Consider the following 57,671-nt stretch of genomic DNA (forward strand, 5'->3'; position numbering starts at 1 on the left):
TATCTTTGAACGCTTTCACTAACGGGTTAGTCACGTCATTTGCAAAACCCCATAACGGAAATAGCGAGGCAACCAGCAAGAATGGGACAATGTATTTTGCTTCTAATATTTGGGGCTTGCTCCCCTGATTTTTCTGTATTGATACCGCTTCGGCTGTCTGCTCCATCCCGCTTGACATTCCATCCCCCTTAATTTTATTAGTAGTATTCTTTTTTTATATGTAAACAATTTATGCAACAATTGATTCAACTGAAATTTACATTTCAATTACTTTAAACTTAAATTCTTATTATGTCGACACATCTATACTCGAAAACCATGATTAAATTTAAACCTACATCAATTCAGTAGATTTTTCACATATAAATAGTGTATTTTATATAAAAATATATTTCGAGGTGAGATATGCAGGAAGTAATCAATAAAGATCTCTTAGAGAATGCCGATAAAGGGCAGCGTGCTGTGCTTCAAGTACATGAACAAGATAATGTTCTAATAGCCCTTAAAGACCTATTTGACGGTCAGCAAGTCAGTTACAGTGATACAAAGCTAACATTGCAGGATAATATCAACGCCGGGCACAAAATTGCGATGCGCGACTTCGCGGAGGGTGAAGCTGTGGTCAAATATGGTTATAAGATTGGCAGTACTACACAAACTGTAAATAAAGGCGCGCACATTCATAGTCATAATCTGGTGACAGATCTGGATGGTTCAGAAACCTATCATTATGCCCCCCCGCTAACACCCACCCAGACGATAACCGCCGTCCCCACATTTAAAGGTTATAAGCGTCAATCTGGTCACGTGGGGGTGAGAAACGAAGTATGGATAATCAACACAGTTGGTTGTGTCAACCAGGCAGCAAACCGCATTGCAGAACTAGCGAAAACACAATTTTCATCCCGAGCGGATGACTTCATTGCCAACACCCATCCTTTTGGGTGTTCCCAGTTGGGTGACGATTTAAATAATACGCGAAATATACTCGCCAGTTTAATGCAAAACCCGAATGCAGGTGGGGTGCTCGTTATTGGCTTAGGCTGTGAAAATAATCAACTTGATGCACTGATCCGTTCAACACCTAATATCGACCCTAGTCGCTTACGCTATTTCAATTCGCAAGAAGTCGAAGATGAAGTGCAAGTTGGCTTAGGGCTGGTGAAAGAGCTGTTAGATGTGATGGCTGAGGATCAGCGAGAGGAGGTACCTGTTTCGTCTTTAACCTTGGGCATGAAATGTGGTGGTTCAGACGGTTTTAGCGGACTAACCGCCAATGCCATCGTGGGCAGAGTATCAGATAAATTAACCCGCTTTGGTGGCAGAGTCATACTCACAGAAACACCGGAAATGTTCGGCGCCGAGCAAGTATTGCTAAACAGAGCGAACAACAAGGCAACCTTCAACAACATCGTAAAATTGGTTGACGATTTTAAACAGTATTTTATTGCCCAAAAACAGCCTATCTATGAAAACCCATCACCAGGCAATAAAGCTGGCGGCTTGACCACCTTAGAAGAAAAGTCTCTTGGGGCAATCCAAAAAGGCGGAAAAGCCATCATCAATGAAGTGATAGATTATGGTCAGCGTGCATCCACAGGCCAAGGTATGACGCTATTACAGAGCCCGGGGAACGATGCAGTGTCTTCCACTGCGTTGGCAGCAGCAGGAGCAAATATCGTGCTGTTTACCACCGGACGAGGGACCCCTCTTGGGTTTCCCGTGCCTACAATCAAAATCGCTTCTAATTCAGATTTAGCCCTACGCAAGAAACACTGGATTGATTTTAATGCGGGCAAAATATTGGATGAGAATATTGATATAGACCAATGCGCCGATGCACTCTTTGACTGTATTCTAGCCGTGGCATCGGGGCAAAAAACCAGAAATGAAGAAAATGAAAACCGCGAAATGGCCATATGGAAAAATGGCGTTACCTTATAAAACCGACATTTGAAAGGCTATCCGTTAAAACTAAGGGTTTTTGAACTCAAAGGCTCAAAACTGAAAGGTTAAAACAGTATATTATTCACAAGGGCTGACGTAGCGACACTACTCAGCATCTTTGTGATAACCCCGCCCTTCTGCCTGTCGAGTTCTTATTCCCTGCTTGTTAGCTCTTTTTACAAGGGCAAGTTGCATAAATCGAGTTGATAAAGGGCTAGCTGACGTTGTGATGCCGGCCCTAATCTTATGGTCTTTTATTTGTCTTGATTTTGCACATAGCCTGATTGCCATGTGCATGGAACATTGGCAAAAATCTGTTGAATTTCACTCACTAAAGATGCATCCGGTTGAGATGAAGCCCATTCCACATTTTTTACGATATTCGCGGGGTTCGCGGTGCCAACCAAAGTAGAGGCAATAGATGGGTGGTCAATAGCAAATTGCAAAGCCAAGGCAGTGATGTCTATTCCTTTAGACTGACAAAGACTGACCGCTTTTAGACTCGCTTGTTTGAGCTGCTCACTTCCAGGGTGCCACTGAGGCGCGCCCCGCTCGGTCAGCAACCCCATACCTGTAGGTGAGGCGTTAATAATACCAACCGACGCTTCATCTAATTTTGGGATAATCTCTGCCAATGAGTTGTCGTACAAGGCATAGCGACAGTAGGTCAAAATACAATCAATCTCATATTGACTGATGACTTCACTAAATACCTTTAATGGATATCCGGTCACCCCTGCGTAACGTATTTTACCTGCCTTCTTGAGGGCTAATAGACAAGGAATACTCTCTTGCAGCACTTGGCGCATATCAGCAAACTCAATATCATGTAAAAACAAGATATCGACTTCGTTAACGCCTAAGCGGGAACAGCTTTCATCAAGGCTTGCTTCAATTCGCTTCGCAGAAAAATCAAAATCAGCAAAATCCGCCCCGTAACGCCCTGCTTTAGTCGACAAAATATACTGTTCTCGAGGAATACCTTTTAATGCTTTACCCAGTACCGTTTCCGCTACTGTGTCACCGTAATAAGGTGATACATCAAGGTAATTTATCCCTAAGTCTAACGCGGTGTGGACTGTTTTTATGCCTTCTTGCTCGCTGATATTTCTAAAGACACTGCCTAGCGGTGACGCACCGTAACTGACTTGTGATAGCTTAAGATCTGTCTTGCCTAATTGCCTATAATTCATAATAACCTCACTACAATCGGTAGAATCGTTCGGCATTTAAGCCAAATACATGCTGCGAAAATTCTGGGTAAAGACGGGTGACGTATCGTTCAACGATCTGTATGACTTCCGTGTACGTTGCTGCGAGTTGGCAAACAGGCCAGTCTGAGCCGAACATCACTCTCTCAGGGCCAAAGGCGGAAAACACCACGTCCATATAGGGGATGAAATCAGCTTCTTGCCAGTCTTTATGGTTAGCCTCTGTGACCATACCGGAAATCTTACAATACACATTTTGGTGTTCAGCAATGGCCTGCATATGCGCTTTCCACTGGGCGAAACCTTCACCTGAAGCAATATCAGGTTTGGCGATATGATCAATAACGATCCTATGCTGGGGTAATGTATCTAAAAGCTGACGCGCTTGGGGTAACTGAGTGGCGAAAATTAGTAGGTCATAGGCATAGTCAAATTGATGCAACAATTTCAAACCTTCGACGAAACGAGGTTGTAGCATAAAGTTCGGATCGGGCTCACCTTGAAGCACATGCCGAAACCCTTTCAGCACCTGCTCGTTTTGCCAACTTAAAAGCTGTTGCTCTAAGTTCGGGCTCATTAAGTCAACCCAACCAACAATGCCCTTGATAAGCGGAAACTGTTGAGCGAGAGATAGCAACCACTGCGTTTCCTCAATAGATTGACGAGCTTGAACAACAACAGTGCCATCAATCCCATTGGCCCCAGTCTCTGCTTCTAGTGCCGGAGGAAAATAATCGCGCTTTAAAACACGCTCATCTTCGCCGATCCAATCAAACTCTTCAGGGTTGTACGCCCAAAAATGTTGGTGTGCATCAATCATCATTATTAGTCCATTTCTACCACGGCTTTAATCACACCGGTTTCTGGCTTTGTCCAGCTTTCGAACGTATCCAACACTTCACTAAATTTCCCCGTATGGGTTACTAAAGACCGACTTACTACTGAACCCTCTTTCAAACAGTTAACGACCAATTCAAAATCCTCTAACGTTGCGTTTCTACTACCTAATAAGGTCGTTTCACGCTTATGAAACTCAGGATCATTAAAGCAAATGTCTTTTTTAATAACACTTATAAATACGATTTTTCCGCCATGGGCTAAGTTAGTGAATGTCGACTGCATAGCGTTCACATTACCAGTGCAATCCATTATCACAGTTGGATATTGGCCGTTGGTCAGTGCGGCTAATTGCGCATTCACATCACCTGATGCATCCACCACTGCGTCTAAGTTATATTCTTCTTTACAGAAAGTAAGTTTGTCTTTTTTGATATCTGAGACAAAGACTTTCGCGCCCGCTACTTTCGCAAACTGTGCAGTACTTAATCCTATAGGCCCTGCACCTTGAACCAAAACAGTGTCATCTTTGGTCAGCTTTGCTCGCCTAACGGCATGAGCACCAATAGCGAGACATTCGATTATTGCCATGTCGTTAAATGAAAGTCCATCAGATATCACGACTGCTGACGCTGGCACACTTAGGTACTCACACATGCCACCATCTCGGTGTACTCCTAATACTTCAATATTAGTGCAGCAGTTCGGCTTGCCATTGTTGCACGCAATGCAGTCTCCGCAATGCAAATAAGGAATGATGTAAACCGATGAGCCCACTGGGAGCTCAACGCCCTCACCAAGGCTAACAATTGTACCTGACAATTCGTGACCTAAAACTCGGGGGTATTCAAAAAAAGGTTGGTTCCCTGCGTAGGCGTGAATATCAGTACCGCAAATACCAATAGATTTAATCTTAACTAGCACTTCGCCTGCGCTAGGTGATGGTTTTTCGACATCTCGTTTTTCTAAAATACCGGGCTCAATACATACGATAGTTTTCATCAAAGGGGATCCTAAACGGTCTTCTGGTTCACTTAATCATGTGAAAATCATAACACTTAGGATATAAATTTCTAACTTTATTTTTGTATATGAATATATTTATTTATATTTAATGTATTCAACCAACCTTAAAACATCACTTCTGCAACTGTATAATAGTAGGTTGAGTGCCATAGAAACGCTGCAAAATGTCTCAAAACTTTGGCTTTAATATGACTTAAAACATACCAAAATAATGGTACCCCCCGTTATATAAAGAAACATAATACATTTACCTATAAATAAACATTTGGATACATAAAATAATATCACCCCTTCTAAGCGCGTAGATGCACATAAAGTACTAAAATAACGAAAAGGGGGGGAACGCCTGTGAGTCCGTTTCTAAGCTCTCGCTTCACCACGCTAATATAATTGCGCTTCGTGATAGCGAGTACCCGGATTAGAGCGCAACGGGATGAAAATCCAGCAGCCTGCCAATAACGCAACAGCAAATCAAACTACGAGTGTGATTACCGTCACTCAGCACTACTGTTATTCTCTAATACCAATTCCATTAATTAATTAACCACTCAGCGAATATTTAAAAGAACTTAATCAAGGCGCTTAAACGAAGTAATAGTGGTGCTCTTTCAAGTTTGAGCAACACAGAATAAGTCCTTTTAAAATTCGCCCGAAGGGAATTCCCCAACGGGTTTTGCACTGCGTTCTCGGTATTTGAAAGGGATAAACCATTACTGCACACCGACGTCTTGTTCAAAACCCGCTGGATGAATTCTAAGAGGGCAATTATTTAATGGAATTGGTATAAGGGCGCATAACCTCAGATCACCACTGGAGATATCCACCACGTAAAAAACCAACGTCATCAAACAGGAAATCTAAAAGAAGACAGGTAGAAAGAGAGATATAGATAGAAGTACAAGGAGCAGGAATAACAGAGCGAAAGCGTAGCGCAATCGCTCAAAATGTTAATGTAAACTGATGAGACCTAAAGTTTCCGTACAATCCCATAAGTGACCGCTTTAGAAATTTCTTCAGCTGCCACTTTTAACTCTTTAAGTACATCATCAATGCCCATGATTTCAGGAATGCGCATGATATAAGGGATTGTGAGCGTAGCGACGGCGTGGTCTGAATCAATGATTGGGTAAGACAAATCAGTCACTCCTTGCACAAATGCACTAGGGGCTTTCAAATAGCCTTGCTTAGAGACCTTTTTGCAATCCGCCATAAATTGCTTAACTTCATCTTCACTGTGGTGCTTTTTAAGTAAGTTAATCATTGACTCTTTCTTCTCGGCCGACTGATTAACAAACAAAATTCGCCCGGATGCGGCAAAAACGATGGGACGGCGATAGCCTACTCTCACCGAGTACGACAAGTTACTTGGTGTTTCTACCCGAGAAATAACCACAATCTGTTCTTGTGATTCCACTGCAATATGACAAGACATACTGGTTTTTTCTGCCAGAGAACGCATGATAGGTTGCGCATATTCTAGAATATCTTTGATTGGCTCGTGCTCAGTACCCAACTGCAACAATCGACGAGTGACTTGATATCCGTCGATATCCTCACTTTTTTCAATATATCCTCGTTGTTCCAATACTAAAATCATTCGGTAAATTTCTGCATTTGAACGACCCAGCTTCTCCGCTATGGTGGAAGTACTCAGAGGGGTGGCGTCTTTGGATAATAGCTCGAGAATATCTAATCCCTTTTCTAGGGCTGGCGCTGAGTACTTCTTCGATGATGTCGCTTCCATATTTAAAACCTTATTCGTTTAGTTTGCCCTTGCAAGCAGAATGGCGTTGTTCTTTCTTTTCAAATACAAAATTTCAAAAAGCATATATCAATTTTAGAGCCTTTTGAGTGGATGTCGATAGGTTAACTCAAAAAATAACCAACTGAAACGAGGTATCTTTCTTACCAAACGGGAAAACAAGTCACATAGCCAATTGATACTTTTTATATTTGATTTTACATTGCCAAATACAATTTATTTGAGGTAGCACCATGACGTTAAAATAAAAAAGTGCTACTCATTTTGGCAACTGTTTTTGCGCTCGTGTGATGTGTATCGGCGGAGTCTTCTTCCACTATCCCGTCGACTTCGAGCGCTTCCAGTACAAGCAACGAAACCCAGCAATACAATATTCTATACATCATGACGGATGATCATGTGAGTCACGCTGTAGTCGTATATCAGGAGCGCTTAGCTGAACTGAACTGAACTGAACTGAACTGAACTTAACCCCACTCCCAATCTAAGTGCCTTGGCAAATGAAGGCATGACCTTTACCAACATATTCATTACTAATCCGATTTGCACACCGAGCCGTGCAACGATATTAACCGGTCAGTACAGTCAAACGAAAGGCGTACTCGATCTCAGGGGGAAAATCGCTATATCCCAGCAGCACTTACCGCGATTAATGAAAGAGGCGGGCTAAGAGACATCCATCATTGGAAAGCGGCATTCAAAAGCAGAACCAGGTGTATTTGATTACTATCTAGTACTTGAGTCTCAAGGCACATACTTTGACGCTGAGTTTAGAACAAGAGGCCCCGAGCCTTGGCCTGAAAACGAAACGCAATACAATGGGCATTCTCCAGATGTTGTAACTGATTTATGGTTAAAATGGTTAGAAAATCGAGGGGCCAATAAGCCGTTTTTATTGATGCATCAATTCAAAGCCCCTCACGTTGCTCGCCTGTGGGTTGCGAAAGAAGTGCGTTTTTTTGCTCACAAAAACGTCAAACTTGAAAGGGCAACACCAAATCCTGGTAGATTCAAGACAATAAAAAAGCCCCTACGAAAACCGTAGGGGCTTTTTGTTTATTTGGCGGAGAGAGAGGGATTCGAACCCTCGTTAGGTTTAACCCTAAACACACTTTCCAGGCGTGCGCCTTCAGCCACTCAGCCACCTCTCCAAATCTTGTGCTATCTGTAATGAATGCAAACAGCGAATTACTGCTAAGGCGATTAGTAAGTGTGCACGCTATAAACCTTATGCGGCGAACAATTAACCTTGAGCGCGCGTATAGTAGGTAAAGCGAGTGCCTTTATCAAGACGTTGCGTAAAAAAACACGCTAACTGCTGATTTATTACTCGCCTTTACCTTATTAAACGTTATAGCCCGCCTTTTGCTTTCAATTCTTCCGAAAAATTGAGCATTCGGTCGAGTGGGATTAAAGCACCCTCACGCAGGCTGTCGTCAACGAATATCTCATGGCCTTCATACGTTACCCCTAAAGAAGCTTTTATCGCCTCAAGGCCGTTCATGGCCATCCACGGGCAATGGGCACAGCTCTTACACGTCGCCCCGTTTCCACCTGTAGGTGCTTCAATAAACGTTTTGTTTGGCGTGAGTTGCTGCATTTTATAAAAAATGCCTTTATCGGTCGCCACAATGAAGGTGTCATTATTCATGGTTTGCGACGCTTTAATTAGCTGGCTGGTTGAGCCTACTGCGTCTGCCATGTCTACCACACTGGCGGGTGATTCAGGATGAACCAATACCGCTGCGTTAGGGTATAGCGCTTTCATGTCAGCCAGCTTCTGTGCTGAGAACTCATCATGAACAATACATTCGCCCTGCCACATCAACATTTCTGCGCCAGTTTGTTTGGCAATGTACGAACCTAAGTGACGGTCAGGGCCCCAAGTAATTTTTTTGCCTTGGCTATCTAGATGCTCAACAATCTCTAACGCAATACTTGAGGTTACCACCCAATCGGCGCGAGCTTTAACCGCGGCAGAGGTATTGGCGTATACCACAACAGTATGATCAGGGTGTGCATCACAAAACGCACTGAATTCTTCGATAGGACAACCGATATCTAGTGAACAGGTTGCTTCCAGTGTAGGCATTAGCACCGTTTTTTCTGGGCTAAGTATTTTTGCCGTTTCGCCCATGAAGCGAACGCCCGCCACAATAAGGGTTTGTTCTGCTGCATCACGACCAAAGCGCGCCATTTCCAACGAATCAGCCACACATCCACCGGTCTCTTCCGCTAACGCCTGAATTTCAGGATCGGTATAATAATGCGCAACCAGCACAGCGTTTCGCTGTTTAAGCAAAGATTTAATCTCAGCTTTAAGCGCCGCTCTTCGGGCATCTGATAATGGCTGTGGTTTAGCGGGAAAAGGATACTCTACCTGTTCCACTCGAAAGGCTACTGACATTGACCTACATCTCGGTTGTGACAAGGCCGTGGATTATACCCGACTGTCATAAAAAATACATACTACTTAGTTAAGGGTGATTGACTAATTTTCAACCATGCCATCCTAAAAATCTGAATTATAGATAAAAGAATTTGCCGTAAAGCGATTACGCGAATTGATATTTAGTCTTTTGGGATTTTGTTAAAGTTGGCATTTAATTTTTTAAGATTTAGTTAGTCGTCACGAATCTGATAAAGCGGAGGAATTTAACTTGTATATTTCGCGCTGTAGCGAGCTTAACTTAGTATGATAATCGGTATAAGGGATTTGTGAAGATAACGATTCTTGTGTTTGAGGCTTGGTAGAAAGCACTATAAGAAATGATGGTGGGTCGTGCTGGATTCGAACCAGCGACCAATTGATTAAAAGTCAACTGCTCTACCAGCTGAGCTAACGACCCATCAAATAACACATTTACTACTCACACATTCACAATGTGAAGCGGTGAGCAAACAAGCTGTTGGTATTAGCTTGATTGTACTTCGCTTTCAAATGATGGTGGGTCGTGCTGGATTCGAACCAGCGACCAATTGATTAAAAGTCAACTGCTCTACCAGCTGAGCTAACGACCCGTCATTTGGAGCCAGGAGAAGAATTGGTGGGTCGTGCTGGATTCGAACCAGCGACCAATTGATTAAAAGTCAACTGCTCTACCAGCTGAGCTAACGACCCAATCTTTCCTGTTGTTGCCTGTGTCTTGGCAACGGCGGCATATAATACTCAGATTTTTTTCTGACGCAACCCAAAAGGCGTTTTTATTTTGATTTTTGTAGTAAAAAGCATTCAACCGCTCAAAATCAACACAAATCGCGCATAATTCCTACCACAAAACCTGCATTAAACTTTTTTTGACCGAAAAATTACTACCGAATTAAGTCTAAAAAAATGCGTGTTTTTTGGAATTTCTTTGAAAATATACTCATAAATATTGTGACTGGTTCAGTACAACAGAGGTAAAAAATTTCAAAAGGGCGAAAAAAAACCTCTCGTTACGAGAGGTTTTTTCATTATAGATTATTTAATCTAGATTCCGCTAATCGCTTTGCAGAAGAATTAGGGTATTCACTTATTACTTGCTGAAAGAAATTTCGAGCCCCGCTACTGTCGCCGGTACGTTCGGCAATGACACCTAACTTTAATAATGCATCTGGACGTTTCACTGAATCAGAGAAACGGTTAGATACGATATTAAATTGCTCGATAGCGTCATCCCATTGCTGTTTGTTAAACAACAGCTGACCAAGCCAGTAGTGCGCATTTGGCGCATATTCGCTATTTGGAAACCGTTGTATGAACGACTGAAAAGCAGGAATTGCTTTATCGTACTCACGAGATTTCAAAATAAGATTAACAGCACTGTCGTACGCTTCGTCCTCACCCTCTTGTGGGGATGATGAGCCTGTAGAGGGGGTAACCCCTGCAGAATTACTTAGCGAGGCGCCAGCGCCACCAGCGTTAGCTAAACCGCCTTGTTTAAGTGCCTCAACACGCTTATCTATCTCTAGGTACAGTTCACGTTGACGTTCTAGCACCTTTTCCAGCTCGTTGGTGTTCACTTCAACAGACCCTCGCAACTGGTCAACTTCACTTTGCATGTTGTCCAATTGGGTTTGTAAGCGGTGCTGCATTTCAGTTCGGCTTTTAACAATACGCTCTAAAACAGCAATTCGCTGTTCAAGGTTACTGCCGCCATTGGCATCAACCACTGGCGCCTGTGCAAAGGCCGAACTTGAAATAGCAAAGGCGGCACACAAAGTGACGCCTGCTTTAATAGATTTAATTGCTGTAAAAGCCATTATCGGTAAACAACCACTCCGCGACGATTTTGCGCGAATGCATATTCAGTTGAACCCATTACCGCAGATTTTTCTTCACCGTATGAAACAACCATAATTTGGCTGCTGCTTACACCAGCGTTCATTAGGTAAGTTTCAACAGACTGTGCACGGCGCTCACCAAGTGCAATGTTATACTCTGGCGTACCACGGCTATCAGTGTGACCTTCAATAGTCACTTTCATGCTTGGGTTTTTCACCAAAAATGCAGCGTGTTTATCGAGTAAACGTTGGAATTCTGGTTTGATGCTAGCGCGGTCAAAATCGAAGTAAACGGTTTGTTCGTTTTTCAACGCTTCCATTTCTTGTTGAACCATTTCTTCTGAGCGCTTCATGCGTTGAGCAGCTTCTGCTTCTACGCGCTGTGCTTCAGCTTGACGAGCATCTTGCTCTGCTTGTGCTTGTTCTTGTGCAAGACGGTTACGTTCAGCGGCTAGCTCTTCTTCGCTAGGGCCAGACGAACAGGCCATCATGGTCACCACTGGCAAGGCGATAATGAAGCTCTTCATTAATTTATTCATTTGCATCCTACTAATCCTTAAATGTTATTGTTTGATATTTCAATTGTTAGAACAAAAATGGTGACCAACTTGGCGATTTCACTTGCCCATCGGCTGCCGGCAATCTGGCTTTAAAGCGCCCATCAAGTGAAACAAGTGAAAGTACTTGTGTCCCTTCATGAAGGGTACTATAAATAATCATACTACCGTTCGGCGCTACACTGGGAGACTCATCCAGAAAGGTTCTTGTTAGGACCTGAGGAGAACCACCGTCTAATGCCTGTTTAGCAATATGGTAGTTTCCATTGGTTTGATTAACCACTACCATCTGCTTACCGTCGGGCGTTAATGTTGCACCCAAGTTCTGTTCGCCTACAAAAGTAACGCGTCTTACCTTTCTAGAATTTAAATTTACGCTATATATCTGGGGTTTACCACCCCGTTCAGAGCTAAAAATTAAACCACTACCGTCAGGTAGCCATGAAGGCTCTGTATCAATAGCACGGTTGCGCGTTACTCTGGTCAAATTTTTCGTCGCAAGATCCATTACATAGATCTCTGGGTTCCCATCTTTCGACAAAACCATTGCAAGTTGCTTGCCATCTGGTGAAAACGCAGGACTTCCGTTAATTCCAGGGAAATCGGTAACCGTTGTACGTTTACTCGTGTAAATATCTTGTATAAATATTTGAGGTCTACGATTTTCAAAACTCACATAAGCTAGCTTTTCTCCGTCTGGCGACCAAACTGGAGACATTAATGGCTCTGGTGAAGACAACAAACGCGTCTCGTTTTCGCCGTCATAGTCAGCAATGACTAGCTGGTATGGTTTTTCGTACGCATCTCTGTCACGTACAATAACATAAGCAATACGTGTTAAGAATGCACCGCGTACACCTGTCAATTTCTCGTACACTACATCACTAATGCGATGTGCATATTGTCTGAAATCTCTAGGGCTAATAATAGACTGGCGCGCCGCAATAACGTGTTCGTTACTCACGACTAACTCACCATTTTTTAATACTTGTGACTGTCCCCCATCTAACTGGCCCTTTAATACATCGACCAATTGGTAAGAGACTAAATATTTATCCGCGCCTTCAGGTTTAATACTACCTACCAAAACAGTATCTACGCCAAGTGACGCCCACGCAGCGTAGTTAACCTCATCAGCAGTTTCAGGCATCTGTGGCATTTTACTTGTCGCAACAGGGCTAAATTTACCACTGCGCATTAGGTCAGCCATGATGACTTCAGAAATATCGCCAGGCAGCGCACCTGTACCCTTCCACTTAAACGGTACTACGCCTATAGGTCGAGCGCTGTTTATACCTTCGGTGATCACAATTTCTAACGTAGCGAACACCTTGGCACTAAATACCATCGCGATGGCGGCTATCCATAAACCTGTTTTTTTCATTGCACTACAGTTCCACTTTTAAGTTAATATCTTTTAATTGCTCATAGACGTCGGCCGCATCCGATACCGGCAGCTCTTCTGCACGGCGTACGGCACTTTCAGCGGCTCTGCACAAGGCATCATGCCCGCCTAAGATACGTATGCTAGTCACATAACCTGTGGTAGCCAATTTGATATTCAATCTACATACCTTACCTTTGAAGCTGTCATCGTCGTACAAGTTCCGTTTTATGGTTTGCTGAATTAACGCGGTATAGCGCTCTACTTCAGTCAGAACTTGTGCACGTCTTCGCTGTTGCTGTGCCGCTTGCTCTTGCGCAAGTTGCTCTTGCATAATTCTCTCCATCTCAGCATTTTCAGCGGCTTCTTTTTTCTTACGCTCTGCATCTGCTTTCGCTTTAGCTTCACGCTCTTTACGTTCTTGTTCCTTTTGCGCTGCTAACTGCTCGAGCTCTTTTTGACGTTTGAATTCCGCTTCTTCAGCTTGCTTCTTCTCTCTAGCTTGCTTAGCCTCTGCTGCCCTTTTACGCTTTGCTGCAGCAGCCTGCGCTTCCTTCTTCTTTCTTTGCGCTTCTACCTCTCGTGCCTGCGCTTCTGCTTGCGCTTGTTCTCGCTTAGTATCCGCGATGGCTTGCGCATCAATAAAGGTAGCTTCAATAACCGGCGCATTTGTGGCCATTGTGGGCAAGGGAGAAGGTGAAAAGCTGACGCTAATTAGCAACACTGCAGCTACACCTACGTGCAGTGCGATAGATTTATAAATGCCAACAGAACTTGCAGTCATCAATAAACCTACTCTGGCTCAACAGGATCTGTCATTAAACCTACAGAAGGCACACCTGCGCCTTGCAATAACACCATAAGTTGAATGACTTCATTATAAGCAACTTGCCCATCTCCTTTTACTACCACTGGGGTATTAGGATCTTTTTGTAGCTGAGCTTGTACTAGGGCTGCTAAGTCTTCTTGCGCCAGTGGCGACTCTTGGTCGTCTCCAACATTAAGAAAGTAGCGGCCTTTAACGTCTACTGACGCAATAATAGGTGGATTATCTTCTTGTTCGATAGGGTTCGCACTCGCTTTAGGTAAATCGACTTTAACCCCTTGCGAAATAAGCGGAGCCGTTACCATAAAGATAATCAGTAGCACCAACATCACATCGATGTAGGGCACTACGTTAATTTCAGAAACCGGCCTACGGCGTTTTCTTACATACATAATTATTCCTCTCTCACCAGTGAGCTAAGCTCGCATCTATATTCGCATTTATGCTTGCGGTTGCTGCGCTTGTCCAGATACCGCCTGACGGTGAAGAATCGCAGAAAACTCTTCCATAAAGTTACCGTAGCTGTTTTCAAGCTTTTCAACTTGGTGACTAAAACGGTTATACGCAATAACCGCAGGAATGGCCGCAAATAAACCAATTGCCGTTGCGATAAGGGCTTCAGCAATACCTGGTGCAACCATGGCTAGCGTAGCTTGTTGTACTTCACCTAATGCGATAAAGGCGTTCATGATCCCCCAAACCGTACCAAATAGGCCGATATACGGGCTAATAGAACCGGCTGTTGCTAAAAACGGGAGACGACTTTCTAATTCTTCCACTTGGCGAGACATAGTTACGCGCATTGAACGATAAGTACCGTCTACAATGGCATTGGTACCGGTATTTGATTTGCGTAAGCGGACAAACTCTTTGAAGCCAGCACAAAAAATAGTGCCAATACCTGATAAGTTAGGGCGAGCAGAAAGCTCTTGATAAAGTCGATTTAAATCAGCGCCCGACCAAAACTTGTCTTCAAATTGACGCATCTCTTCTCGTGCACTTGAAAGCGCTTTACTACGCTGGAAAATAAATGTCCAAGACGCAATTGATACGCCTAGCAAAAGCAACATAACAAGTTGAACAATAAAGCTGGCCTGCAAAAATAGGCCGATAAAAGTAAGATCAGATGACACGCGTTATTTCCCCTAACAGTGTACGTGGTAGTCGTCTAGGCTTCATAGTATCTAGACTGACACAAGCAACTTGAATATCAGCAGATACTAAAGTTACATCTTGTATATTTTTAATGGTTTGATGAAACGTCATACTCGCCCCTTTCAATTCTACAACCTGCGTTTCAATACTCAACAGGTCATTGAATCGAGCAGGCGCATAGTTATGCATTTCAACGCGTTTGACGACAAAAGCCACCGATTGTTCCATTAATATATCTTGTTCGAAGCCAAGGGCTCTAAGCCACTCAGTTCTTGCCCTCTCCATAAACTTGAGGTAGTTGGCATAATAAACAATACCTCCCGCATCAGTATCTTCGTAATACACTCTTACCTGATGTAAATGCATAAATATTCTTTCACCGTCAATAAAATTAATCGTTAACCTTGATTATCCATTGCATAATCTTCTTTCACAATTTAAAAACCCTACCTTGCATGCCGCACTTTTAGAAGGATTTAATGATTAAATGATAAACCATTAACACCATAGCAACACATTAGTTTTTCTAAGGCTAAAAAACAATTTTACTCAATTGTAAGAAATCAAACTAAGCCTATAATACGCAGCATCAGTCCTACAGAGCGTAATGGTGTATCACACGGTTATGCAAGAGTTTTTCTCCTGTTAGACATGAGTTCCCTGGATTTATTTCCTTTAACACTTGTTGTTTTGGCCCGTTCATTGAGCGGGCTTTTTTTTGCCTGAAGGAAAGTGATGGGAAGTAGTGAATAAAGTAAACTCAGCATGAGCGAACATAAGTTTGCTCATGCAAAAAAACACTTAGCTTCTAAACTGAAGGGGTAAAGCCAAAATGAAGATACGCTCGTTGCGACACTATTCGTCCACGCGGCGTGCGCTGTAAGAAACCTTGCTGAATGAGAAAGGGTTCAATCACATCTTCAATGGTTTCTTTCTCTTCACCAATTGCTGCTGCCAAATTGTCTAGCCCTACTGGGCCACCATCAAATTTCTCTATGATGGCACAAAGCAATTTCCGATCCATATAATCGAAGCCTTCTTTATCTACATCTAGCATATCCAATGCCTTTGCAGCGGTTTCAACGCCAACCGTACCATCAGATTTAATTTCTGCGTAATCTCGAACTCGTCTTAATAGCCTGTTGGCAATACGCGGTGTACCTCTAGAGCGACGTGCAATTTCTTGTGCCCCTTCTGGGCTCATATCTAAATTCAAGTAACTCGCACTACGAGCGACAATGGTGGTGAGATCTTTAACCGAATAAAACTCTAGACGTTGAACTATGCCAAAACGGTCTCTCAATGGCGATGTAAGCGAACCTGCACGGGTTGTAGCCCCGACTAAGGTGAAAGGTGGCAAGTCTAGCTTAATAGAACGGGCTGCTGGCCCTTCGCCTATCATGATGTCTAATTGATAGTCTTCCATGGCCGGATACAGAATTTCTTCTACAACAGGGCTTAAACGATGGATTTCATCAATAAAAAGAACATCGTTACGCTCAAGGTTGGTAAGCAGTGCAGCTAGGTCTCCAGCTTTCTCAAGTACCGGGCCTGAGGTGGTTTTAATACTTACATCCATCTCGTTCGCCACAATATTTGCTAGCGTAGTTTTCCCTAGCCCTGGCGGACCAAATATGAGTAAGTGATCGAGGGCATCGTCACGCTTTCTAGCAGCCTGAATGAAGATTTCCATCTGCTCACACACATGAGGCTGGCCTGTATAATCATCAAGCATTTTAGGGCGAATAGCACGGTCGATAACTTCATCTTCGGTACTCGCATCGGGCGTAATCAGTCTATCAGCTTCTATCATTAGGGCTCTGCTTTAAAGTAAATCGGCAACGTAGGTCTATCGTTCTTGGCAAATTTTGGCTTCAGCTTAATTTCAGCCTTAAATTAACAAGGTTCAAATGGCAGCTTTTAAAGCTTCACGAATAAGCGACTCGCTTTCCATGCCTTCTTTATACACACTATCGATAAGTTTGCTTGCCTGAGCTGGCTTATAACCTAGTGCCACCAGCGCACTCTGGGCATCTTCACGTGTGTCGTTTACTTCCACCAAGGTATTGGTATTCAGTAAGTCGCCACTTGGCGGTGGAATAGCGATACTTTGTACTTTGCCAAATTTCGCTAACCTGTCTTTTAACTCAACAACTAACCTTTCTGCTGTTTTTTTGCCAATGCCCGGCAAGCTCACTAATGCAGAAACGTCGGCATTTTGAACTGCAGACAAAAACTGACCTGCAGACATACCCGATAATATAGTTAGCCCTAGTTTAGGACCAACCCCATTGGCTTTTATGAGTTCACGGAACAAGCCTCGTTCCATTTTATCGGCAAACCCGAACAGTAATTGCGCGTCTTCTCGCACTACAAAATGGGTATACACAACGACTTCTTCACCCACAGCAGGTAGTTGATAGAAGCTCGTCATAGGCATGTGAATTTCATAGCCTACCCCGTTTGCATCTACCAAAATTTCTGGGGGCTGCTTTTCGGCCAATGTACCGCGAATACGTCCAATCATGACTGCTCTCTTACATGGTATTTTCCCAATGTAGGGAAATAAAACAAATAGGAAGGTTCTACTGTTTATAAAAAAGTGGTTACAAAAAGTGGCTACAAAAACGCATGCAATTTGTAGGCGAGCAAAGCAATTAGCGTAAACGGCCTCGCACGGTTTTGCGTGCTTGCCCCGCCATATTAATCAGGCTTTGCTCGGTATGGGCATGACATAGCGCCACAGCTAGGGCATCAGCAGCGTCAGCTTGAGGTGTACCACTTAAACTCAATAAATGCTTCACCATGTGCTGCACTTGCGTTTTATCTGCACTACCCTTGCCTACTACTGCCTGTTTAATTTGCCTGGCCGAATATTCTGCTACTGGCAATTCACCTTGAGTGGCTGCCACAATCGCGGCACCGCGGGCTTGCCCTAACTTTAAGGCAGAGTCGGGATTTTTTGCCATAAACACTTGTTCAATAGCAAATTGCGCAGGGTTGTACTGACGAATAATATCGCTAATACCGGTATAGATATTGTCAAGTCTCGACGGCAAATCTGCCGTTCCTACGCGAATACAACCACTCGCCACATACACAAGTTTACCTTGCTTACGCTCAATAACGCCGTAGCCTGTAACCCTAGAACCTGGATCTATACCCAGTATAACCATTAAGGTACGTTTGGTACAAACATTGATACCGCCTCTTTGTTTGAAGGCGACCAAAGTCGCGCTAATGCTTGTGCTTTATCTACCCACTCGTACTGTAAATGTTCAGTAAGCACCAACGGCAAGGAACTGTCTACTTGAAGAGAAAAAACGTGTTCGGTGTTAAACCGTGTTCCGGGGGGATATCGATGCAGCCAGCGGCTGCGAATTTCGTATTGGTTTTGCCTATTGTGATTAAACATTTCAATAGACAACTGTTTGGCGTCAATCCCTGTTTCTTCCGCCACTTCTCGGTACGCGGTTTCAATAGGGAGTTCACCGTCTTCCATTGCGCCAGTGACCGACTGCCAAAATTCAGGGTCATCATTACGTTGCAGCAATAGTACCTTGTGATGCTGATCGTACAGCACCACAAGGACTGACTCGGGCTTTTTATAAGCCATCGTTTACGACGGCTTTTTTACCGTTGCAATCGCCAACTCTTCCAACTGTTTTGGATTCGCAGGGCTTGGCGCAGATGTTAATGGGCATGCCGCTGTCGTGGTTTTAGGGAATGCCATTACATCGCGAATTGATGTCGCGCCAGTCATTAGCATCACTAAGCGGTCTAAACCGAACGCTAAACCTGCGTGAGGCGGCGCACCAAAGCGTAAGGCTTCAAGTAAGAAGCCAAACTTGTTCTTCGCTTCTTCTTCATCTATACCCAAAATGTCAAATACGGCAGATTGCATTTCTTCATTGTGAATACGTACTGAACCACCACCAAGCTCGCAACCGTTTAATACCATGTCGTAGGCATCAGACAATGCGCCAACAGGGTTGGCTTTAAGCTCTTCTGCAGTTAAGCCGCGAGGCGCAGTAAACGGATGGTGTATAGCATGAAGCTGTCCGTCGAATTCTTCGAACATAGGGAAGTCAACAACCCACAACGGCTTCCACTCACCTTCTAATAATTCAAAGTCTTCACCTAGTTTAAGGCGAAGTGCGCCCATGGCTTCGGTAACTACTGTGTTAGTGTCGGCACCAAATAACAAGATGTCGCCAGCTTGCGCGCCAGTGCGCTGCAAAATACCGTCGGTAATGTCTTCACTTAAGAACTTAAGAATAGGTGATTGTAAACCTTCTTGGCCCGGTGCCATTTCGTTTACTTTCATCCACGCTAAGCCTTTCGCGCCGTAAATGCCTACGAACTTGGTGTACTCGTCAATTTGCTTACGAGACATGCTCGCACCGCCTGGTACACGAATAGCAGCAACACGACCTTTAGGATCGTTAGCAGGGCCACTGAATACTTTAAACTCAACAGTTTCAAGTAAGTCAGCAATATCGGTAAGCTCTAACGGGTTACGTAAATCAGGTTTATCGCTACCAAAACGCCTCATTGCTTCGGCGTAGGTCATGCGTGGGAAGTCGCCTAAATCTACGTTCAACATGGTGTTGAATAAATCGCGGATCATGCTTTCAGTAATAGCCATTACGCCATCGGCATCTAAAAACGTAGTTTCGATATCGATTTGGGTAAATTCTGGTTGGCGATCGGCTCGTAAATCTTCATCACGGAAGCATTTTACAATTTGATAGTATCTGTCCATGCCAGACATCATTAGCAATTGCTTAAACAACTGCGGCGATTGCGGCAGTGCAAAGAACTCGCCTTTATGGGTACGGCTAGGTACTAAGTAATCACGAGCACCTTCAGGTGTCGCTTTGGTCAAAATAGGCGTTTCAATATCTAGAAAGCCTTCGCCTTCTAAGAAACGACGTACTGCACCGGTTACTTTAGCGCGAAACTGTAAGCGCTGGCTCATAACAGGGCGACGTAAATCAAGGTAACGGTAGCGTAAACGCTGCTCTTCAGAGTTCTCTTGGTTCCAATCAAGTGGCAACGCATCAGAGCGATTGATGATTTCTAGGCCTGTGCCTAAAATCTCAATTTCGCCAGTACGCATATCTTTATTGATTTGGCCTTCAGGGCGAGCACGTACTTTACCGGTAAGCTTAACGCAGAATTCACCGCGAAGTTTATTCGCTACGCTTAATACTTCTGGTAAATCAGGGTCGAATACTACTTGAACGATACCTTCACGGTCTCGTAAGTCGATGAAGATAACGCCACCTAAATCACGGCGTTTGTTTACCCAACCACACAGGGTGATTTCTTGCCCAATGTATGATGAATCGATGTTCCCACAGTAATCTGTGCGCATGGTCGTTGACCCCTGATATTCTTATCTTGCGTTACACGATGGTAGGCAAAGTGTAGGCAAACCCTTGAACCTGCTTGCCATTACTCTACAATGAGGCGCTCACGGCGCTTGCCATCATGCACTATGTGTTAAATTAAGGTCGCATAGTATAAACAAATGCGCAGTAAAGCCCAATGACAAATACAAACAATCCTGCAGTAACTAAATTATCAACTTCTTCGGCGCTACCCAAGGTATTTATTGGCTTGCCGCAGTGGCAGCATAGTCATTGGCCAAAAACCTGGTTTGCTAATTACCCAAAAAGTGACAATCAACTGGTTCATTACGCCAAGGAGTGCAATACGGTTGAGGGAAATACGACCTTTTATTCTCTTCCACATGCTGATGCGGTCGCTCGCTGGGAACAATCAGTAGGTAGCGATTTTTCATTTACCTTTAAATTCAACCAACAGATTACCCACGTTCATCAATTACTGCATTGCAAAGATGAAGTGAATGAACAATTACAAATGCTAGCGCCACTTGAGCACAAACTCGGTGTAATGCTGCTACAACTTCCTGCAAGCTTTGGCCCTGAAAAACTAGAACGGCTGGCTGGGTTTTTACACCATTTACCACAACATATTACTGTTGCGGTAGAAGTAAGACATTTGGCTTTCTTTGCTAAAGGCGATGAAGAAAAGCAGTTAAATCAAATATTAATGGAGTACAAGGCTAACCGCATTATTATGGATACCCGCGCCTTATTTACCGGCCCTGTTTCAAGGGAAGATACAAACTCTAGCGACAGTGCGCTTTTACGTGAGGTGCGGAACAAAAAACCGAGAGTGCCAGTGAATGTAATTGCTACCGCGAATAACCCTATTGTTCGTTTTGTAGGGAATGATAATGATGAAGATAATATTGCGTGTTTAACGCCTTGGGTGAACAAAATTCATCAATGGCGGCTAGAAGGGAAAAGCCCGTATTTCTTTTGCCATCGACCTGATAACAAAGATGCCCCTTGGTTAGCGCAACAATTTATTGATTTGTATAATAATAAGTACAGTGATGCGGTAATTCCTAATCTGGCAATAAAAGTACAGCCTAGCCAAAATGCCTTGTTTTAACGTGCATTCAACTGCGAATAAATTTCGCAAAAAAATGCTGCTGTTACGCCTATTTAAGATAGTGAAAGCCTGACCATACGTTAAGAATATTAACTAGTGCTTATTCTTTCCTTCCTATAAACTGACGGCTATTGAGACAGTCTCAATAGTAACTCTATATTTAAGTGAAATAATTAATGGAATCACCAAAGCTTGATCGCGAAATCTTGCGATTAAAAGCCCTAGAAAATTTAAACATTCTAGACACCAAACCCGACGCACAGCTAGATGCCGTTACCAAAGCAACCCAAGAATATTTCAAATGCAAAATTTGCTTGGTGAGTTTAATTGCTGAAGACAGACAATGGTTTAAATCTCGCCAGTGTTTAGATGTGTCAGAAACACCACGCAATATTTCTTTTTGCACTTACGCGATAGCAGAAGAAGAATATTTAATTGTGACCGACGCCACCAAAGACAGCCGTTTTGCTGGCGGACCTTTGGTGAAAGGCGAACCGCATATCCGCGCTTACGCAGGCGCTATTCTTCGCTCAAACGATGGATACGAGCTTGGTACATTATGTGTCATTCATGATGAGCCAAGAGAATTCTCTGTTGAAGAAATTCGCATGTTGCAAGAAATGGCTAAGAAAGCAGAAACCATTATTAATGAGAACAAATGGTAAGTTAGCAATCGCTGACAAGGCTGGTAAAACCCGCTCTTCTCAATAAAAAAAAGCTGCCACAACCGGTGGCAGCTTTTACCTAATACGCTTCAAAGACACGTTCAGTACTGTTATTACTAACGAAAGTCTCCCGCATCTAAATCATGCTTTTTCATTAACTTGTGCATATCGGTACGGTTGCGCCCCGCCAATTCTGCGGCACGGGTTACGTTGCCATCAGTCATTTTCAAAAGCTTGTTCAAATACTGTTGCTCAAAAGCATCTCTGGCTTCGGTTAACGTTGGCCAACTTTGCTTAGTGGCTGACAGCGCTTGCTCTACAAGATGCAGTGGCACTACTGGTGTTTGTGTTAAAGCAACACATTGCTCAACCGCGTTTACCAATTGACGCACGTTTCCTGGCCAGGATGATTTCACTAGCAACTGCATTGCATCATCTGAAAACTGACTCACGTTAACACCATGACGCTGGGCACTTTGCTGCAATAGTGAACGCGCCAGCAAAGGAATATCTTCACTTCGCGCTTTCAACGATGGAAGCTTTAAGTTCACCACATTTAGGCGGTAGTATAAGTCTTCCCTGAAAGTGCCCTCTTCCATTTCTTTGAGCAAGTCTTTGTGAGTAGCCGAGATGATACGAACATCAATATCAACATGCTTACTGCTGCCTACGGGTCTAATTTGACGCTCTTGTAACGCACGCAGTAGTTTCACTTGTAATGTCATTGGCATATCGCCAATTTCATCTAAAAATAATGTTCCGCCATCGGCTTCACGAAATAGACCAGGGTGTGCGGCTACCGCACCAGTAAAGGCACCTTTCGCATGTCCGAATAATTCTGATTCAAGTAAGTTTTCTGGCAGTGCGCCACAGTTAATGGCAACAAACGGTTTGTCACGTCTGTCACTGGCCTGATGCATTGCATTAGCTAATAACTCTTTACCTGTACCACTAGCTCCGCTAATAAGTACACTGACTTCTCGTTGCGCAATTCTGTACGCTTGATCGAGTACATTGAGCATATCTTGAGAACGGGTAACAATACTTTTCGCCCATTCACCGGGCTGAGCCGCTTGTGACTGACTTAATGCTTTTTGTAATAAAGTACGCAGCTCATCGTGGTCGACTGGCTTGGGTAGAAAACCAAAGACACCACGCTGAGTGGCTGCAACCGCGTCCGAAATTGTGCCGTGGGCGGTCATCAAAATTACGGGAATATCTTTTCGAATGCCCATGATTTCTTCAAATAAGCTTAACCCGTCAAGGCCAGGCATACGCAAATCACTGAGTACCACGTCAAAAGCATCATTTTGAAGCTTTCTTAACGCCGCATTACCATCTTCAACCGCAGTAACTTGATAACCCTCGCCTTCTAAGCGGATAGTTAAGAGGCGAAGTAAACTTTTATCATCATCAACCAACAATAAATGGGGTTTGTTCTTGCTACTTTCACTCATTGTTAGTTGTTCCTGTTTTTATCCATAAGTGTTGCTTCAATTTGGAGTAGTTCTTCTAGTTTTTTCTGCTGAGCTTTAAGCTCGGCATACAGCTTTTGTAATTCTTGACCTCGATGGGTATTTTCTTTACTTAATACACTCAACGCAGACTCAAGTTCCATTAATTGTTTGTTTGGGTTACTTACCACAACTTCAATGACCAACGCAGCGGCGTCGGTAAATTCAGGCATTAAATCATCTATAGAAAGTTGGGCACGTAGCCTATCTTGATACGGGGTATCGCTGGATAAGGATAAAAGGTAAGCGTGAATTTTGTCTTTTTTTGATTGACCAAGCGCTGTTAACTGCGCTTTGCGTTCAATCCAAGGCGTGGCATCAGCTTCAAGCCAAACTTCCAACCAGTAAGCCATGTCGCAATTGTAATCAAAATTTTCAGGTTCTGAAGTGAACAGGCAAATATCGTCGTTTACAGCCACTTCAATCATCTGGGGTGGTTGAACTTCAATTTTCTGTTCGATTGGCTGCTTAGACAACACACTGCAACCCGACATCATCGTCAGGGCCAGTATCATACAACTTATTCTCATTTTATTTTTCCTGTTGAGGAATCGTCACCCTAAAGCACACATCAGCGTAATCGACATCGACAACTTGTACGTCGCCATGCATCAGTCGCGCGCAATCCGCAACAATCGATAAGCCTAATCCTGTGCCTATAACATTATCATTTCTCGGCTCTGCGCCACGGGTGAAAGGTTCAAACAGTGTTGCAACCGACTCTTTGGCAATCCGCTTGCCTCGATTTGCAACGTCCAATATAGCAAAGTTATTATCTAAATATATATGTACATTAATGGGTCGCCCTACAGCACCATGTGCTACTGCGTTAGACACCAAATTGTCGAGTATCCGCCTGAATAACTCTTCGTCAGCCCAAATATGCTTACTATCAACCGATACCGTCACTTCACGTTCTTGTAACGCTAGGGCGTAATCACCCAAACATGCATCAACCAACTTCTTCGCATCAGTATTAACGATGTCGGGCTGAGCTTGCTGTAACAACAAGTTATAATCGAGTAGTTTTTCGATAAGTGTGTTCAGTCTTTGCGTACTTGCGCTAAGTAGCGACAATACTTCACGTTGAGGGTCATTCAAATCGCCCACAACATTTTCCGACAATAAGCTACATCCTTCTTTAATACTGGCTAACGGGGTTTTCAACTCGTGAGCAGCATGGCGCAATAAAGCAGTGCGTATATGCTCTAATTGACCAAGACGATCGTACAGCCAATGCAGATCTTTCTCCACATCTATTAATTCTCGCGGCGCTTGGCGAGACAAAGGGGGAAGATCACCTTGCTGATGCGCCACTATACGAATTATCTGCTTTAATTTATTAACTGGATTAACAATCAGTTGGCTTCCTAAAAGGATAAGCAGCAAGGAGACACTTACCAACATCGCCGTAGACCACGCTTGCTTTGCTTGCATCGCGTTTAAGTCATCTTGCTGCACTTTGACCCGTTCGGAAATAGCAAGTTCCACGTCATCTCGAAGCTGTGAAACACTTCGTGCTACGTTAGCAAGGTACGCATTGAGTAAAAGTTGATCTTCAATTAAGCGGTAATCAGACAGGTCGCCTAATTGTTCTGACAACCTTTCGCAGGTTCCCTGAACAGATAAGGCTTGGCAAAGGTTATCAGCGGCCACCGCGAATTGATCGAGTGCGTTATCGGATAAGGTGGCAACTTTCTCGGTTCGAATAACCGCGTATTGACGAATACTTCGCTCTAAGTCAACAACAGCGCCATCCAGGCGCTGCATATCGCCCACAACATCAACCACGTATCGGGTTTCCAACGTGGTCATTTGCCCTACTTTGGCTAAGTCGCTTTGGCTTTGCCACAACAATGCAATCAAGGGGATTAACGCCAGCACGAAGCTACCTAGCGTCAGTTGACGTAATGAGCCTAGCTGAACCAGCCGTTCACCAAATGAAAATTTCTCAATCAGAGTGGTATTCCTTCAAACAAGCACCGGCAGGCGCATCTGCTAGGCTATTATATATATTGTTCGCTAACGACAGCTATTCACTGACCGCAGATTTTGCATTTCCTGGTGTCAGTTTACTTTTTGCTAATTCGGCTTCAGTTAATTTGCCATCTTCATTGTCGTCAATTAACCCAAAATTACGCAATAGTTCGGTGTGACGAACCGCTTCTTTCAGCGATATCAAACCGTCTTTATTCGTGTCTAACTGCTGCATTAACGTTTTTGCAGGTGACGCGTGCGCTTCAACTACCGAAATAGCTTGTATCGCCGCGATGGTAAGTAAAATCAGAAAAACCTTTTCTAGTCGTTTCATCATGAATCCTCCGCATTACTGCTTGTTTATAAATCCCTTAAACTAACTTCGATAACTCTGTTAACTCTGATTGAATAAGCTAAAATTGAGCCAAAGATACAATTTATTTATATATCAAACATTTACAAAAAATAAATCGACTCACCTCCTGTACATTGTATCTAGAAACAGACACAGTTACACGAACTCCTGTAATTGTGTCAAATAGCCTAATAAGGCTTTAAATTAAGATAGTTTGTTGATTCAGTTCGTTATGACAGCGCAATAAAAAGCCCAATGCATAAGCTATGCTACCTAGCCCTCACTATTATTGACATTGCCAATTATAAACTGTTTTGGTGACAGAATAAGCTCATCCATAGGAATGGGTTTGCTAAACATAAAACCTTGAATATAGTCACAACCGTGTTCTATCAAATAATGCCATTGGGTTTCATTCTCAATACCTTCGGCACATACGCTAAGTGAAAGGCGTTTGGCCAAATCGATAATAGCGCCGGTTACTAAGCGGCTCCTTTCCGACGTTTCAAGCTCATGTACAAACTGCTTATCAATTTTTAGGGTATCGATGCTTATCTGGGTTAAATAGCTTAGAGAAGAGTAACCCGTACCAAAATCATCTAGGGCAATGGCGCATCCCATGTTGCTCATGCGTTTAAAGAATTTATTTGATGACGCAAAATTCTCTAAGTAAGCAGACTCGGTTACCTCGAATTCTACGTATTCTGGATTTACATTGTGGCGTGTGAAAATCTCATGGATATTGTCAAACAGGTTACTATCACGAAGGTCGTGGCCTGATAAATTCACTGATACACGAAAACGATGAGGAAGCCACTCCCTTAATTGGGGTAGATCAATACAGACTTTTTCAATTACCCAACGTGTAATGGCAGATATTTTACCGCCTTGTTCCGCGATAGGAATAAACTCATTAGGCATAACCAAACCATATTCCGGGTGTTGCCACCTAAGCAGTCCCTCTAAGCCGATAACCTTCCCTTCGTGATCGACTTTAACTTGGTAATACACCATAAACTCATCGTTCTTTAACCCTTGCTCTATGGCATTCGCTAAATGGAATTTACGCTTGTGCGATTCCACCATATCAGGTGTAAATATGGTGAAGCTTCCACGCCCCTTGGCTTTAGAGCGATACATCGCAAGATCTGCATTGCTCATTAATTCGCTTAAATCATAGTCGGCGTCTATGGCACGCGCTACGCCCACACTAACGCCAACAGACAGTGACAGCCCTCGCAATTCAAAAGGACTAGTAAAGGCATCAATCAATCGACCGGCCATATTTTCAAGGCTGGTATCTCGCGTTTCTCTATCGGGTAATACTAAAAATTCATCGCCCCCTAATCGGGCTACCAAGTCCCCTTCTCGTAACAGAGCGCTCACCCTATCTGCCACTTCTATCAATATCAGGTCACCGGTCTCATGGCCTAGTGAATCATTTATGCCTTTAAACCCATCTAAATCGAAAAACAAAAGAGCAAGATCATCATCATTCCTTCGCGCTCGGGCTAGCTCTAACCGCAAGTTATCAAGCACAAATTGCCTATTAGGTAACCCGGTTAGGCTGTCATAGTTAGCCAATCGAATCATGGTTTCTTGTTGATCGACCAAGGTTTGATTTTGTTCATGATTGATAAGTAGTTCAACCTCTATCATTTCTAACAAAAGGTTGATGTTTTCTCCCAACTCCCCTATTTCATCTCTTGAAGTAAGGTTTTGTCGCAAGGCGTAATCTTTGGTGTCTGTGACCTGTTTGGTGAAAAAACTTAACTCACTTAAAGGGCGAAATACACGACGAATGAAAAACAATGTGCCAATAATGCTTATTACCCACAGCACAAAGATTATAGGTACTACATTCAGTAGTAAGCCTTTAACACTTCCCGAAAGTGGTGCCTTTGCATCCACGAAGAGTATCAAGAAACCATCTGGCTTTTGCGAAGAGCCTATTACTCGTCGTGCCATAATGACGTCATTTTCTATGGATACCCCTTCAGTTAAAGCAAATGGGTCAAGGGTATTTAGAAAAGGTTCATTCAGTCTATTAGCAGATGGGCCTTCTTCTTCTAATAAAAGGGTAAAATTACTGTCGTAGATTCTTGCTGAAATAACATGTTCATGCTCCTTTAACAGGATTAAGACATTTGAAAGAGAGGAGGCTTTTTGGGCATTTAACAACATAGCTGGCGCTACATTTTTTACTACGCCATTGGCAAGAGAAACCGCATGAGAATGTGCTAAATTGAGATATAGCGCTTTATGTTCTAATACTGCAAACCACAACACCGCGGCAGCCATTACAGACATAGACAAGGTAACGACAATACTAATTGGGGCCTTTATAGACTTAAACACACCCACTTCCTCTAACACCACCCGCGTAATAGATTGCAATCATGTTTTCAATAAATCTTACGTAGTCATCATAACCTCAAGTGCACCTGAGACCATGGAAATTCATGATTTATTTATAGCATTATTTTTTACTAATTACCTGTGTAACAAGCACTTTTTTCGATATTAATAACGCGAGAGTGTGTTAAGTATTGCTTTAATTCTCTGGCGAAACGCGCAGTTTAGCTTTAATAAAATGGGAATGCGGCACATGCAATAAGTCTGATATACGCCGAATGGTATGCTCTTCAATAGGGGCAAGTTGATTATCTGCAAATGCAATTGCCCATAAACCCTCAAGAATGTCCCGCTTTTGTTCAGCTTCACAGGTTTGATTAATTATCTTGGTAAACTGTACTAAATCGACAGCTTCTTCTGCTGAGGTTCGGCCTTCTTCCATCAGTAATTTTAGTTCATCATCAGAAAGCGCAAACTGTTTATACAAGTGCGTTTTGTAAGCATTGAGTTCACTGTTGGTGACATTAGCGTCAGCCCTCATTATTTCACTTAACAACGCAGCGGTGGCAAGTTCGACAGTATGTTTCTGCTGCGCTTCTGATTCTTTCGTTTCGAAAAGCTGTAATAAAGATTTAAGCATTAGGCGCTCCAAATAAACAACGAAGCTATTGCATAACATATCCAACCTTTCAAAGTGGGAATATACGGCAAATCGTTGGCATTTTTAGTTTAGTGGTAGTTATTCAACGGCTGTGTTGAGCAAACAGTTTATTTTTCTCCCGCCTTTTTCAAACCACACTTTACTACTTAACGCTCTGATGAGGCCTAACCCTCTTCCGAATGAGTCATTACTTTCGGGGCTGGCTTTCTGTTCCCACTCAAAACCGTTCCCGCTGTCTTCTATAGAAAGAAAGACGGTTTCTTTCGCCGGATCCGACTCGATATTAATAATAATCGTCCCTTCATCTAAGGCACTCAGTAACTTTTCTCGCTGCTCATAATATAATTGAAAGCCTTCTGGCGAATGCTTTAGACGTGAGTTCATGTTCAAAATGCCGTGTTCTAAGGCGTTGCTGAACATTTCTGAAACCACCGTAAAGAGCACTGAGCGAACATGTTCAATGCCGCTACATTGAGAAGTTTGATGGAGCATACGGGTTTGAATGTCGGGCTGCTTTAAATGTTTGGCACTTAAGGTGATAGTGATATTTAACGGAATATCGTCGGTAGCTCGATAAGGCTGAACCCCTTCCAAGGACTGACTTTTGAAAATAACCACTGACACATCGTCTTCAAAACTAGGTGTAGCCGAAAATGCTTTAGCGTGATTAAAAATTCCTTCGGCAGTGATATCAGTGGCATCAGCACACCATTGTTCTATCCCCTCTTCGGTTAACATACTTCCCTCTGCATCAACCGCTTCTGTCAATCCATCGGAATAGACAATTAACTTGTCATTCGCCAACATCTCAAAAATTTCGCACTCACTGTCAAATTCGTGTTGCTCAAGAATACCTAGCGCCATGTGAGGGGAAGAAATAGTTTTAATAAATTTCCGCTTGTCTGACACCACCAACATCTGTGGCATACCACCTTGCCAAAGGGTAATACGAGAACCATCATAGCCAACTTCGCCGATAACCGCAGCCATAAACATATCGCTGGGTAAAAATCGCAGAAGTATTTTATTAAACTCTGTCGCCATTTCATTTACCGACAACCCTTTTAAAGACATCTCTTGAAATGCGCGCGTTACCGGCAGTGCACCAATAGCTGATGCCAATCCATGCCCGGTAAAATCTCCTACTAAAAAATATAAACCACCACTTGGGCTGGCTTCACATACAAATACATCACCATTAAATGTTTCAGCAGGCGTTAATGCGTGATCAAAATATTTAAGAATGTGGCTTTTATTTACAATGGCATGACTGAAAATATGCTCAACAATGGCATGCTCTCTTGCTACCCGTTGTTGATAAAACCTAAGCTCTTCATTTTGCTGTTCTATATGGGCACTTAGGTTGCGAATTTTTTCATGCGCGCGAATTTTGGCGGTGAGAATATGTTTGTCGAAAGGTTTGGTGGCAAAGTCATTTCCCCCAACCTCTAAACACTTCACTAGACTTTCTTTGTCATCCAATGCTGTGATAAATAAAATTGGTAAGTATCGGCCGCCGGCTAACGTTCTAATTTTCGGTGCAACCTCAAAACCGCTCATACCTGGCATTACCACATCAAGTAGCACTAAATCGGGTATCGCATGCTCTACTATCGCTAACGCATCGTTGCCACTCGAAGCCTCAACGCAATCGGTGAACCCAGCTTCGCTTAACATGCTAACTAACATAGTGCGGTTAATTGGCTCATCATCAACGATAAGAATTTTCATTTAATTTTAGCGCCCTGTGGCTTGCTTGCTACTGCGTCTCAACGAATAATAAATTTTTTGTCAAAGCGCGATATTTTTAGTATTCGCTCTACGGGCGGTCGGCTATTCTCAATACTAAATGTCAGCGGCCTTTGTGATAGAACTTTTTGCATATTTAGCAACATACCTAAGGCTGAACTGTCCATGTATTCTGTTTTAGCCAAGTCTACGGTGATGTGTTTCACATCAGAGTCTAAATCTTGATAGGCTGAGCGAAAGGCTTCCACTTTGCTAAAATCAAACTTTTCGCCCATCTCTATAATTAAAGTCTGTTGTTCATTAACTTTGTCCGTTGATACATTCACTCAATGACTCCTTCTGCGTTGACTACACTGGTTGCTTTATTATCTAGTGACAAACACAGCGTATAATTAGGCATTACTGAATTTATTCTAGCGCAGATATTTCAGCCTGCCATGCTACAATTGTAGATAAGCCTAAATAAGGCTCGTTTAACGCACAGGAAAAATAATCAGAGGATAAAATGCAAGATTGGCAAGATGCACTGCTGGTATACAGTACCGATACAGGTAAAGTTAAACCTTCGCCTAAAGAAGCAAAGCGTTCCACTTCCGACGATGGTATTGTTCGCATACACAGAGAAACAAAAGGCCGCAAAGGGAAAGGCGTGTCTATAATTAAAGGGCTTGATTTAGCCCCCGATGCGTTAAAAAAACTTGGCACTGAATTAAAAAAGAAGTGTGGCTGTGGTGGCGCGGTTAAAGATGGACAAATTGAAGTTCAAACGGATGACCGCGAGAAGTTAAAAGCTTTACTGCAGGATAAGGGCTTTAGCGCTAAAATTGCTGGGGGTTAATTCACCCCCTTACTTTCCTTGAAAATACCAAAAAGAGAACGGAATGGAAAAGCTGTCAATTTCTGATTTACATATCATATTAGTTGAACCCTCTGATACGCAGAGGAAGATTATTACTACCCTATTGTTGAAAGAAAAGGTAAAGGAAATTGATCCTGTTAGTACCCTTTCTGAAGCTATTTCGGCGGTAAAAGCGCACGGTGCAGACCTGATTGTTAGCGCGATGTACTTCGAAGACGGCACAGCATTAGATTTGATCAAGTTCATTAAAGAAAATGACGATTTTAAATCTATTCCATTCATGTTGGTCTCAAGTGAGAACAGAATAAGCAAGTTGGAAGAATTCAAACAAGCTGGCGTTTCAGCTATCCTCCCTAAGCCTTTCGAGCCTCTTCATTTGTCTCGCGCGCTTAATGCTAGCCTTGATTTAATCAATCACGACGAACTTGAACTCGAGCTATTCGATATACACGATGTTAGGGTTCTGCTTGTTGACGACAGTAAATTAGCGCGTAATCACATTCGTCGTGTACTTGAAGGTATGGGACTACAGCGCATTAAAGAAGCTGAAAATGGCGCAATGGCACTTACCTTTATAAAGGATGAAGCCTTTGATTTAGTGGTTACCGATTACAACATGCCAGAAATGGATGGCCGAGAACTTTCTGAGTTTATCCGATTCAACCCCGAAACTACGCATATTCCTATCATCATGGTAACGTCTGAAGCAGCCGACAGTGCTCATATGGCCAATATTCAACAGACCGGCGTGAACGCGTTATGTGACAAGCCATTCGAACCTACAGAAGTTCGACAAATGCTCGCGGCCTTATTAGGTAACTAAGGTAACAAGTTTTCTAAAAAATACACCATATTGCCTAAAGCAGTAAGCTCACACTATGTCAGTGACTTGCTGCTTTAAACTGAATTCACAATTCACCTACCCCTTCTACCAACATCTATCAAGCCCCCTCCCCTATAAATATTAAAAGCAATGTAAAAACAGGTTGACACTGACAGGCTGTACGCATAAAGTCAGGCGTATGAAACAGAATAATATACATGCAGTAGCTATCTTTTTTGCGTTTATGCTCTTTAAATAGGGAGGCGCAGCTACATGCATAAAAACCTCCCTCAAGGGAGGTTTTTTTTTAGCTAATACGATAAGTGGAAAACTATGTCTGATAACGCCTTAGATGCTGTAAGAGAGCGCATAACATCTTTAGATAGCGAACTTCTAACCTTGTTGGCCGAGCGCCGTGTGCTTACCAATGAAGTCGCTGAAACTAAAATTAAGCACCATATTCCAGTTCGGGATCAGAAACGTGAAGAGCAACTGCTTGTTCGCCTAATTAAAGAAGGTAAGGACGCAGGTCTTGACCCTCACTACGTTACCCAGATATTTCATGTCATCATTGAAGACTCGGTGTTAAACCAGCAAGCAATGCTTGCAGAACGCGCCAATCCGGGTAGTACACTTCCTCTTAATCGTGTGGCTTTCTTGGGTGATAAGGGCTCTTACTCGTACCTTGCTACCCAGAAATACTTTTCTAGACGCCCAGGTGAATTACTAGAAATAGGTTGTCAGAGCTTTAGCGAAATTATTCAGAAAGTGGAGAATGCAGAAGCCGACTACGCCGTTCTGCCTATTGAAAATACAACGTCAGGCAGTATTAATGAAGTGTATGACCAACTTCAACATACTCACTTGAGCATTATTGGCGAACTTACTCACCCTATTCGTCATACTTTGCTTGTTGGTGCAGACACGACGGTAGATAAAATTAAAACCGTGTACGCGCATCCACAAGTATTCACACAATGCAGCCACTTCCTAGCTGAGCTTGGCAACATTGAAGTGAAAACCATGGACAGCACGTCTTCGGCTATGTTGACCGTGAGTGAGTTACAGCGAGATGATATTGCAGCTATTGGCAGTGAGGCTGGTGGAAACCTTTATGGTCTTACTGCAATAAAAAGTAACTTGGCCAACCAAAAAGAAAACCATAGCCGTTTCATTGTGGTTGCACGTAAAGCGGTAGTGGTACCACTTCAAGTTCCGGCTAAGACTACATTGGTAATGTCTACGGTTCAGAAGCCTGGCGCGTTAGTTGAAGCACTTTTGGTGCTAAGTGAAAACAATATTAATATGACGAAGTTAGAGTCTCGTCCTATTCCTGGTAACCCTTGGGAAGAAATGTTTTACATTGATGTGAAAGGCAATGTGGAAGATGGTCCTGTGCAAAATGCCATTGAAGCCCTTCGAAGCATCACCCGCTATATTAAAATATTAGGCTGCTATCCTAGCGAAGAAATCAGCCCTACAAAAGTAGCGGCAGCCAGTGCATTAGCGGAGTAACGCAGCACTCGTATTCAACTTAACACCACGCACCTCATGACTTTTGTTATTGATGGTGCGTGTCTCTTTATTCTCTATTATTTACCCGTTATCGCTACACTTTATATCTATCGACTTGAGACTGCATTGCCTGAGCAACTTCAGACAAGGATTGCGTCCTTTTTGAAATGAAATCGACTTCGTGTTCTATCTTCTCAGACATTGTAGAAATTTCGAGAATATTTTGATTCACACTGTCGGTTACGGTCGCTTGCTCTTGTGTTGCTGCGGCTACCGTATCTGCCATGCCTTGTACTTGCTCAATCACCTGCATAAGCTCCTTCATTGCAGTGGCAAGTAAATCAAACAAATGTATTCCACCATCCGCCGTTGTTTTGGCTTTTTCCATTTCAAGCACTGAAAGTTCAGACGACTTAATCATACTATTTACAATGCCGCCGATTTTGTCAGTACTTGATTGCGAGCGAGTAGCTAGCGCTCTCACTTCGTCGGCCACTACGGAAAAGCCCCGACCTGCTTCGCCAGCTCTCGCCGCTTCTATCGCAGCATTTAACGCAAGTAAGTTAGTTTGATCGGCTATAGAAGTAATATCCCCTAATAAGTCATTGATACTGCCAACTTCAGTATTAAGTGCGTTAATAACTTCACTAGAGCGTGAAAGCAAATCCACCATGAGCTGAACATTGTTAGAGGCTAAATCAGAACGTTCTATATTTTCCTTAAGCCCACTCATGGCCATCTCACCTTGGTCGCGCGTGTCCACCGTAGTTCGAGCAACGTCTGAAACCGATACCGAAAGCTCCTCTACGGAGGACGCAACACTACTACTTTGCTCTCTTTGGGAATGGACAGCAGTCAGACTTTCACCAACCGTTTCAGTAAATTCCACGGTAGTTTGTGTAAGTACTTTCGCATCAGCCTTAAACTGTTTCACCAATACATGTATCTGGTCAATGAACGCATTAAAAGGAGAGATAACATCGTTAATTTCAGCAATTGGCGATGCTTCTAGTCTAGTAGTTAGGTCACCAGAACCATTAGCTAAATCATCACATGCAGATTTTAATTTCGTAAGGGGAGAAACCAACACATTAGCAAGTCGAAGAGCTACGGCTATTGAAACGACAATTAACACACACGCTATGGCTAAAACCGTAAGTAGTAGGGTGCGTTGCAGCTTGGTTAGCGGTAAGAGGGCCTCTTCCACATCAATTTCAGCTAACAGTGCGTAGGTATAACTTCCTAATTCTATAGGGCTATAATAGGAATACACATCAACACCACGATAATCTTCAACAGTAGTAAAGCCAGTTTTAGCGTCAAATGCTTTTTTCACTGAGGGGGACTCAACTTTTTGGATGCCAACACTAGTGCCTGCTCTTTGAGCATTGGTCGCTACAGACGGGTAGCGTTGTTGAATAGCATCACTATACCCCTCTGGGTCCTCAACAAAAAAACGGCTTTCTGTCACTAACAGAGATTCAGGTGAAACTAGATAAGTTTCCCCCGAATCGCCAAATCCTCTCGCCTTCCAATCAGAGTCGTGGGTAAGAATATTGCTGACAACATCCAGCGGAATTTGAAAGATGAGTATGCCTAATAGATTGCCGTTAATATCTACAATTTGGGAGCCAAAGAAACCCGCCATTGCGTCATAAGAAGGCAAATAGCTGGTTAACTCACTAATCACGACTTCATCGGAGGCTGTACTTTGCATCGCCAAGCTGAACGCTTCACCAATTCCCGTATCAGCGTAAGGCCCTGACTTGAGGCTTGTAGCAAAGTCGAGCTCTTTAAAAACGCTATACACGATATTGCCAGAATCTGGATCGACAATAAAAATATCGTAGTAGTTAAAAGTTTGAAGGAAGCTGCGAATTTCTTCATGGTACTGCTCATGAATATCAGCGTATGTCGTACCGTTATTTAAACTCACTAAGGTGTCTTTTTCACCAATGTTATAGGTTGAGCCTGCAATAAAGTCGTACTGTAGCTTCTTCGTAACTAAGGGTAAGCTTTGATATAATTTTTCTACGTTGAGTAAAGGCTGGTTATTACGTTGTTCATATAAATCTGCGAAAGCGACAGAGTAGTAGTTACTTAACTTTTCACTTTGCTCGCTACTATAAGCATCTAATTCCGCATTATATTGATTGAAAGCCTGTTTAAATTTTGGTGTGGACTGGGTGATAATTGATGATTCAGAAAAATTGCTTATCTGCTTACTCACGAAATCGACGTAATCTATAAACGCTTCTTTAGTCTGCACATTCTGCAACACTAACTTATCTTCTGCGGCTTGTTCTAATGCGCTTTTCGAAAGGTTGTTTGCTGTCCAATAAGTAGCAAACGCGAGTATTATTATGACCCCTATAGTAAGCATAGTTGTCGATAAAAGAAGGCGGAATTTTAGAGACATTGATTAATCCGTTAACGTTTTGGGAGGAGTAGCGTCAAATTTAAAGACTAAACATAGAAGACAAATATCAATTCATCCTCTCAACTATAGTCTAGATTTTTGCTTACCAGTAACGTTCACGCTTAAATTAAAATATCTCTTTTAAAAATGGCTCCACCTTCTAATCAAATACTTATTAAACGTTTTGCGAATTAAGGCTTTCTTAGTAATTTGCCATCGTCAGCTTTCAATAACAGTTGTTTACTATCGACTAGGCATGTTTTTGCATAGCTGCCAAACCAGTTCCCTATGGTGAGAAACTGTTTAATGAACGCTTTTTTGTCACCCTTTTCCAACACGTTTAAGGCTAGGCCGAAACGGTCATAGAAACGGCGGAGCAAGGCAAAGTTTTCGGGGTTATTGAAAATAATATCGGCATACAACTCGGGGGCTTGTGCGAACAATCGCCCAACCATTGCTAACTCTAACCGATAGATAGGCGAGCTAAACATGGTGAGGGATTCAAGATCTGGGTTTTCTCCACGCAAATGCTCACCATACACGAAGGTGTTGAAGTGGCGCATTACCTGAATATAAGCCATGGATTTATCATGCTCTTCGGCGGTACTGTTGTGAATAGTTGCCCCCCAAATTCGCATTTGATCGATAAGCCAGCCATAAGCGCTCTCATTACGCCCCTCACACACCACCACGACTTGCTTGATCATACCTGGTGCATCAGGACCAAACATAGGGTGTAAGCCAACGACGGGCCCCTTATGCACTGACATCATGGCTTCAATCGGCTTAACCTTAATACTCGTGATATCAGCTAGAATACAGCTTTCGGGTAGCATAGAGAGCTGACCTATCACCTGTTCAGTAAGGTTAATAGGCACCGCTACCACAGCTAATGCCGCGGTTGAAAGCACGTCCGCTGCGTGGCCACTTTCCCAGTCTTCTCTCTCTACTACAGAAACAGAGTAACCGCTTCGCTCGAACAAGCTTACGAATATTTTACCTAGTGCACCTGCTCCACCAATTACCACAATGGTACCAACGTCAGCATTAACCCCAAGGTATCGATTATTTTGCGTATGATATGACTCGCGCATGATGCGACGAAGTAAATCTTCTGTAAGATCAGGAGAAACGCCTACCGCTTCGGCCTGCGCTCGTCGTGAAGCAATGAGTTCTTTTTCTCTAGAAGGTACATATACAGGCATGCCAGCTTCGGCTTTTACCTGACCCACTTTTGTAGTGAGTGCATTACGTTTAGCGAGAAGTTCAACGAGCTGGGTATCCAGCTCGTCTATTCCTTCACGCAGCGTATCTAATTGCTGCGAATGCGAAAAATCGGCCATTTAGTATGTCCCTCAAATCAAATGGCACTGGCTACCTTACCGTTTAGGCAACATCGGTGCGCTTATTTTGACGTAAGGGTAGCACAGTTATTAATTTATCTCTGGTTTGGGCAATAAGCGATTCTGTTGTTTCCCAGTCAATACAGCCGTCGGTTATAGACACACCGTATTCCATTTCGCTTAGCTTTTTACCATCAGACTTTTGGTTACCGGCCTTTAAGTGGCTTTCTAACATCACGCCAATAATAGACTGGTTACCTTCTAGTATTTGATTTACTACGTTTTGTGCAACCAATGGCTGACGACGGTAGTCTTTTGAAGAATTAGCATGGCTACAATCGACCACTAAGCCTGCTGTTAGCCCTGCTTCTTGCATTTCAACTTCACACTCAGATACACACACCGAATCGTAATTTGGTTGTTTGCCGCCACGTAGAATAATATGGCCATCAGGATTACCACTGGTGGCAATAACACTCACTTGACCTTGCTTATTAATACCCATGAAGCGATGACCTGATGCTGCTGACTTAAGTGCATTTAGGGCTATGTCTAAGCTGCCATCAGTACCATTTTTAAAGCCTACAGGCATTGAAAGGCCGCTGGCCATTTCACGGTGAGTTTGTGACTCAGAAGTACGAGCACCAATTGCAGACCAGCTGAATAGTTCTGCTAAGTACTGAGGACTAATTGGATCTAGCGCTTCGGTTGCTACCGGAAGTTCGAGTTCGGCCAACCAAATTAGTAATTCACGGGCTTTACGCAGGCCAGCTTCAATATCGAATGTGTCGTTAATATGAGGGTCGTTAATTAATCCTTTCCAACCCGTAGTGGTGCGCGGCTTTTCAAAGTAAACACGCATCACAATGAATAAGGTATCTTTGCACGATTCGTGCAGCTCTTTTAACTTAAGCGCGTATTCTTTAGCTGCTTCCACATCGTGGATAGAACATGGCCCACATACTACCAACATACGATGGTCGCGGCGGTGAATGATATCAGAAACAATTTTGCGAGAATCTGAAATGGCAGCAAGTGCTTTTTCTGAGGCAGGCAACTCAGCACTTAATGCTTCTGGCGTAATAAGTACATCTTCTGCACTTACGTGGATATTATTTACAGTGTCCTTGATCATGGGGCTCTCTTAACTACTAAAAAACGGAAAAAATGAAACGTCAAAAGAGTTATATTTTCGCATGTAAACTTATATGTACAACAGGCATTTTCTAATTTTCTTTAACGTCATTGACTTTTTAACAACAAACGAATAAGCAAGCAAGCATTAACGTATAATACTTTGCTTTAAGTTAAAGAAAAACGATTTTCATATGACGATTGGTTAAGTTCACGCCTATTTAGTTTACTTTTCAACCAAAGGTGAGTATTAGCTTTTCGGCGTGTAGCCCTTCTTAAATATGTTAGGTTTCCAGCCCCAATGTAGCGAACCTAGACGAATAAACACGGTTGTTAGTAATGAGCCCAAAATACACCATGCATAGGGCGCATCTAACGTAAACAAGGCGGCATACGCCAAACCTCCAGAAAGACATGCTGTAGCATAAAGGTCGCCACGCATTACCAATGGAACCTCTCGACAGATGACATCCCTTAGTAAACCGCCAAATATCCCTGTGGTCATGCCCATAGTTAGTGCCACTATCATACCTGTGCCTTCTATCAGCGCTTTTTCCATGCCCATGATGTTAAAGATGGCAAGCCCTGCTGCATCCATCAAAATAAAGTAATAGTTAGATAGTGGAGGTAGATAACGTATGGATAAAACAGTGAGTACTACTGCGCCATAGGCAGAATATAAATAAGAAGGCGTTTCCACCCAAAAAATAGGTTGGGTAAGCAATAAGTCTCTAATGGTTCCTCCGCCTAAGGCAGTGACACAGGCCACTACAACCACGCCAAAGCCATTGATACTTTTTTCATGCCCCATTAGTGCGCCCGATACCGCAAAGAACGCCACACCAAATAGGCCTAAAAATAAAAAGTAATCCGCCGTCATCCTTGTCTCACTTGCGTATGTGTCTTGAGTTTTATTCTGAAAATAGTCGAGTACAGATCGTTAATTTACAAATTTCGTGGCAGTATTAATTTTTTCACACATGCAAACCTATCTTTTACATGAAATTTATACTTATTTTATTATTTGTTATTACAAGTGTTAACGTTCACGCCACAGCCACAGCCACAGCCAACGAGTATACTTTTCCCAGTAAAATAAACGCTGCCGAACACTACGTTTTCTATTCCCATGGTTATATCGTAGAAGGTGACGACCCAACACCCATACACCCTCGGTGGGGGGTATATAATTTTCCGAGTATTCAAAAAGCACTTAATGACGCTAGCTATACTTTAATAGCACACCACAGACCAAAGGGCGTAAGCCCAATCGACTACGCTAAACGCCTTGCCGGAGAAGTTAAACAACTTATCACTTTTGGTGTACCACCAGAAAACATTACCCTTACCGGCTTTTCCCGCGGTGGCGCTATTACTATATTGGCGGTAAACGAGTTAAAAAACGCTAAGGTCAATGTTGTGATTTTAGCGGGCTGTGCAGGGTTAATTAATCGAAAACGCGATATTCAGTTATACGGCCGCGTGCTTTCAATTTATGAAACCTCTGATGATGTTGGCTCGTGCAACCTGTTAGAAGCACGCAGCCCTATGCTTAAAGAATTTAAAGAGATAGCCATTTCAACCGGCAAAGAGCACGGCGCGTTTTATCGCCCCATAGACGAATGGCTTGTACCGTTGAAACAATGGATTAATAGTTCAATCAGCGAGCCTGAAATTAACGAGGACGAATAACCGCTAGGCGACACAGGTTGCCTTACTGTTGCTGACGACTACCATAGAGCCAATCTAACCCCTGTATGGCGGTAGTGGGAAATGCAGTAGCGTGGGTGGCCTCATCAATGAGTTTAAACTTGAGATTTATATGCCGCTCACTCTGCTGCGTTATTTTTTGAGCCAGCTGTTGTGCACCTTCAACCATATCTTCCCTTTCACCATATTCAGGGCGCTCTAACGCACCCACGGCAAGATAAACGTTTACAGGTGTTTTGGCGTGTACAATTGCTTCAGACAAAATAGCATTGTCGCGAAACCACACCGATGGGCTACCAATAATGTAACTACTAAACATATTTGGGCGAGTAAAAAGCACATAAGCACTAAATAGCCCGCCTAAGGAATTTCCGACTAACGTTTTAGGCATTCCCTCCACGCGATAGTTATTCGAAATATAGGTAAATACTGTGTCATTAATAAAGTCAGCATGATGCGCTGCTTTGCCAGTTTCAAGCTTCCAGTCTTCAGCAAGGTAAGGGGTATAGTCACGAACACGACTTGCGGCCCCCTTAGACCCTTTCGAGTAGGATATGGCTACTATAATAGCCTGCTCCATTACACCACTGTTCATAGGAAATCGTGTTGCCCCGGACACCACCTGAAATGCATAAGAGCCATCCAACAAATAAATGACAGGGTAAGACGCTGCCGTATTAGCTCGGTAGCTTTTCGGCAACTTGATAAAAATGGGGTAAGTTCGGTGAGATTTATGGTCTTGAAGCTCGACAACAGCACTTCTAGGTATTGTGAATTCAACGTTAGCATTAGCCATGGCACTAGGCATCGTACCAGACATGGCACTGAAAGCTAACAGTATTAATACCCAGAAAAAACGCGAAAGCATATGCCACTCATTGTTTTAATTAATTATTTTGAACATGTTATCTCGCAAAGATGCATTGAGCAATTGTGCCAGCGCGAAGGGATGCGTTGTAGGGCTCTCTGACCTTCCAGCGCAGGACGCGCTGGCAGAGCACCACATGGATGGGTTCACGGCGAGTCATCCGCATCTTCCTTCAACTCACCTAACATGGCTATAAAGTGCGACCGGAGGGGGGCGGTGTTGGGTTCTCTGACCTTCCAGCGCAGGACGCGCTGGCAGAGCCCCCATGGATGGGTTTACGGCGAGTCAGGGAGCCCAACACCACATCCCTCTTCATACTCAATGCCGTGGGAAGAATATGTCCTTGGGGTTTATGACCTTCCAGCGCAGGACGCGCTGGCAGAGCCCCCATGGACGGGTTTACGGCGTGTCATAAACCCCAAGGACATGTTCTTCGTCCACAAAAAAGCCCGCTAATAAGCGGGCTCTTTCGAAGTTAACAATAACGCAAGGATTAGTAATCTTAGTTAAGCTTTTCTTTGATACGTGCAGATTTACCTGAACGTTCACGAAGATAGTAAAGCTTAGCACGACGAACCGCACCGCGGCGTTTAACTTCAATTGAAGAGATAGCCGGGCTGTGTGTTTGGAACACACGCTCAACGCCTTCGCCGCTAGAAATCTTACGTACGGTAAAAGACGAGTGCAGACCACGGTTACGCTTAGCGATAACAACACCTTCATAAGCCTGAAGACGCTCTTTGTCACCTTCGGTAACGCGAACTTTAACAACTACTGTGTCACCCGGGCCAAACCCTGGAACATCAGATTTAAGCTGTGCTTGCTCAATTTTCTTGATGATATCTTGACTGACTTTGCTCATCATATCCTCTCGTCCTAGTTAACTGTCATCTCGCTGCAACTGCGTTTGGAATATTTCCAATAACCGCTGCTGCTCCTCAGTCAGAGCTAGGTGATTTAACAAATCAGGGCGACGCAGTAAGGTTCTACCCAAAGACTGCATTAATCGCCACTGCCTAATTTTTTCATGATCACCACTTAACAACACGTCAGGTACCGATTGACCATCTAGTACTTCTGGCCGCGTATAATGCGGACAATCCAGAAGACCATCGGTAAAGGAATCTTCAACTGCTGAAGCTTTATGCCCCAACACGCCGGGAACTAATCTAGCAACTGCGTCCATTAAGACCATTGCCGGCAGTTCACCGCCACTTAGAACGTAATCACCAATGGAGACTTCTTCATCTACATGGCTTTCGATTACGCGCTCATCAATTCCTTCATATCGACCACAGATTAAAATCGTACGGTCAATTCCAGCAAGACGTTGAACGCCTGCTTGGTCAAGGGGTTTCCCTTGGGGTGATAAGTAGATCACGCTACTGTTTTCGCCACCAACTTTCTTGGCAGCTTGTATTGCGTCGGTAAGCGGTTTAACCATCATCAGCATGCCGGGTCCGCCACCATAGGGGCGATCGTCAACTGTGCGATGGCGGTCATGAGTAAAGTCGCGGGGGTTAAAGGTATCAACCGATAATTTTCCAGACTTAACAGCCCTGCCGATTACACCCTGTTGGGTAAATGGCGCGAACATATCTGGAAACAGGCTAACCACCCCGAACCATTTTTCCGGAGTCACTTAAAACCCCGGATCCCAGTCAACTTTAATGACCTTCGCTTCCCGATCAACCTCTTGTACAACGTCGTCGAACACAAAAGGTATTAATCTTTCTTTTTGACCAAAAGCATCGCCTACATTAGCTTTAACGTGAACCACGTCATTGGCACCTGTATTAAATACTTCTTTCACCACACCTAAGTCGTAACCTTGCGTAGTTACCACTTTCATGCCAGTGAGCTCGCGCCAATAAATGCCATCGTCCCCTAAATCGGGAAGTTGCGAAGCGCTAATGTTTATATCCAAGTTTTTGATGCGTTCTGCATCATCTCGGTTATCCACACCAACAATCTTTGCTACCAGGCCTTTACCATGCGTTCGCCATTGGTCAATTTGGTATTCGTTTTCTTCGCCAAGGAACCAAGGCAAGTACTCAAAAATACCTTCTGGTGTTTGTGTATAGCTGTTGATTTTGACCCAACCTTTTACACCGTAAGGTGCACCGATTTTGCCAACAACCACAATGTCAGACGCTAAACTCATCTATACTCACCAGTTAATTGCAGCTTACGCTGCAGATTTTTTAGCTTCTTTTACCAAGCTAGTTACGCGCTCAGATAAGCTCGCGCCAACACCAACCCAGTAATCAACACGTTCTAGGTCAACGCGTAAACGCTCTGCTTGACCTTGTGCTGTTGGGTTGAAGAAACCAACGTTTTCAATAAAACGACCGTTTCTTGCACGACGGCTATCAGCCACCACTAGTTGATAAAATGGACGCTTTTTCGCGCCACCACGCTGTAAACGAATAGTAACCATAAATGCCTCAAACTCGTTGTAGCGTTACCGTTAACTTAAGCCTTCTTTCGACGCCTATAAATTGAGCGCCTAAGAGAAGGCCGCCGAATTATACGGATATGGGCTGTGAATGCAAGTATAAATGCGGGTTAAATAGGGATTATGCATCCCTATTTATTATTTATTGGCTATTAGTGTGGAAGGAGTAAAATTTTCGCTTGCTTATAAGGCCTTAGCTTCTCCTAAACGATAGAGTAAAATAGCCGCTTTATGCATGTTTTGCGCAAAGGTAGACATGTCGGCCACTTCATCTTTTGTATGTCCCCCATCGCCCATTAAGCCTAGGCCATCAATGGCCATGTCTACATGATCTGCAGCAAATGAAATATCGGCGGCACCAGCGTTTCTTGGATTAACCGGCGCTACAGGGCCATAACCTAAAGATTCACTTACATCGCTATACATCTTTAACAGTGCATAGTTTTCATCGGTAGGTGCCATTGGCGGATACCCATCGGCAAAGGTTAATGTCGCAGAGGTATGCGCTAGGTTATTCGAAGCCACTTCCTGCATAACCTTTTTAGCTTTTGCCAACTCGTCGGCGGTTAATGTGCGAATGCCGCCTTTCACGGTCACTTCTTTTGCCACCACATTGGTTTTACCAAAGCCTTGTACAATAGAATTCTCGGGCTGTACTTCAACTTCAGTACCACCCGCTATTAACCCAGGGTTGAAGGTAATATTACCAACGCCCGCTAACTGCTCGCGAAAACCATTTAAAATACGAGCCGTTTCAAAGATTGCGCCATAGCCCACATTGTCGGTAAATATTTGTGATGAATGCGCAGGCTTGCCTGCTACATCTAACTGCCACCCTATTGAACCACGTCGTGCGACCACCGCTGTTTTAATATCGCCATCTGCATCTTCAAACCCCAGCGCGATATCGGCCCATATTGCTGCATCAACCAAGGCTTTCTTAGATAGTGAAAGTGGGCGGCCGCTACTCTCTTCATCGCCTGTCATAACGACCTTAATACTCACTTTATCAAGTAAATCTAGGCCTTTGAGGGCTTTTAATGCCGATATTATAATGACGTTTCCGCCCTTCATATCAGATATTCCGGGCCCAGCAATATGGGTATCATCGATGACCTTATAGGCTTGAAATGCGTCATCTTTAGCAAATACAGTATCTAAGTGACCTATCATTAGAATTTTGGGGCCTGAATTTCCATAACTTGCCACTAAGTGCCCAGCCCGATTGAATTCACTTCCATCAACCCACTGGGTGTCAAACCCCATTGCATCGAACTCGGCTTGATAAATAGCCCCTACTTTTTTGACTCCGTCGAAATTCATGGTGCCACTATTGATATTCACCGTTTTTTCTAACAGCGCTTGGGACTGGGTGAGGTTATCATTAATGTGCTTTGTAATTTTCTGCTCGGTGGCAGTATCAGCCATACTGGTTTGGCTAAACATGAATACCATGCCAACGAACAGGGTGTTGAATTTAATTCTTTTGATCATGAATTTTCTCTTATTTATTATCATTTAAGACTTGAATAGACACAGGAAGAATAATGAGAGTAAAACGGGCGTTCTGTAATGTCTAGTGAGATGAAAAAAGTGAATATTAGTGAATAGTGTTTTTTATAGTAGCCGCTAAGAATACATAAACAGTGTGGCGACATGGGCCCAAGTTGACCCATGTCATAAGAGAGTTTTATAGCTGTAGTTTATCAACCTAACTGAGCCAAGGTCACATTCGCATCGTTATAATCCAGGGCAATAAATCGATAACCTGATTCATTTTTTAATATTAAGCTGGGAAAACCCTGGGCGCCAATAGCTTGCCCCATGCTTATTTCTTCCATCAGTGTTTGTTGGGTTTCTGCGCTGTTTAACTCTTTTTCGAATTGCTCTGGGTTTAATCCTAACTCGCTGGCCAGTTCAATCAACGTAGTATCATTAGACGGATTCATAGCGTGAAGATAGTACCCTTCTTGTATCGCTTCGATCATCGTCTCTTCTTTACTGGCATCTTGTTTTCTAGCAGCAATCACCGCACGGCATGACGGATAAGTTGAGCGTCGTGGCTCGCATTTTTCCCAAAAATCAAAGTTGAATATGGTACCCGGCACCCGCTGCATGATGGTTTTCCAATATCCGCTGATTGCAGCTTGCATAGCACTTGGCATGGGTTCGTTAGAATCAGGCGCTAACCCGCCTAATACATATTGCACCTCTATGTGGTTTGGCAGGTTTTGTTTTATCGTGTTCCATACTGGTACAAACGCCCAGCACCAACTGCACATGGGGTCATGTACGTAGTAGAGAATAGATTTACTACTCTGCTGTGTTACTCGTTGTCTGGGCTGTCGCACTGGCTTTTCCAAAACACTCTCCTACATTTAATTAACAAATAACTTTTTAATACTTCACAAGTGAAGACTTTTGGAATACCTTAAACAAAAGCTTTATAGACGTCTAACCATCTAAACGCACAAAGCATAAATGTTAAGGTATGTTCAATGAAACCAGAAACCATTGCATTACACGCAGGCTATACTAGCGAAGAAACCACAAAAGCAGCAACTACTCCTATTTATCAAACCACATCGTTTACGTTTGATAATACGCAACATGGTGCTGATTTGTTCGACCTTAAAGTGCCAGGTTATATCTACAGTCGGATAATGAATCCGACCAACGCAGTGTTAGAGCAGCGTTTAACTGAATTAGAAGGTGGTGTTGGTGCATTAGCGGTAGCCTCCGGCATGGCCGCAATTCGCTATGCAATTGAAGCTATCGCAGAAGTCGGTAGCAATATTGTGAGTGTTGGGCAGTTATACGGCGGCACCTATAACCTTTTTGCGCATACTTTTCCTCGCCAAGGTATTCAAACTACCTTCGTACAAGCAAATGACTTCGACGGCCTTGCTGCCGCTATCGATGAAAATACCAAAGCCGTATTTTGCGAGTCTATTGGCAACCCTGCAGGAAACGTTGTTGATATTAAACGTTGGGCCGATATTGCACATGCCGCAGGCGTGCCGTTAATTGTTGATAACACCGTTGCTACCCCTATTCTTTGCAAGGTGTTCGATCATGGTGCCGACATCGCTATCCACTCGTTAACCAAATATATTGGCGGTCACGGTACTACCGTGGGCGGCATTATTGTTGATTCAGGAAACTTTGATTGGGCTGCCCAGTCAGAACGATTCAGTATGCTGACCACTCCCGATCCAAGCTACCATGGCGTTACTTACACAGAAGCACTTGGCCCAGCCGCTTATATTGGTCGTTGCCGCGTTGTGCCTCTGCGTAACACAGGAGCTGCACTTTCAGCACAAAGTGCGTTTAATATTATGCAAGGGTTAGAAACCTTATCGTTACGGATGGAGCGCCACTGCGAAAACGCAGAAAAAGTGGCTGCGTTTCTTGAAAAGCACCCTTCCGTGAATTGGGTTAACTATGCGGCTCTGCCTGATAGTGAGCACTTCGACACCTGCCAACGCATTTGTGGCGGTAAAGCGGCAGGTATTATCAGCTTTGGTATTCAAGGTGGATTGCCAGCAGGTGCTAAGTTTATCGATGCCCTACAGCTAATTCTACGCTTGGTTAATATTGGTGATGCAAAGTCTTTAGCCTGTCACCCTGCCAGCACTACACACCGCCAATTAAATGCTGATGAGCTTGCATCCGCCGGTGTGAGTGAAGATATGGTTCGTATTTCGGTAGGTATTGAACATATTGACGATATTGTAGCTGACATCGAGCAAGCCCTTATTGCTAGTCAAAGCTAAGCGCTTAAAGTTGCTAAGCTTTGCACTTTAAAGTGCTTGATTACATTTAGGTACGTCGGGGTTCCAGGTTATAAATGGAACCCCAGACCTTTGTTTTTTACTTTGAACCCAGCCGTTTTCTACTTTTGGTTTTTCTTTTCTAAAATCTTTTCTTTTTTGCTATTTCTTTACAACTTCCTGCTTTTCTTACAAATTTTTAATCCGGCTTGCGTTAGTCAGGCACACGTCAGAGCGAGTAAGGCTCCACCCACCTGATTTACTGCAACTGTAGTCGCATGAATAAATCAACTTTTCCTAATTCAGCGTATAGTCATAACGATTAATCGTTCTCGGCTTCTGTTCGAACGCATCGGTAGCGTAAATTAAATACGGTTTTCCGTAACGTCGCTTTATCCTGTTGAAAATTTAAAAGAGGTTATTTTGGCAACACCGTTAAATGAAGTGTCAACAAAACAAGTACTGCAGTGGATAGGTTCACACTTAAGCCAATACAAAAAACGTGTCGCTGGGGCCATTACCGCCTTGTTTACTGCCGCTATAGCATGGTTAATGTTAGGACAAGGCATTAAATACGCTATCGATAGCGGCTTTGTAGAAAGCGCTTCTGAAACCTTAAACCAGGCCACGGTTATTGTACTGGTAATAACGCTAATTGCCTGTATTGCGACCTATGCCCGCTTTTATTTGATGACATGGTTAGGCGAGAGAGTCAGTGCTGATATTAGAAATCAGGTTTACTCTCATTTGCTCTCACTTCCCCCTTCATTTTTTGCAGAGCTTAGAACCGGTGAGGTTATTTCACGCTTCACTAGCGACACTACGGTAATTCAAACCGTGGTAGGTATGAGTCTTTCTATGACGCTTCGCTCTGTAGTAACATTTATTGGCGCGTTAGTATTGATGGGTATATCTAGCCCCCTACTTACTTTTTGCGTCATCATCGCTGTACCTGCTGTACTCGTACCCATAAAAGTTTTGGCACCACAAGTACGCAAGTTCGCTAAAATCAGCCAAGATAAGGTGGCAGATTTAGGTTCTCACATAGATGAAAGCCTGCATGAAATTATGACGGTTCAAGCGTATACCGCAGAAGACAAAGAACGCGCTCACTTTTCATCAAGAGTTGAGTCGGCGATGGATGCAGCTAAACACCGCATCCATTATCGCTCATTATTGATTGGCTGTATTATGTGCTTAAGCATGACAGCGATAATATTTATTGCGTGGGTAGGTGCACGCCAAGTATTAGAAGGCCAAATGACCGTAGGGGAATTATCCGCCTTTCTATTTTATGCAGTGATGGCAGGTGGCAGTATTGCTACTGTGAGTGAAGTGATTGGTGAAGTGCAGCGAGGCGTAGGCGCTAGTGAACGCCTTTATCAGCTACTGAATGCAACATCAGACGTGACTTCGCTGTCTGAACATTCAGCTTCATCGCAAATACCTCAGGTAGCGCCTGCTATTGTGTTTAAAGATATGAGCTTTGGCTATCCTGGTACGAAGCCATTATTTAACAATCTAAACTTAAATATTAAAGCCGGTGAGAACCTTGCTTTGGTAGGGGCAAGTGGTGCAGGAAAGTCATCGCTATTCCAATTACTTATGCGTTTTTACGACCCCACTAACGGTGAAATTACGTTTGATGACACGCCCATTATGGGCATGCCGATAAGCTGCTTACGCCAACATATCGCTATTGTTACCCAAGAGCCTGTGGTATTCGCCAGTAGCGTAATGGAAAACATTCGCTACGGCAGCCCCAAGGCAAGTGACGATGATGTCATTAGTGCGGCCAAAAAAGCTTTCGCCCATGAATTTATCGATAATCTAGAAAATCGCTATCACACTCAGTTGGGGGAACGTGGCATCAAGCTTTCTGGTGGGCAGAAGCAACGTATCGCCATAGCCCGTGCAATATTGGCAAATCGCCCTATCTTACTTTTAGATGAAGCAACAAGTGCGCTAGATGCCATGAGTGAACGTATGGTCCAACAGGCAATGAATCGTTTAATGGAAGGCAAGACCAGTATTGTTATCGCACATCGCCTTGCCACCGTTCAGCATGCTGATCGCATTGTGGTAATGGATAAAGGCAAAATTGTCAGTATCGGAACGCATGCACAATTAATGAAAAGCGATACCCTGTACAGGGAATACGCTGAACTGCAATTGCTTAGCTAAGCTGCCTATGGTGCTATAACACTAGAATTTTGCTTGGGTTAAGTGGCAAAAAAAAGAACGCGAAAACAGCCACTAATTATCGTTATTAGAAAAATATAAAACTAAAAGATTTCGGAAAAAAAATGACAAATATGATCTCCCGATACGCGAGGGTATCGGCGTGCTGTGTAGTATTGGCACTTACAAGTGTACCGGCTTACAGCCAATTTATGGGTGACAAACAGGCTAAGTTAGTTGTGACTGAGCCTGTCTCTTTCATGTATGAAACCCGAAAAGTGGAAGCTGTGGGCAGTGCCGAGGCACTTCGCTCCATTGCACTTTACCCCGCCGTTGCCGATGAAGTCATCGAAGTCAATTTTGTTCCTGGCCAACTTGTTGAAGCTGGAAAAGTTTTAATAAAGCTAGATAATCGTCGCCAGAAGAATGCCGTTAAGCGTGCTGAGCTAACATTAAAGGATGCACAGCGTACGCTTGATAGACTTATCACTAGCCATGCCCAAGGCGCAGTGCCTATCAGTGAACTTGACCTTGCACGCACCCAGCGTGACCTAGCCGAAGTGGCTTTGGAAGAGGCTATTGTCGACTTAGATGACCGTTTTGTAAAAGCACCTTTTGACGGCGTTGTCGGCATTACTGACATCGAAGTAGGCGACAGAATAAACGAGCAAACGTTAATTACTACGCTTGACCATAGAAGTAAGCTTTACATTAACTTCAAAGCCCCAGAAGCGGCATTACCTGTGCTGATGAATGCGCCGGATGTGACGTTAGAGCCATGGAGCGATCGCGAAGTGGCCATTAAAGCCGAAATTGCTCAAATTGATTCGCGCATTAACGAAGCAGATCGTACCTTGCGAGCCCGCGCACTGTTAGACAACTCAGCAGACAAATTTCGCCCTGGCATGAGCTTTCGAGTGAATTTAAGCATTAAAGGCGACCGCTATGCCGCCATTCCAGAAGCCGCATTATTATGGGGTGCCACTGGCGCATACATTTGGCTTGCAGAGTCTGGAAAAGCGAAACGCGTTGATGTGAATGTTCATCAACGCTTGCGCGGCGCAATTTTAGTGTCTGGCGCCATTAGCGAAGGCGACACGTTAATTGCTGAAGGTGTGCAACGCCTTCGAAATGGACAAGCGATTACAACGGAATTGGTTGGGGGCCCCGCCAATGAGTAACGCGCCGGTAACCAATGACCTTCCCTCCTTATCAATTCGACGACCGGTACTCATTGTTGTTCTTAACTTACTTATTGCAATTGCCGGTTTATCGGCACTAAGTGCACTAGAAGTTCGAGAACTTCCCGATGTAGATACGCCAAGAATTACTGTTACTGCCACTTACCCTGGTGCATCACCGGAAACCGTAGATGCAGAGGTTACCAGTCGCTTAGAAGGCGCGGTAGCTCGTGTTAGTGGCGTAAAAAACATTTCCGCACAAAGCGAAGAAAATTCAGCACGTATAAGGGTAGAGTTTCGCGCTGGCGTTAACTTAGAAGATGCCGCTAACGAAACCCGAGAGTCGGTGAGCCGCGTTCAGCGACAGCTACCGGATGACGTAGAAGAACTAGCGATTATTCGCGCAGACAGTGATGCGCAAGCGGTGGTAAGCCTTGCCATTTCAAGCGACACCCTAGACATGGAAACCTTAACTGAGCGTGTTGATACAGATGTGGCTCCGCTTTTTTTGAGCATTCCTGGGGTAGCCGATGTCAGCATGAGTGGCGACAGAGAACGTGTACTTAGGGTGTCCGTTGACCCACTTCGTTTAACCAGCTTTGGGTTATCGATGGCCGAAATTGCCAGCGCATTATCGCTAGCCCCTTTCGATGTGCCCGCAGGGAGCATTCAATCTTCCGACCAAGCCTTAATTGTACGCGCAGATGCTACATCAGTCAGCGCTGAAGATGTAGGTAATATTGTCGTTTCAGGTGATATACGAATCAGCGACGTCGCCAGTGTGTATTTTGGTCCTGCCGACTCCAGCAGTATGGTTCGCCTTGATGGTCGCCCTGTTATTGGTTTAGGCGTTATCCGCCAAGCCAGTTCAAACACCATTGAAATTTCAGATGAAGTGCTTTCTATGGTGAAAGACTTAGACAAACGCTTTACGGATATGAAGATTGTAGTGACATCTGACGATGCTGAATTTATTCGAGATTCGGTAAAAGAAGTGGTGGTGTCGCTGAGCCTTACCGTGGCGTTAGTTGTTCTCACCTTACTCGTGTTTATTGGCTCTTGGCGCGCCACTATTGTGCCTGCCCTGAGTATTCCTGTCTCATTAGCAGGTGCACTAGGTATTATTTGGGCCATGGGCTTTTCGGTGAACATTCTAACCTTACTGGCATTAGTACTTGCCACAGGCATGATTGTTGATGACGCCATTGTAGTATCTGAAAATATTCAGCGCAGAAGAGCCATGGGACTTGGTCCTCGGGCAGCTGCGGTTATTGGTACTCGTGAAGTATTCTTCGCGGTTATTGCTACCACGGCAGTATTAGCCTCGGTGTTTATACCCATCGCATTCCTGCCATCTACCGCAGGACGCTTATTCAGAGAATTCGGCGGCGTGTTAGCTGGGGCAGTTATCATATCTTCGTTTGTTGCTTTATCGTTAGTACCCGCGCTTACCGCGAGGCTTTCAAAAAAGCAATCTACCAAATCGGGCTTTTTCGATGCCACCTTTGGCCGCTTCGGTCACGCCTGTTTACACCTGTATCAAAAGTCACTGGTGTTCGCGCTGAAATACGCATGGGCGGTAGGCATACTAAGCTTATTGGCTGGCGGTGGTGCGTACTTGCTGGCAAAGAATATTGATAATGAATTAATGCCAAGTGAAGATAGAGGCACAATTCGTATATTTGCCCGCGGACCTGATGGTGCAGGCTTGAACTTCATGGACCGTCAGGCCGAGAAGATGGAAGAAATGCTATTCCCTTATGTTGAAAACGGCACCATCGACTCAATTTATACGGTGGTGGGCCAATGGGATCCTAATATTGTATTTATTACGGTTCCGCTTAAGCATTGGGATGATCGCGACAAGTCATTACAAGATATCGTGGGTGAAATTCGCCCTGGCTTGCAAGCCATTCCAGGTGCGCCGGGCAATGCCTTTGGCGGAAACAGCCTTAACTTACGTGGCCAAGGTGGTGGTCTAGAACTGGCACTCACTGGCGATACTTATGAAAATATTCATAAAGCTGCGCTAGCTTTTGCTATCGAGATAGAAAATGCCTTACCTGAAGTAGGTAGACCGCAAATTAGCTACGACCCTACGCAACCTCAAATGCGAGTTAATATTGACAGACGTCGTGCAGAGGAATTAGGTGTGCCACTGCCTGATATTGCCAGTGCCCTTCGTGCTGCGGTAAACGGTGATGATATCGCTGATTTAAACGTGGGTGACCAAGCCATTCCTATTATGTTGCAAACCAATAATAGAAATTCTATTAACCCATCTGACCTTACTAATCTGTATGTGAAAAGCAGTACCGGCAACCTAGTGCCATTATCCAGTGTCGCATTTATTACTGAAGAAGGTGTAGCCGCTGAACTTGAACGCCAAGCACAGCGCCGTGCAATTAATATCGAGATGGATTTGCCGGAAGACTTAGCGTTAAGTGATGTAGTAGACCGCATTCGTGAACTTGGCAACGAAACGCTACCCGATGGCATGGGATTAGTATTCCTAGGGGAAGCACAAACCTATGAAGAAACGTCTAAGCAAGTCGCCCTCACCTACGTACTCGCGTTTATCATTGTACTGCTAGTATTAGCAGCGCAGTTTGAAAGTGTGAATTCAGCCGTTGTGGTTATGTTAACGGTACCTTTCGGTATTGCTGCGGCTATCTATGCCCTGTACCTAACCAGTACAAGCATTAACATTTACTCGCAAATTGGCTTGGTAATGTTAATAGGACTATTGGCGAAAAATGCCATCTTACTTATTGAGTTTGCCGATCAGTTACGCGACAAAGGCTATAGCGTTTACGATGCTATTATAGAAGCGGGTCGCGTGCGTCTTCGCCCAATCATGATGACATTGGTGTCCACTATCCTTGGCGGCTTGCCACTGATACTTTCAACAGGCGCAGGCGCTGAAGCGCGAAATGCGATTGGTTGGGTTGTGTTTGGTGGGCTAGGTATTGCGGTGGTCTTTACCTTATACCTAACGCCAGTGCTATATCTTGCATTAGCACGATTTACTAAACCTCGCGCCGATGAAAGTCAGCGGTTGGAAGGAGAGATGCGAGACGCGGAACTGCGCGAAGAAGCCAGTATAAGCTAAGGCCTACTTAGAAGGCGTAAATACCCGCTTACTTCTTTCTGCCTGCAGTATTTTTCTTTAAAGCCTCGTTTTAAACGAGGCTTTTTTTATGCTTCAGTAGTAGATATAAGCTGAGCTATTTAGTTGGCATCATCAATATAACTATCGTCAACCCTGTACTTCCACCACTGATAGTAAAAAGTTATCAGCCTGATAGTTAAAGTGTCGCATAAAATAGTTCATTCATGCCCATCTCGCTGTTTATTTCATTTCGTAGCTCTTACAATCCGCGCGAATAAAAATTGCTGTTAGGAACTGACACCATGTTAGACGTGGCACTTATTGTCATCGCCATTCTTGCACTACTGTGCGTTATCTTTGAAGACCTCATTCATGTAGACAAAGCCAAGACCACCCTTTTGCTAGGCACTATTTCTTGGTTACTACTATTTATATTTTCCTCTTCTATTTCTCAGACTGAGCACATTAACAACGCGTTAATGAGTAACCTTACCGAGATTTCCACATTGTGGTTGTTTTTGGTGGCAGCGATGACCTTCGTGGCGTATTTAAACCGAAAAGGGTTAATTGAAAATGTAATGAATATTGTGATGCCAGAGAAAATTAGCTTGAAAGCATTACTGTTCTTTACTGCTATTTTCAGTTTTTGCTTCTCCTCATTAGCCGATAACATTACGGCAACTCTGGTATCAATTGCGTTAGTGCTATCTTTGGGCTTGCCATTAAAACAGACTATCCGCTTTTCCGTTTTGGTGGTATTCGCCGTCAACTCAGGTGGGGTTTCATTGATTACCGGCGATGTCACAACGCTGATGATTTTCCTGCAACACAAAGTGTCTATTACCGAACTTCTCATGCTGATTGGCCCATCGTTTGTCACCGTGATATTGCTAGCTGCATTACTGAGTATTGGTATTACTGGGGAAGTAAGAATTAAGAAACAGCGAAATGATATCGCAACGGTGGATTATATTATTGCCGCCATATTTCTTGCTACCATACTTTTTACACTGGCCGCCAACGTCATATTTTCCATTCCGCCGGTACTGAGCTTTTTAACCGGTATGGCGGTTATGTTTATGGTGGCAACCCTCTACGGGAAACATAACGATAACGACCCCATACTCGACTACATTCGGTACATTGAATTCGATACCCTGCTGTTTTTCTTAGGTGTGCTTCTGCTTGTAGGCATGTTGGAACATATTCACGCCCTTAACGGCTTTATGTATTTATACGATTCACTGCCTGTGAGTGTGGCCAATTATCTAATGGGGATAATGTCTTCCATGATAGATAACGTACCGTTAACCGCAGCGTTATTAAAAGCTGAAATTACAATGACGACTCCCGAGTGGTTATCGTTTACTTACGCGGTAGGGGTAGGCGGTTCTTTATTAGTAATAGGATCTGCAGCAGGTATTGTAGCCATGAGTAAAGTGGAAGGGCTAACGTTTGCTACCTTCCTACGTTACTCTGGCCTATTACTACTTGCTTATAGTGTTGGCTACGCCATGGTATTACTATTAGCTAATGCGCTGTATTAGCAAAGCCAAGTACTGAAATCATTATTCAGCGACCTCATGCTTTGCTAGCTATATTTAGTAACTTGTTTTGCCGTTCATTTAGCGAAGGGCTGGGCGATTGCCGAAGCTCTAGGCAGCTATCTAAGCTCTAGGCAGTGTCTACGCTCTAGGCCATGTTCAAGCTCTAGGCCATGTTCAAGCTCTAGGCAGTTAGTGCGGCGCTTGGCTATTAACCTGATTAGGCAGCGTACTGCTGCCTGCTATCAATGCCTTTGCCAACAGTTTGTGGGTAAGTACCGATAACAGCTCTGTTTCTGCTTCACTTCGCTCTCCATCAACGCCAGTGATTGCCATGGCAACCTCTAGGGTTTTTTCTGCGTTAAAAGACAGGTCATCTTTCAGCGCCCGCATGAACTCGAGTTCGTCGCCAGTATCAATAGCTTGTCTAGTCTGATAAATCGTATCGTTCAAGAAAGCTTCTCGGCAAATTGGGCTCTGCCAGTCTAGTTCTTCAACCATGGAATTGAGATAATCTTGTTCAGATAACGTTACCATACCGTCTACTTGGTATAACAATACCGACAATTTGATAAGTGCTTGATTAAAGGTTTGTTGCTGTGAAAGTTGCATAGTTTCATCCTCTTCGTGCCATACGCATTGGCACCACTACTTGCCCGCATCCTGCTAGGCAGTTTATTGTTTTTCACGAGAGTATTAATGTTGCTCCTGCTCGTTGACAGCTATATTACGCCACCATGAACAATTAAGTTCAATGTGTGAATTAAATGTAAAATAACTGTTTTTTATTATAGTCTTTTCTTTGCGAGATCCAAGTAAACTTGCGTATAAGAAGCCCGAAATAAGTGTAAATACAAATGTAAAAACCAATATAATAAATAGAGCCGCTAGCGCAGCCCTAGGGTGATATCGTTAATGTAGAAGTTGCCTGTAAACGTTTTGTCATTTTCACCATGAGGATCGAGGGCAAAAAATTGCTTTTCTTGATCAGCAAGCGCTTGATACCCACCAATCACTTGATACATCCATACCTCACGATCAAACGCTAACGCTTTTTCTTCATAATAGGTTAACGCTGTTTTCGGTTGGCCCGAATCAATAACCTCACAGAAGAAGTCTTCAATGGCCAACTGTAATTCATCCTTTTCAAGAGATACCGTAGATTGTGCAGTTACATCGATATCTTGTTGTGCTTCAGCATCGTCATGTTTGGTAGCACGTTGATGAATATGCGTAAGCGAGGACACAATCTCTTGGTAATCGTTCTCGTGCTCGACATTATTAACGTCGGGCGCAGCGGCACTCATCACGCTGTTCGATTGATTAAACAGTACTGGCACTTGAGTCAAGTTAGTGTAGTTACCCGGCGCAAAGTCAGGGTGTTGCTCCATGTGTAGCAAGTAGCCCTTAAGCAAGCGAGTACGACCTTGGAATTCTCGAAACCGGCCAAGTAAATCTATCAAGCGCGCTTGCACAACCGAGAGTTCTTGCGCGGCTTTTGAAAAGCGTTGCTGCAACGACACCACCAGCAAATGGCGGAGTTCGCGATTTGAACCCGCTATTTCACTTAATTCATCGAAGCGGAAACACTCTAATTGAGAAAGCAAGTCAGTCACCTGCCCTTGCGCTAATTCGTTTTCACGAATTTTGGCATCTACCGACGACACATAACCAAACTCATTAGTAATGCGCCCGAACAACACTCGTACACTGTTCGACAGGGATTCAGACAGTTGATACACATGCTCGGTTAAATCGCTCATATGCGCAGCAGATTCGTTGTATTTATTGTAATGTAGGGCTTCTTTGTAATGCTCTGCTAAGGTTTTTAAACTCGCGAGCGACGCACCGATATTGGCATTAATGGTGCGGTTTCTTTCATCTTGTAAGCTACCTTCTAGTAACGTACGCACTGCACTTTTAAGTCGTAATTCACTTTGCGATTCTGGGCGCCAAAGCACACCAAGCTGTACCAATTGCTCTAATACCTTAGGGCTATGGTTTTGCTCATCAAC

52 protein-coding genes and 4 tRNA genes (2 of these 56 running past the window's edge) are annotated in these 57,671 nt (G+C 43.7%); 13 read left to right on the forward strand and 43 right to left on the reverse strand.

What is annotated here, in order from left to right; all coding sequences use genetic code 11:
* A protein-coding gene (fucP, locus tag J8L84_RS04335) for an L-fucose:H+ symporter permease (protein ID WP_211069617.1) crosses the window boundary here: on the reverse strand, window positions 1-178 show its 5' portion. Its footprint begins 1,247 nt before the window's first position; only the first 178 of its 1,425 coding nucleotides appear in the window; the start codon lies at window positions 176-178; its stop codon lies off the left edge, out of view.
* A gap of 227 nt (window positions 179-405) precedes the next feature.
* On the opposite strand from fucP, the gene J8L84_RS04340 reads away from it, so the two are divergent.
* Window positions 406-1,944, forward strand: coding sequence for an altronate dehydratase family protein (locus J8L84_RS04340; protein WP_211069618.1), 1,539 nt, complete (start codon window positions 406-408; stop codon window positions 1,942-1,944).
* A 257-nt stretch (window positions 1,945-2,201) separates the two neighbouring features.
* On the opposite strand, the gene J8L84_RS04345 is transcribed toward J8L84_RS04340, so the two are convergent.
* The 4 genes from J8L84_RS04345 to J8L84_RS04360 all read right to left on the reverse strand — a co-directional run bounded on the left by J8L84_RS04345 (window position 2,202) and on the right by J8L84_RS04360 (window position 6,765).
* The gene (locus tag J8L84_RS04345) at window positions 2,202-3,140 is read right to left on the reverse strand and encodes an aldo/keto reductase (RefSeq protein WP_211069619.1); all 939 of its coding nucleotides are present in this window, start codon (window positions 3,138-3,140) and stop codon (window positions 2,202-2,204) included.
* A 10-nt stretch (window positions 3,141-3,150) separates the two neighbouring features.
* On the reverse strand, window positions 3,151-3,981 hold the full coding sequence (locus J8L84_RS04350; protein WP_211069620.1) for an amidohydrolase family protein: 831 nt from the start codon (window positions 3,979-3,981) through the stop codon (window positions 3,151-3,153).
* 2 nt (window positions 3,982-3,983) lie between these two features.
* Window positions 3,984-4,997 (reverse strand): zinc-binding alcohol dehydrogenase family protein, encoded by a 1,014-nt coding sequence (locus J8L84_RS04355; RefSeq protein WP_211069621.1) that lies wholly within the window; start codon window positions 4,995-4,997, stop codon window positions 3,984-3,986.
* A gap of 991 nt (window positions 4,998-5,988) precedes the next feature.
* The gene (locus J8L84_RS04360; RefSeq protein WP_211069622.1) at window positions 5,989-6,765 is read right to left on the reverse strand and encodes an IclR family transcriptional regulator; all 777 of its coding nucleotides are present in this window, start codon (window positions 6,763-6,765) and stop codon (window positions 5,989-5,991) included.
* 526 nt (window positions 6,766-7,291) lie between these two features.
* On the opposite strand from J8L84_RS04360, the gene J8L84_RS20380 reads away from it, so the two are divergent.
* Complete coding sequence (locus J8L84_RS20380; protein ID WP_247670556.1) at window positions 7,292-7,453, forward strand: sulfatase-like hydrolase/transferase; 162 nt, start codon at window positions 7,292-7,294, stop codon at window positions 7,451-7,453.
* 391 nt (window positions 7,454-7,844) lie between these two features.
* Here J8L84_RS20380 and J8L84_RS04370 read toward each other — a convergent pair.
* From J8L84_RS04370 to aspS, 17 genes are all read right to left on the reverse strand, one after another.
* Window positions 7,845-7,934 (reverse strand) — tRNA-Ser (locus tag J8L84_RS04370).
* 200 nt (window positions 7,935-8,134) lie between these two features.
* The gene (gene nadA, locus J8L84_RS04375) at window positions 8,135-9,190 is read right to left on the reverse strand and encodes a quinolinate synthase NadA (RefSeq protein WP_211069623.1); all 1,056 of its coding nucleotides are present in this window, start codon (window positions 9,188-9,190) and stop codon (window positions 8,135-8,137) included.
* Window positions 9,191-9,556: 366 nt separating this feature from the next.
* A tRNA-Lys gene (locus tag J8L84_RS04380) sits at window positions 9,557-9,632 on the reverse strand.
* Between the two features lie 96 nt (window positions 9,633-9,728).
* A tRNA-Lys gene (locus J8L84_RS04385) sits at window positions 9,729-9,804 on the reverse strand.
* A gap of 24 nt (window positions 9,805-9,828) precedes the next feature.
* A tRNA-Lys gene (locus J8L84_RS04390) sits at window positions 9,829-9,904 on the reverse strand.
* Window positions 9,905-10,239: 335 nt separating this feature from the next.
* A complete protein-coding gene (gene ybgF, locus J8L84_RS04395; protein WP_057792949.1) occupies window positions 10,240-11,028 on the reverse strand; it encodes a tol-pal system protein YbgF in 789 nt (262 codons plus the stop codon).
* On the reverse strand, window positions 11,028-11,594 hold the full coding sequence (gene pal / locus J8L84_RS04400) for a peptidoglycan-associated lipoprotein Pal (protein ID WP_057792951.1): 567 nt from the start codon (window positions 11,592-11,594) through the stop codon (window positions 11,028-11,030). The genes ybgF and pal overlap by 1 nt, the downstream gene beginning before the upstream one ends.
* 40 nt (window positions 11,595-11,634) lie before the next feature.
* On the reverse strand, window positions 11,635-12,954 hold the full coding sequence (tolB, locus tag J8L84_RS04405) for a Tol-Pal system beta propeller repeat protein TolB (protein WP_247670577.1): 1,320 nt from the start codon (window positions 12,952-12,954) through the stop codon (window positions 11,635-11,637).
* Between the two features lie 40 nt (window positions 12,955-12,994).
* Entirely contained in the window at window positions 12,995-13,774 is a 780-nt protein-coding gene (gene tolA / locus J8L84_RS04410; protein WP_211069625.1) for a cell envelope integrity protein TolA, read from the reverse strand.
* Window positions 13,775-13,782: 8 nt separating this feature from the next.
* Window positions 13,783-14,208 carry a protein TolR gene (gene tolR, locus J8L84_RS04415; protein WP_057792958.1) on the reverse strand — a complete coding sequence of 142 codons (426 nt, stop codon included), beginning with the start codon at window positions 14,206-14,208 and terminating at the stop codon, window positions 13,783-13,785.
* Between the two features lie 48 nt (window positions 14,209-14,256).
* Window positions 14,257-14,949: a protein TolQ gene (gene tolQ / locus J8L84_RS04420; RefSeq protein ID WP_211069626.1), complete on the reverse strand. Its 693-nt coding sequence runs from the start codon at window positions 14,947-14,949 to the stop codon at window positions 14,257-14,259.
* Window positions 14,939-15,337, reverse strand: a complete 399-nt coding sequence (gene ybgC / locus J8L84_RS04425) for a tol-pal system-associated acyl-CoA thioesterase (RefSeq protein ID WP_211069627.1) — start codon at window positions 15,335-15,337, stop codon at window positions 14,939-14,941. Before ybgC ends, tolQ begins: the two co-directional genes overlap by 11 nt.
* A 442-nt stretch (window positions 15,338-15,779) precedes the next feature.
* Window positions 15,780-16,784, reverse strand: a complete 1,005-nt coding sequence (gene ruvB / locus J8L84_RS04430) for a Holliday junction branch migration DNA helicase RuvB (RefSeq protein WP_057792964.1) — start codon at window positions 16,782-16,784, stop codon at window positions 15,780-15,782.
* Window positions 16,785-16,877: 93 nt separating this feature from the next.
* Window positions 16,878-17,498, reverse strand: a complete 621-nt coding sequence (ruvA, locus tag J8L84_RS04435) for a Holliday junction branch migration protein RuvA (RefSeq protein WP_013784875.1) — start codon at window positions 17,496-17,498, stop codon at window positions 16,878-16,880.
* Window positions 17,499-17,628: 130 nt separating this feature from the next.
* Window positions 17,629-18,147 carry a crossover junction endodeoxyribonuclease RuvC gene (gene ruvC / locus J8L84_RS04440; RefSeq protein WP_211069628.1) on the reverse strand — a complete coding sequence of 173 codons (519 nt, stop codon included), beginning with the start codon at window positions 18,145-18,147 and terminating at the stop codon, window positions 17,629-17,631.
* Complete coding sequence (nudB, locus tag J8L84_RS04445) at window positions 18,147-18,587, reverse strand: dihydroneopterin triphosphate diphosphatase (protein WP_211069629.1); 441 nt, start codon at window positions 18,585-18,587, stop codon at window positions 18,147-18,149. Before nudB ends, ruvC begins: the two co-directional genes overlap by 1 nt.
* A 3-nt stretch (window positions 18,588-18,590) precedes the next feature.
* Window positions 18,591-20,351: an aspartate--tRNA ligase gene (gene aspS / locus J8L84_RS04450; protein ID WP_211069630.1), complete on the reverse strand. Its 1,761-nt coding sequence runs from the start codon at window positions 20,349-20,351 to the stop codon at window positions 18,591-18,593.
* Window positions 20,352-20,524: 173 nt separating this feature from the next.
* Here aspS and J8L84_RS04455 point away from each other — a divergent pair, with 173 nt between their 5' ends.
* Window positions 20,525-21,460 (forward strand): DUF72 domain-containing protein, encoded by a 936-nt coding sequence (locus tag J8L84_RS04455; RefSeq protein ID WP_247670557.1) that lies wholly within the window; start codon window positions 20,525-20,527, stop codon window positions 21,458-21,460.
* A gap of 176 nt (window positions 21,461-21,636) precedes the next feature.
* Window positions 21,637-22,125 (forward strand): GAF domain-containing protein, encoded by a 489-nt coding sequence (locus J8L84_RS04460; RefSeq protein ID WP_211069631.1) that lies wholly within the window; start codon window positions 21,637-21,639, stop codon window positions 22,123-22,125.
* A gap of 116 nt (window positions 22,126-22,241) precedes the next feature.
* Here J8L84_RS04460 and J8L84_RS04465 read toward each other — a convergent pair whose 3' ends face one another.
* The 8 genes from J8L84_RS04465 to J8L84_RS04500 form a co-directional block, all read right to left on the reverse strand.
* Complete coding sequence (locus tag J8L84_RS04465; protein ID WP_211069632.1) at window positions 22,242-23,582, reverse strand: sigma 54-interacting transcriptional regulator; 1,341 nt, start codon at window positions 23,580-23,582, stop codon at window positions 22,242-22,244.
* 2 nt (window positions 23,583-23,584) lie between these two features.
* Complete coding sequence (locus J8L84_RS04470; RefSeq protein WP_211069633.1) at window positions 23,585-24,169, reverse strand: hypothetical protein; 585 nt, start codon at window positions 24,167-24,169, stop codon at window positions 23,585-23,587.
* A 1-nt stretch (window position 24,170) separates the two neighbouring features.
* On the reverse strand, window positions 24,171-25,568 hold the full coding sequence (locus tag J8L84_RS04475; protein WP_211069698.1) for a HAMP domain-containing sensor histidine kinase: 1,398 nt from the start codon (window positions 25,566-25,568) through the stop codon (window positions 24,171-24,173).
* Between the two features lie 103 nt (window positions 25,569-25,671).
* Window positions 25,672-25,953, reverse strand: a complete 282-nt coding sequence (locus J8L84_RS04480; RefSeq protein WP_231518523.1) for a calcium-binding protein — start codon at window positions 25,951-25,953, stop codon at window positions 25,672-25,674.
* A gap of 291 nt (window positions 25,954-26,244) precedes the next feature.
* A complete protein-coding gene (locus J8L84_RS04485) occupies window positions 26,245-28,329 on the reverse strand; it encodes an EAL domain-containing protein (RefSeq protein ID WP_211069634.1) in 2,085 nt (694 codons plus the stop codon).
* 196 nt (window positions 28,330-28,525) lie between these two features.
* Window positions 28,526-28,966 carry a TerB family tellurite resistance protein gene (locus tag J8L84_RS04490; RefSeq protein ID WP_211069635.1) on the reverse strand — a complete coding sequence of 147 codons (441 nt, stop codon included), beginning with the start codon at window positions 28,964-28,966 and terminating at the stop codon, window positions 28,526-28,528.
* 99 nt (window positions 28,967-29,065) lie between these two features.
* Window positions 29,066-30,718 carry a fused response regulator/phosphatase gene (locus J8L84_RS04495; protein ID WP_211069636.1) on the reverse strand — a complete coding sequence of 551 codons (1,653 nt, stop codon included), beginning with the start codon at window positions 30,716-30,718 and terminating at the stop codon, window positions 29,066-29,068.
* Between the two features lie 38 nt (window positions 30,719-30,756).
* Entirely contained in the window at window positions 30,757-31,062 is a 306-nt protein-coding gene (locus tag J8L84_RS04500) for an STAS domain-containing protein (protein WP_057792986.1), read from the reverse strand.
* Between the two features lie 179 nt (window positions 31,063-31,241).
* Here J8L84_RS04500 and yciH point away from each other — a divergent pair, with 179 nt between their 5' ends.
* From yciH to pheA, 3 genes are all read left to right on the forward strand, one after another.
* Window positions 31,242-31,574 carry a stress response translation initiation inhibitor YciH gene (gene yciH / locus J8L84_RS04505; RefSeq protein ID WP_057792988.1) on the forward strand — a complete coding sequence of 111 codons (333 nt, stop codon included), beginning with the start codon at window positions 31,242-31,244 and terminating at the stop codon, window positions 31,572-31,574.
* 43 nt (window positions 31,575-31,617) lie between these two features.
* Window positions 31,618-32,418, forward strand: coding sequence for a response regulator (locus tag J8L84_RS04510; RefSeq protein WP_211069637.1), 801 nt, complete (start codon window positions 31,618-31,620; stop codon window positions 32,416-32,418).
* Between the two features lie 333 nt (window positions 32,419-32,751).
* Window positions 32,752-33,933, forward strand: a complete 1,182-nt coding sequence (pheA, locus tag J8L84_RS04515; protein WP_211069638.1) for a prephenate dehydratase — start codon at window positions 32,752-32,754, stop codon at window positions 33,931-33,933.
* A gap of 94 nt (window positions 33,934-34,027) precedes the next feature.
* Here pheA and J8L84_RS04520 read toward each other — a convergent pair whose 3' ends face one another.
* The 4 genes from J8L84_RS04520 to J8L84_RS04535 all read right to left on the reverse strand — a co-directional run bounded on the left by J8L84_RS04520 (window position 34,028) and on the right by J8L84_RS04535 (window position 39,709).
* Window positions 34,028-36,352: a methyl-accepting chemotaxis protein gene (locus J8L84_RS04520; protein ID WP_211069639.1), complete on the reverse strand. Its 2,325-nt coding sequence runs from the start codon at window positions 36,350-36,352 to the stop codon at window positions 34,028-34,030.
* Between the two features lie 191 nt (window positions 36,353-36,543).
* Window positions 36,544-37,695: a bifunctional chorismate mutase/prephenate dehydrogenase gene (gene tyrA / locus J8L84_RS04525; protein ID WP_211069640.1), complete on the reverse strand. Its 1,152-nt coding sequence runs from the start codon at window positions 37,693-37,695 to the stop codon at window positions 36,544-36,546.
* Window positions 37,696-37,738: 43 nt separating this feature from the next.
* A complete protein-coding gene (locus J8L84_RS04530) occupies window positions 37,739-38,830 on the reverse strand; it encodes a 3-deoxy-7-phosphoheptulonate synthase (protein ID WP_211069641.1) in 1,092 nt (363 codons plus the stop codon).
* A 249-nt stretch (window positions 38,831-39,079) separates the two neighbouring features.
* Window positions 39,080-39,709, reverse strand: coding sequence for a trimeric intracellular cation channel family protein (locus J8L84_RS04535; RefSeq protein WP_211069642.1), 630 nt, complete (start codon window positions 39,707-39,709; stop codon window positions 39,080-39,082).
* A 119-nt stretch (window positions 39,710-39,828) separates the two neighbouring features.
* On the opposite strand from J8L84_RS04535, the gene J8L84_RS04540 reads away from it, so the two are divergent.
* Window positions 39,829-40,521 (forward strand): alpha/beta hydrolase, encoded by a 693-nt coding sequence (locus J8L84_RS04540; protein WP_211069643.1) that lies wholly within the window; start codon window positions 39,829-39,831, stop codon window positions 40,519-40,521.
* A gap of 22 nt (window positions 40,522-40,543) precedes the next feature.
* Here J8L84_RS04540 and J8L84_RS04545 read toward each other — a convergent pair whose 3' ends face one another.
* The 7 genes from J8L84_RS04545 to J8L84_RS04575 form a co-directional block, all read right to left on the reverse strand.
* Window positions 40,544-41,359 (reverse strand): alpha/beta hydrolase-fold protein, encoded by an 816-nt coding sequence (locus J8L84_RS04545; RefSeq protein ID WP_247670581.1) that lies wholly within the window; start codon window positions 41,357-41,359, stop codon window positions 40,544-40,546.
* Between the two features lie 550 nt (window positions 41,360-41,909).
* Window positions 41,910-42,269: a 50S ribosomal protein L19 gene (rplS, locus tag J8L84_RS04550; RefSeq protein WP_013784897.1), complete on the reverse strand. Its 360-nt coding sequence runs from the start codon at window positions 42,267-42,269 to the stop codon at window positions 41,910-41,912.
* 18 nt (window positions 42,270-42,287) lie between these two features.
* A complete protein-coding gene (trmD, locus tag J8L84_RS04555) occupies window positions 42,288-43,049 on the reverse strand; it encodes a tRNA (guanosine(37)-N1)-methyltransferase TrmD (protein ID WP_082819710.1) in 762 nt (253 codons plus the stop codon).
* Window positions 43,050-43,571: a ribosome maturation factor RimM gene (gene rimM, locus J8L84_RS04560; RefSeq protein ID WP_013784899.1), complete on the reverse strand. Its 522-nt coding sequence runs from the start codon at window positions 43,569-43,571 to the stop codon at window positions 43,050-43,052. It lies immediately after the preceding gene.
* 24 nt (window positions 43,572-43,595) lie between these two features.
* The gene (rpsP, locus tag J8L84_RS04565) at window positions 43,596-43,847 is read right to left on the reverse strand and encodes a 30S ribosomal protein S16 (RefSeq protein ID WP_013784900.1); all 252 of its coding nucleotides are present in this window, start codon (window positions 43,845-43,847) and stop codon (window positions 43,596-43,598) included.
* Window positions 43,848-44,048: 201 nt separating this feature from the next.
* Window positions 44,049-45,293, reverse strand: coding sequence for a M20/M25/M40 family metallo-hydrolase (locus tag J8L84_RS04570; RefSeq protein WP_348771810.1), 1,245 nt, complete (start codon window positions 45,291-45,293; stop codon window positions 44,049-44,051).
* Between the two features lie 278 nt (window positions 45,294-45,571).
* On the reverse strand, window positions 45,572-46,228 hold the full coding sequence (locus tag J8L84_RS04575; RefSeq protein WP_211069646.1) for a DsbA family protein: 657 nt from the start codon (window positions 46,226-46,228) through the stop codon (window positions 45,572-45,574).
* A gap of 135 nt (window positions 46,229-46,363) precedes the next feature.
* Between J8L84_RS04575 and J8L84_RS04580 the strand changes: the two genes are divergently transcribed.
* From J8L84_RS04580 to nhaD, 5 genes are all read left to right on the forward strand, one after another.
* Window positions 46,364-47,641: an aminotransferase class I/II-fold pyridoxal phosphate-dependent enzyme gene (locus J8L84_RS04580; RefSeq protein ID WP_211069647.1), complete on the forward strand. Its 1,278-nt coding sequence runs from the start codon at window positions 46,364-46,366 to the stop codon at window positions 47,639-47,641.
* A gap of 420 nt (window positions 47,642-48,061) precedes the next feature.
* Window positions 48,062-49,822 (forward strand): ABC transporter transmembrane domain-containing protein, encoded by a 1,761-nt coding sequence (locus J8L84_RS04585; protein ID WP_211069648.1) that lies wholly within the window; start codon window positions 48,062-48,064, stop codon window positions 49,820-49,822.
* Between the two features lie 122 nt (window positions 49,823-49,944).
* Window positions 49,945-51,000 (forward strand): efflux RND transporter periplasmic adaptor subunit, encoded by a 1,056-nt coding sequence (locus tag J8L84_RS04590; protein WP_247670558.1) that lies wholly within the window; start codon window positions 49,945-49,947, stop codon window positions 50,998-51,000.
* Window positions 50,993-54,112: an efflux RND transporter permease subunit gene (locus tag J8L84_RS04595; protein WP_211069649.1), complete on the forward strand. Its 3,120-nt coding sequence runs from the start codon at window positions 50,993-50,995 to the stop codon at window positions 54,110-54,112. Before J8L84_RS04590 ends, J8L84_RS04595 begins: the two co-directional genes overlap by 8 nt.
* A 302-nt stretch (window positions 54,113-54,414) precedes the next feature.
* The gene (gene nhaD / locus J8L84_RS04600) at window positions 54,415-55,659 is read left to right on the forward strand and encodes a sodium:proton antiporter NhaD (RefSeq protein ID WP_211069650.1); all 1,245 of its coding nucleotides are present in this window, start codon (window positions 54,415-54,417) and stop codon (window positions 55,657-55,659) included.
* A gap of 189 nt (window positions 55,660-55,848) precedes the next feature.
* Here the strand turns inward: nhaD and J8L84_RS04605 are convergent, their stop codons facing one another.
* Together J8L84_RS04605 and J8L84_RS04610 are read right to left on the reverse strand one after the other, a co-directional pair.
* Window positions 55,849-56,268 carry a TerB family tellurite resistance protein gene (locus tag J8L84_RS04605; protein WP_211069651.1) on the reverse strand — a complete coding sequence of 140 codons (420 nt, stop codon included), beginning with the start codon at window positions 56,266-56,268 and terminating at the stop codon, window positions 55,849-55,851.
* Between the two features lie 275 nt (window positions 56,269-56,543).
* Window positions 56,544-57,671, reverse strand: partial view of a phosphoenolpyruvate carboxylase gene (locus J8L84_RS04610; protein ID WP_211069652.1) — the 3' portion only. It continues 93 nt past the right edge of the window; 1,128 of the gene's 1,221 nt are visible here — the last part of the coding sequence; its start codon lies off the right edge, out of view; its stop codon occupies window positions 56,544-56,546.

Origin of the sequence: Alteromonas sp. MMG017 (assembly GCF_018100795.1) — a bacterium.
Taxonomy (GTDB): domain Bacteria; phylum Pseudomonadota; class Gammaproteobacteria; order Enterobacterales; family Alteromonadaceae; genus Alteromonas.

Excerpts from the sequence above, each read along its gene's own strand:
- J8L84_RS04340 (WP_211069618.1), top strand. The coding sequence starts at position 406 with ATGCAGGAAGTAATCAATAAAGATCTCTTAGAGAATGCCGATAAAGGG.
- J8L84_RS04345 (WP_211069619.1), bottom strand. The coding sequence starts at position 3,140 with ATGAATTATAGGCAATTAGGCAAGACAGATCTTAAGCTATCACAAGTC.
- J8L84_RS04350 (WP_211069620.1), bottom strand. The coding sequence starts at position 3,981 with ATGATGATTGATGCACACCAACATTTTTGGGCGTACAACCCTGAAGAG.
- J8L84_RS04355 (WP_211069621.1), bottom strand. The coding sequence starts at position 4,997 with ATGAAAACTATCGTATGTATTGAGCCCGGTATTTTAGAAAAACGAGAT.
- J8L84_RS04360 (WP_211069622.1), bottom strand. The coding sequence starts at position 6,765 with ATGGAAGCGACATCATCGAAGAAGTACTCAGCGCCAGCCCTAGAAAAG.
- J8L84_RS20380 (WP_247670556.1), top strand. The coding sequence starts at position 7,292 with ATGACCTTTACCAACATATTCATTACTAATCCGATTTGCACACCGAGC.
- nadA (WP_211069623.1), bottom strand. The coding sequence starts at position 9,190 with ATGTCAGTAGCCTTTCGAGTGGAACAGGTAGAGTATCCTTTTCCCGCT.
- ybgF (WP_057792949.1), bottom strand. The coding sequence starts at position 11,028 with ATGGCTTTTACAGCAATTAAATCTATTAAAGCAGGCGTCACTTTGTGT.
- pal (WP_057792951.1), bottom strand. The coding sequence starts at position 11,594 with ATGCAAATGAATAAATTAATGAAGAGCTTCATTATCGCCTTGCCAGTG.
- tolB (WP_247670577.1), bottom strand. The coding sequence starts at position 12,954 with ATGGTATTTAGTGCCAAGGTGTTCGCTACGTTAGAAATTGTGATCACC.
- tolA (WP_211069625.1), bottom strand. The coding sequence starts at position 13,774 with ATGACTGCAAGTTCTGTTGGCATTTATAAATCTATCGCACTGCACGTA.
- tolR (WP_057792958.1), bottom strand. The coding sequence starts at position 14,208 with ATGTATGTAAGAAAACGCCGTAGGCCGGTTTCTGAAATTAACGTAGTG.
- ybgC (WP_211069627.1), bottom strand. The coding sequence starts at position 15,337 with ATGCATTTACATCAGGTAAGAGTGTATTACGAAGATACTGATGCGGGA.
- ruvB (WP_057792964.1), bottom strand. The coding sequence starts at position 16,784 with ATGATAGAAGCTGATAGACTGATTACGCCCGATGCGAGTACCGAAGAT.
- ruvA (WP_013784875.1), bottom strand. The coding sequence starts at position 17,498 with ATGATTGGACGTATTCGCGGTACATTGGCCGAAAAGCAGCCCCCAGAA.
- ruvC (WP_211069628.1), bottom strand. The coding sequence starts at position 18,147 with ATGGTTATACTGGGTATAGATCCAGGTTCTAGGGTTACAGGCTACGGC.
- nudB (WP_211069629.1), bottom strand. The coding sequence starts at position 18,587 with ATGGCTTATAAAAAGCCCGAGTCAGTCCTTGTGGTGCTGTACGATCAG.
- aspS (WP_211069630.1), bottom strand. The coding sequence starts at position 20,351 with ATGCGCACAGATTACTGTGGGAACATCGATTCATCATACATTGGGCAA.
- J8L84_RS04455 (WP_247670557.1), top strand. The coding sequence starts at position 20,525 with ATGACAAATACAAACAATCCTGCAGTAACTAAATTATCAACTTCTTCG.
- J8L84_RS04460 (WP_211069631.1), top strand. The coding sequence starts at position 21,637 with ATGGAATCACCAAAGCTTGATCGCGAAATCTTGCGATTAAAAGCCCTA.
- J8L84_RS04465 (WP_211069632.1), bottom strand. The coding sequence starts at position 23,582 with ATGAGTGAAAGTAGCAAGAACAAACCCCATTTATTGTTGGTTGATGAT.
- J8L84_RS04470 (WP_211069633.1), bottom strand. The coding sequence starts at position 24,169 with ATGAGAATAAGTTGTATGATACTGGCCCTGACGATGATGTCGGGTTGC.
- J8L84_RS04480 (WP_231518523.1), bottom strand. The coding sequence starts at position 25,953 with ATGATGAAACGACTAGAAAAGGTTTTTCTGATTTTACTTACCATCGCG.
- J8L84_RS04490 (WP_211069635.1), bottom strand. The coding sequence starts at position 28,966 with ATGCTTAAATCTTTATTACAGCTTTTCGAAACGAAAGAATCAGAAGCG.
- J8L84_RS04495 (WP_211069636.1), bottom strand. The coding sequence starts at position 30,718 with ATGAAAATTCTTATCGTTGATGATGAGCCAATTAACCGCACTATGTTA.
- yciH (WP_057792988.1), top strand. The coding sequence starts at position 31,242 with ATGCAAGATTGGCAAGATGCACTGCTGGTATACAGTACCGATACAGGT.
- J8L84_RS04510 (WP_211069637.1), top strand. The coding sequence starts at position 31,618 with ATGGAAAAGCTGTCAATTTCTGATTTACATATCATATTAGTTGAACCC.
- pheA (WP_211069638.1), top strand. The coding sequence starts at position 32,752 with ATGTCTGATAACGCCTTAGATGCTGTAAGAGAGCGCATAACATCTTTA.
- J8L84_RS04520 (WP_211069639.1), bottom strand. The coding sequence starts at position 36,352 with ATGTCTCTAAAATTCCGCCTTCTTTTATCGACAACTATGCTTACTATA.
- tyrA (WP_211069640.1), bottom strand. The coding sequence starts at position 37,695 with ATGGCCGATTTTTCGCATTCGCAGCAATTAGATACGCTGCGTGAAGGA.
- J8L84_RS04530 (WP_211069641.1), bottom strand. The coding sequence starts at position 38,830 with ATGATCAAGGACACTGTAAATAATATCCACGTAAGTGCAGAAGATGTA.
- J8L84_RS04535 (WP_211069642.1), bottom strand. The coding sequence starts at position 39,709 with ATGACGGCGGATTACTTTTTATTTTTAGGCCTATTTGGTGTGGCGTTC.
- J8L84_RS04540 (WP_211069643.1), top strand. The coding sequence starts at position 39,829 with ATGAAATTTATACTTATTTTATTATTTGTTATTACAAGTGTTAACGTT.
- J8L84_RS04545 (WP_247670581.1), bottom strand. The coding sequence starts at position 41,359 with ATGTCTGGTACGATGCCTAGTGCCATGGCTAATGCTAACGTTGAATTC.
- rplS (WP_013784897.1), bottom strand. The coding sequence starts at position 42,269 with ATGAGCAAAGTCAGTCAAGATATCATCAAGAAAATTGAGCAAGCACAG.
- rimM (WP_013784899.1), bottom strand. The coding sequence starts at position 43,571 with ATGAGTTTAGCGTCTGACATTGTGGTTGTTGGCAAAATCGGTGCACCT.
- rpsP (WP_013784900.1), bottom strand. The coding sequence starts at position 43,847 with ATGGTTACTATTCGTTTACAGCGTGGTGGCGCGAAAAAGCGTCCATTT.
- J8L84_RS04570 (WP_348771810.1), bottom strand. The coding sequence starts at position 45,293 with ATGGCTGATACTGCCACCGAGCAGAAAATTACAAAGCACATTAATGAT.
- J8L84_RS04580 (WP_211069647.1), top strand. The coding sequence starts at position 46,364 with ATGAAACCAGAAACCATTGCATTACACGCAGGCTATACTAGCGAAGAA.
- J8L84_RS04590 (WP_247670558.1), top strand. The coding sequence starts at position 49,945 with ATGACAAATATGATCTCCCGATACGCGAGGGTATCGGCGTGCTGTGTA.
- J8L84_RS04595 (WP_211069649.1), top strand. The coding sequence starts at position 50,993 with ATGAGTAACGCGCCGGTAACCAATGACCTTCCCTCCTTATCAATTCGA.
- nhaD (WP_211069650.1), top strand. The coding sequence starts at position 54,415 with ATGTTAGACGTGGCACTTATTGTCATCGCCATTCTTGCACTACTGTGC.
- J8L84_RS04605 (WP_211069651.1), bottom strand. The coding sequence starts at position 56,268 with ATGCAACTTTCACAGCAACAAACCTTTAATCAAGCACTTATCAAATTG.